At 56.0% G+C, this 57,525-nt stretch carries 48 protein-coding genes, 1 tRNA gene, 1 other RNA gene and 1 pseudogene (2 of these 51 only partly in view); 32 read left to right on the forward strand and 19 right to left on the reverse strand.

Annotated elements, in window-relative coordinates; all coding sequences use genetic code 11:
- Both dnaG and rpoD read left to right on the forward strand, forming a co-directional pair.
- Positions 1-390 carry the 3' portion of a DNA primase gene (gene dnaG / locus AC1RKC_RS11020; protein WP_046372583.1) on the forward strand. 1,359 nt of this gene lie to the left of the window's left edge, so the window shows 390 of its 1,749 coding nt (coding positions 1,360-1,749); its start codon lies beyond the left edge, outside the window; its stop codon occupies positions 388-390.
- A gap of 157 nt (positions 391-547) precedes the next feature.
- Entirely contained in the window at positions 548-2,383 is a 1,836-nt protein-coding gene (rpoD, locus tag AC1RKC_RS11025) for an RNA polymerase sigma factor RpoD (RefSeq protein ID WP_020831770.1), read from the forward strand.
- 49 nt (positions 2,384-2,432) lie between these two features.
- Here the strand turns inward: rpoD and AC1RKC_RS11030 are convergent, their stop codons facing one another.
- Both AC1RKC_RS11030 and mug read right to left on the reverse strand, forming a co-directional pair.
- Positions 2,433-2,876: a nuclear transport factor 2 family protein gene (locus AC1RKC_RS11030; protein WP_373417558.1), complete on the reverse strand. Its 444-nt coding sequence runs from the start codon at positions 2,874-2,876 to the stop codon at positions 2,433-2,435.
- A gap of 28 nt (positions 2,877-2,904) precedes the next feature.
- A complete protein-coding gene (gene mug / locus AC1RKC_RS11035; RefSeq protein ID WP_115060541.1) occupies positions 2,905-3,393 on the reverse strand; it encodes a G/U mismatch-specific DNA glycosylase in 489 nt (162 codons plus the stop codon).
- A 148-nt stretch (positions 3,394-3,541) separates the two neighbouring features.
- Here mug and AC1RKC_RS11040 point away from each other — a divergent pair.
- A tRNA-Ile gene (locus tag AC1RKC_RS11040) sits at positions 3,542-3,618 on the forward strand.
- Between the two features lie 191 nt (positions 3,619-3,809).
- On the opposite strand, the gene AC1RKC_RS11045 is transcribed toward AC1RKC_RS11040, so the two are convergent.
- Together AC1RKC_RS11045 and AC1RKC_RS11050 are read right to left on the reverse strand one after the other, a co-directional pair.
- Positions 3,810-5,201, reverse strand: coding sequence for a DUF3999 domain-containing protein (locus AC1RKC_RS11045; protein ID WP_261136079.1), 1,392 nt, complete (start codon positions 5,199-5,201; stop codon positions 3,810-3,812).
- A complete protein-coding gene (locus AC1RKC_RS11050; protein ID WP_493092468.1) occupies positions 5,198-8,017 on the reverse strand; it encodes a DUF2339 domain-containing protein in 2,820 nt (939 codons plus the stop codon). The genes AC1RKC_RS11045 and AC1RKC_RS11050 overlap by 4 nt, the downstream gene beginning before the upstream one ends.
- 343 nt (positions 8,018-8,360) lie before the next feature.
- On the opposite strand from AC1RKC_RS11050, the pseudogene AC1RKC_RS11055 reads away from it, so the two are divergent.
- Positions 8,361-8,486, forward strand: a pseudogene (locus AC1RKC_RS11055) (aminoglycoside N-acetyltransferase AAC(6')-Ic); the annotation flags it as partial.
- On the opposite strand, the gene AC1RKC_RS11060 reads toward AC1RKC_RS11055, so the two are convergent.
- On the reverse strand, positions 8,487-9,203 hold the full coding sequence (locus tag AC1RKC_RS11060; protein ID WP_261136076.1) for an HPP family protein: 717 nt from the start codon (positions 9,201-9,203) through the stop codon (positions 8,487-8,489).
- A gap of 171 nt (positions 9,204-9,374) precedes the next feature.
- Between AC1RKC_RS11060 and yfcF the strand changes: the two genes are divergently transcribed.
- Positions 9,375-10,010 (forward strand): glutathione transferase, encoded by a 636-nt coding sequence (yfcF, locus tag AC1RKC_RS11065; protein WP_020831776.1) that lies wholly within the window; start codon positions 9,375-9,377, stop codon positions 10,008-10,010.
- A 70-nt stretch (positions 10,011-10,080) separates the two neighbouring features.
- On the opposite strand, the gene AC1RKC_RS11070 is transcribed toward yfcF, so the two are convergent.
- From AC1RKC_RS11070 to AC1RKC_RS11080, 3 genes are read right to left on the reverse strand one after another with little or no spacing between them, the layout of a single operon-like run.
- Positions 10,081-11,325, reverse strand: coding sequence for an aromatic amino acid transport family protein (locus tag AC1RKC_RS11070; protein ID WP_046372578.1), 1,245 nt, complete (start codon positions 11,323-11,325; stop codon positions 10,081-10,083).
- Between the two features lie 58 nt (positions 11,326-11,383).
- A complete protein-coding gene (locus AC1RKC_RS11075; protein ID WP_046372577.1) occupies positions 11,384-12,838 on the reverse strand; it encodes an NAD-dependent succinate-semialdehyde dehydrogenase in 1,455 nt (484 codons plus the stop codon).
- 12 nt (positions 12,839-12,850) lie between these two features.
- Positions 12,851-14,116 (reverse strand): 4-aminobutyrate--2-oxoglutarate transaminase, encoded by a 1,266-nt coding sequence (locus AC1RKC_RS11080; protein WP_044553590.1) that lies wholly within the window; start codon positions 14,114-14,116, stop codon positions 12,851-12,853.
- A 128-nt stretch (positions 14,117-14,244) separates the two neighbouring features.
- On the opposite strand from AC1RKC_RS11080, the gene pdxR reads away from it, so the two are divergent.
- Positions 14,245-15,729 (forward strand): MocR-like pyridoxine biosynthesis transcription factor PdxR, encoded by a 1,485-nt coding sequence (gene pdxR, locus AC1RKC_RS11085; RefSeq protein ID WP_401527346.1) that lies wholly within the window; start codon positions 14,245-14,247, stop codon positions 15,727-15,729.
- Positions 15,730-15,743: 14 nt separating this feature from the next.
- On the opposite strand, the gene AC1RKC_RS11090 is transcribed toward pdxR, so the two are convergent.
- Positions 15,744-17,363 carry an ABC-F family ATP-binding cassette domain-containing protein gene (locus AC1RKC_RS11090; RefSeq protein WP_176984413.1) on the reverse strand — a complete coding sequence of 540 codons (1,620 nt, stop codon included), beginning with the start codon at positions 17,361-17,363 and terminating at the stop codon, positions 15,744-15,746.
- 426 nt (positions 17,364-17,789) lie between these two features.
- Here AC1RKC_RS11090 and AC1RKC_RS11095 point away from each other — a divergent pair, with 426 nt between their 5' ends.
- Positions 17,790-19,811: an oxidoreductase gene (locus AC1RKC_RS11095; protein ID WP_493092469.1), complete on the forward strand. Its 2,022-nt coding sequence runs from the start codon at positions 17,790-17,792 to the stop codon at positions 19,809-19,811.
- Positions 19,812-19,855: 44 nt separating this feature from the next.
- On the opposite strand, the gene rlmG is transcribed toward AC1RKC_RS11095, so the two are convergent.
- Positions 19,856-20,995, reverse strand: a complete 1,140-nt coding sequence (gene rlmG, locus AC1RKC_RS11100) for a 23S rRNA (guanine(1835)-N(2))-methyltransferase RlmG (RefSeq protein ID WP_130017007.1) — start codon at positions 20,993-20,995, stop codon at positions 19,856-19,858.
- 149 nt (positions 20,996-21,144) lie between these two features.
- Here rlmG and AC1RKC_RS11105 point away from each other — a divergent pair, with 149 nt between their 5' ends.
- The 5 genes from AC1RKC_RS11105 to sstT all read left to right on the forward strand — a co-directional run bounded on the left by AC1RKC_RS11105 (position 21,145) and on the right by sstT (position 26,204).
- Positions 21,145-21,651: a M48 metallopeptidase family protein gene (locus AC1RKC_RS11105; protein ID WP_493092470.1), complete on the forward strand. Its 507-nt coding sequence runs from the start codon at positions 21,145-21,147 to the stop codon at positions 21,649-21,651.
- A gap of 100 nt (positions 21,652-21,751) precedes the next feature.
- Positions 21,752-22,732 (forward strand): Gfo/Idh/MocA family protein, encoded by a 981-nt coding sequence (locus AC1RKC_RS11110; RefSeq protein WP_128864533.1) that lies wholly within the window; start codon positions 21,752-21,754, stop codon positions 22,730-22,732.
- Between the two features lies 1 nt (position 22,733).
- Positions 22,734-23,465 (forward strand): glutamine amidotransferase, encoded by a 732-nt coding sequence (locus tag AC1RKC_RS11115; RefSeq protein WP_122080279.1) that lies wholly within the window; start codon positions 22,734-22,736, stop codon positions 23,463-23,465.
- A gap of 258 nt (positions 23,466-23,723) precedes the next feature.
- Positions 23,724-24,701 (forward strand): TerC family protein, encoded by a 978-nt coding sequence (locus AC1RKC_RS11120; RefSeq protein ID WP_020831791.1) that lies wholly within the window; start codon positions 23,724-23,726, stop codon positions 24,699-24,701.
- A gap of 267 nt (positions 24,702-24,968) precedes the next feature.
- Positions 24,969-26,204, forward strand: coding sequence for a serine/threonine transporter SstT (gene sstT, locus AC1RKC_RS11125; RefSeq protein WP_130017008.1), 1,236 nt, complete (start codon positions 24,969-24,971; stop codon positions 26,202-26,204).
- Between the two features lie 57 nt (positions 26,205-26,261).
- On the opposite strand, the gene AC1RKC_RS11130 is transcribed toward sstT, so the two are convergent.
- Positions 26,262-27,752, reverse strand: a complete 1,491-nt coding sequence (locus tag AC1RKC_RS11130) for a UxaA family hydrolase (protein ID WP_414161130.1) — start codon at positions 27,750-27,752, stop codon at positions 26,262-26,264.
- 20 nt (positions 27,753-27,772) lie between these two features.
- Positions 27,773-29,185, reverse strand: coding sequence for a glucuronate isomerase (uxaC, locus tag AC1RKC_RS11135; RefSeq protein WP_493092471.1), 1,413 nt, complete (start codon positions 29,183-29,185; stop codon positions 27,773-27,775).
- Between the two features lie 388 nt (positions 29,186-29,573).
- Between uxaC and AC1RKC_RS11140 the strand changes: the two genes are divergently transcribed.
- The 11 genes from AC1RKC_RS11140 to AC1RKC_RS11190 all read left to right on the forward strand — a co-directional run bounded on the left by AC1RKC_RS11140 (position 29,574) and on the right by AC1RKC_RS11190 (position 37,091).
- Complete coding sequence (locus tag AC1RKC_RS11140) at positions 29,574-30,872, forward strand: MFS transporter (protein ID WP_046372567.1); 1,299 nt, start codon at positions 29,574-29,576, stop codon at positions 30,870-30,872.
- Positions 30,873-30,988: 116 nt separating this feature from the next.
- Entirely contained in the window at positions 30,989-31,765 is a 777-nt protein-coding gene (exuR, locus tag AC1RKC_RS11145; protein ID WP_020831798.1) for a transcriptional regulator ExuR, read from the forward strand.
- Positions 31,766-31,950: 185 nt separating this feature from the next.
- Positions 31,951-32,397: a hypothetical protein gene (locus AC1RKC_RS11150; RefSeq protein WP_308529905.1), complete on the forward strand. Its 447-nt coding sequence runs from the start codon at positions 31,951-31,953 to the stop codon at positions 32,395-32,397.
- A gap of 139 nt (positions 32,398-32,536) precedes the next feature.
- Positions 32,537-33,217, forward strand: a complete 681-nt coding sequence (locus tag AC1RKC_RS11155; protein ID WP_020831800.1) for a DedA family protein — start codon at positions 32,537-32,539, stop codon at positions 33,215-33,217.
- A complete protein-coding gene (gene mzrA, locus AC1RKC_RS11160; RefSeq protein WP_020831802.1) occupies positions 33,217-33,588 on the forward strand; it encodes an EnvZ/OmpR regulon moderator MzrA in 372 nt (123 codons plus the stop codon). Before AC1RKC_RS11155 ends, mzrA begins: the two co-directional genes overlap by 1 nt.
- A gap of 221 nt (positions 33,589-33,809) precedes the next feature.
- Positions 33,810-34,181 carry a DUF1090 domain-containing protein gene (locus AC1RKC_RS11165; protein WP_046372566.1) on the forward strand — a complete coding sequence of 124 codons (372 nt, stop codon included), beginning with the start codon at positions 33,810-33,812 and terminating at the stop codon, positions 34,179-34,181.
- A 164-nt stretch (positions 34,182-34,345) separates the two neighbouring features.
- Positions 34,346-34,651, forward strand: coding sequence for an ElaB/YgaM/YqjD family protein (locus AC1RKC_RS11170; RefSeq protein ID WP_020831805.1), 306 nt, complete (start codon positions 34,346-34,348; stop codon positions 34,649-34,651).
- A gap of 2 nt (positions 34,652-34,653) precedes the next feature.
- Positions 34,654-35,058: a phage holin family protein gene (locus AC1RKC_RS11175; protein ID WP_020831806.1), complete on the forward strand. Its 405-nt coding sequence runs from the start codon at positions 34,654-34,656 to the stop codon at positions 35,056-35,058.
- Complete coding sequence (locus AC1RKC_RS11180; RefSeq protein ID WP_020831807.1) at positions 35,055-35,342, forward strand: YqjK-like family protein; 288 nt, start codon at positions 35,055-35,057, stop codon at positions 35,340-35,342. The genes AC1RKC_RS11175 and AC1RKC_RS11180 overlap by 4 nt, the downstream gene beginning before the upstream one ends.
- A 294-nt stretch (positions 35,343-35,636) precedes the next feature.
- Complete coding sequence (locus AC1RKC_RS11185) at positions 35,637-36,032, forward strand: DoxX family protein (protein WP_020831809.1); 396 nt, start codon at positions 35,637-35,639, stop codon at positions 36,030-36,032.
- A 72-nt stretch (positions 36,033-36,104) separates the two neighbouring features.
- A complete protein-coding gene (locus AC1RKC_RS11190; protein WP_046372564.1) occupies positions 36,105-37,091 on the forward strand; it encodes a glutathione S-transferase family protein in 987 nt (328 codons plus the stop codon).
- Between the two features lie 37 nt (positions 37,092-37,128).
- On the opposite strand, the gene AC1RKC_RS11195 is transcribed toward AC1RKC_RS11190, so the two are convergent.
- Complete coding sequence (locus AC1RKC_RS11195; protein WP_041414994.1) at positions 37,129-38,034, reverse strand: LysR family transcriptional regulator; 906 nt, start codon at positions 38,032-38,034, stop codon at positions 37,129-37,131.
- A gap of 107 nt (positions 38,035-38,141) precedes the next feature.
- Here AC1RKC_RS11195 and AC1RKC_RS11200 point away from each other — a divergent pair, with 107 nt between their 5' ends.
- Positions 38,142-38,843: a pirin family protein gene (locus tag AC1RKC_RS11200; RefSeq protein WP_046372563.1), complete on the forward strand. Its 702-nt coding sequence runs from the start codon at positions 38,142-38,144 to the stop codon at positions 38,841-38,843.
- Between the two features lie 58 nt (positions 38,844-38,901).
- Here AC1RKC_RS11200 and rnpB read toward each other — a convergent pair.
- Both rnpB and rsmI read right to left on the reverse strand, forming a co-directional pair.
- Positions 38,902-39,280: RNase P RNA component class A (rnpB, locus tag AC1RKC_RS11205), an RNA gene on the reverse strand.
- Between the two features lie 41 nt (positions 39,281-39,321).
- Positions 39,322-40,185: a 16S rRNA (cytidine(1402)-2'-O)-methyltransferase gene (gene rsmI / locus AC1RKC_RS11210; RefSeq protein WP_020831815.1), complete on the reverse strand. Its 864-nt coding sequence runs from the start codon at positions 40,183-40,185 to the stop codon at positions 39,322-39,324.
- A 62-nt stretch (positions 40,186-40,247) separates the two neighbouring features.
- Here rsmI and AC1RKC_RS11215 point away from each other — a divergent pair, with 62 nt between their 5' ends.
- The 5 genes from AC1RKC_RS11215 to AC1RKC_RS11235 all read left to right on the forward strand — a co-directional run bounded on the left by AC1RKC_RS11215 (position 40,248) and on the right by AC1RKC_RS11235 (position 45,537).
- Positions 40,248-42,281, forward strand: coding sequence for a penicillin-binding protein activator (locus tag AC1RKC_RS11215; RefSeq protein ID WP_115060598.1), 2,034 nt, complete (start codon positions 40,248-40,250; stop codon positions 42,279-42,281).
- Positions 42,278-42,631, forward strand: coding sequence for a YraN family protein (locus AC1RKC_RS11220; protein ID WP_020831818.1), 354 nt, complete (start codon positions 42,278-42,280; stop codon positions 42,629-42,631). The genes AC1RKC_RS11215 and AC1RKC_RS11220 overlap by 4 nt, the downstream gene beginning before the upstream one ends.
- Positions 42,632-42,682: 51 nt before the next feature.
- The gene (gene diaA / locus AC1RKC_RS11225) at positions 42,683-43,273 is read left to right on the forward strand and encodes a DnaA initiator-associating protein DiaA (protein ID WP_020831820.1); all 591 of its coding nucleotides are present in this window, start codon (positions 42,683-42,685) and stop codon (positions 43,271-43,273) included.
- A gap of 9 nt (positions 43,274-43,282) precedes the next feature.
- Positions 43,283-43,858, forward strand: a complete 576-nt coding sequence (gene dolP, locus AC1RKC_RS11230) for a division/outer membrane stress-associated lipid-binding lipoprotein (protein ID WP_020831822.1) — start codon at positions 43,283-43,285, stop codon at positions 43,856-43,858.
- Between the two features lie 116 nt (positions 43,859-43,974).
- Positions 43,975-45,537 carry a S10 family peptidase gene (locus AC1RKC_RS11235; RefSeq protein WP_129984013.1) on the forward strand — a complete coding sequence of 521 codons (1,563 nt, stop codon included), beginning with the start codon at positions 43,975-43,977 and terminating at the stop codon, positions 45,535-45,537.
- 57 nt (positions 45,538-45,594) lie between these two features.
- On the opposite strand, the gene mtgA is transcribed toward AC1RKC_RS11235, so the two are convergent.
- From mtgA to mnmL, 4 genes are all read right to left on the reverse strand, one after another.
- Entirely contained in the window at positions 45,595-46,326 is a 732-nt protein-coding gene (mtgA, locus tag AC1RKC_RS11240) for a monofunctional biosynthetic peptidoglycan transglycosylase (protein ID WP_493092472.1), read from the reverse strand.
- Positions 46,323-46,976 carry an isoprenoid biosynthesis glyoxalase ElbB gene (gene elbB / locus AC1RKC_RS11245; protein ID WP_020831829.1) on the reverse strand — a complete coding sequence of 218 codons (654 nt, stop codon included), beginning with the start codon at positions 46,974-46,976 and terminating at the stop codon, positions 46,323-46,325. Before elbB ends, mtgA begins: the two co-directional genes overlap by 4 nt.
- Before the next feature lie 237 nt (positions 46,977-47,213).
- The gene (gene arcB / locus AC1RKC_RS11250; RefSeq protein WP_020831830.1) at positions 47,214-49,553 is read right to left on the reverse strand and encodes an aerobic respiration two-component sensor histidine kinase ArcB; all 2,340 of its coding nucleotides are present in this window, start codon (positions 49,551-49,553) and stop codon (positions 47,214-47,216) included.
- 104 nt (positions 49,554-49,657) lie between these two features.
- Positions 49,658-50,584: a tRNA modification radical SAM protein MnmL/YtqA gene (gene mnmL, locus AC1RKC_RS11255; protein WP_046372557.1), complete on the reverse strand. Its 927-nt coding sequence runs from the start codon at positions 50,582-50,584 to the stop codon at positions 49,658-49,660.
- Positions 50,585-51,279: 695 nt separating this feature from the next.
- On the opposite strand from mnmL, the gene gltB reads away from it, so the two are divergent.
- The 3 genes from gltB to AC1RKC_RS11270 all read left to right on the forward strand — a co-directional run.
- The gene (gene gltB / locus AC1RKC_RS11260; protein ID WP_116691670.1) at positions 51,280-55,740 is read left to right on the forward strand and encodes a glutamate synthase large subunit; all 4,461 of its coding nucleotides are present in this window, start codon (positions 51,280-51,282) and stop codon (positions 55,738-55,740) included.
- Positions 55,741-55,751: 11 nt separating this feature from the next.
- Positions 55,752-57,170: a glutamate synthase small subunit gene (locus AC1RKC_RS11265; protein ID WP_493092473.1), complete on the forward strand. Its 1,419-nt coding sequence runs from the start codon at positions 55,752-55,754 to the stop codon at positions 57,168-57,170.
- Between the two features lie 171 nt (positions 57,171-57,341).
- Positions 57,342-57,525, forward strand: the beginning of a protein-coding gene (locus tag AC1RKC_RS11270) for a hypothetical protein (RefSeq protein ID WP_020831834.1). Its footprint extends 296 nt past the window's final position; only the first 184 of its 480 coding nucleotides appear in the window; it begins with the start codon at positions 57,342-57,344; the stop codon falls past the right edge of the window.

The raw sequence follows: 57,525 nt of genomic DNA on the forward strand, positions 1-57,525 counted from the left end.
CTGATAGGGTTACTGGTACAAAATCCGCAACTGGCTACACTTATCCCTTCGCTTGAGGGATTGGAGCAGACCAAACAGGCGGGTTTGCCGCTGTTTGTCGAGCTGGTGCAGACCTGTCTGGCTCAGCCAGGGCTGACAACCGGCCAGCTGTTGGAGCAGTATCGCGACAACAAATTGAGCCAACAGCTTGAAACCTTGGCAACATGGAACCATATGATCGTTGAGGATATGGTTGAACAGACTTTTTTGGATACTTTAGCCAGCCTGTACGACTCGGTACTGGAACAGCGGCTGGAGACATTGATCGCACAGGCCAGAACCCATGGCCTCAGCCCGGAAGAACGTGAAGAAGTCCGTTCTTTGAATCAGGTGCTGGCGAAGAAAAACTGAATACCAAACGGCTTAAGTGCCGATAAATGCGAGGGCAGAGCCCTGCAATATGCCGCCACAGTGGGCCGCGGCAACAACAAAAACGCCCCAAATGCTATTGTTGGCGGTTTCGCCGACCGACACCAACCCAAATACTCTGAAGTGTGGATACCGTCTTATGGAGCAAAACCCGCAGTCACAGCTAAAGCTACTTGTCACCCGTGGTAAGGAGCAAGGCTATCTGACCTATGCTGAGGTCAATGACCATCTGCCGGAAGATATCGTCGACTCCGACCAGATCGAAGACATCATCCAGATGATTAACGACATGGGCATCCAGGTTCTGGAAGAAGCACCGGACGCCGACGACCTATTGCTTGCTGAAAACTCAAACAGCACGGACGAAGATGCGGAAGAAGCTGCCGCTCAGGTATTGTCCAGCGTTGAGTCTGAAATCGGCCGTACCACCGACCCGGTGCGCATGTACATGCGCGAAATGGGGACCGTTGAACTGCTGACGCGCGAAGGCGAAATCGACATCGCCAAGCGTATTGAAGACGGCATCAACCAGGTGCAGTGCTCGGTTGCCGAGTACCCGGAAGCCATTACCTATTTGCTGGAACAATACGATCGCGTCGAAGCGGGCGAAGCTCGCCTGTCCGATCTGATCACCGGCTTCGTCGATCCTAATGCGGAAGAGGACATCGCCCCTACCGCTACCCACGTGGGTTCTGAGCTGTCTACCGAAGAGCAGAACGACGACGACGAAGAAGAAGATGAAGACGAAGAAGAAGACGACAACAGCATCGATCCTGAGCTGGCCCGTCAGAAATTCGCCGACCTGCGCGATCAGTACGAAGCGACTCGTGTCGTCATCAAAAAGAACGGCCGCAGCCACGCCAGCGCAGCAGAAGAAATTCTGAAGCTGTCTGAAGTGTTCAAGCAGTTCCGCTTGGTGCCAAAACAGTTCGACTTCCTGGTCAACAGCATGCGTACCATGATGGACCGCGTTCGTACTCAAGAACGTATCATCATGAAGCTGTGCGTTGAACAGTGCAAAATGCCGAAGAAAAACTTCGTCACTCTGTTCGCCGGCAACGAAACCAGCACCACCTGGTTCGAAGCGGCGCTGGCAATGGCCAAGCCATGGTCAGAGAAGCTGAAAGACGTCGCCGAAGACGTGCAACGCAGCCTGCAGAAACTGCGTCAGATCGAAGAAGAGACCGGCTTGACCATCGAGCAGGTGAAGGACATCAACCGCCGCATGTCTATCGGTGAAGCGAAAGCCCGCCGTGCGAAGAAAGAGATGGTTGAAGCGAACTTGCGTCTGGTTATTTCTATCGCCAAGAAATACACCAACCGCGGCCTGCAGTTCCTGGATCTGATCCAGGAAGGCAACATCGGTCTGATGAAAGCGGTAGACAAGTTTGAATACCGTCGTGGTTATAAGTTCTCGACCTACGCCACCTGGTGGATCCGTCAGGCTATCACCCGTTCTATCGCCGACCAGGCGCGTACCATCCGTATTCCGGTGCATATGATTGAGACCATCAACAAGCTCAACCGTATTTCGCGCCAGATGCTGCAAGAGATGGGCCGCGAACCGACGCCGGAAGAGCTGGCTGAACGCATGCTGATGCCGGAAGACAAAATCCGCAAAGTGCTGAAGATCGCCAAAGAGCCGATCTCCATGGAAACGCCGATCGGTGATGATGAAGATTCACATCTGGGCGATTTCATCGAGGATACCACCCTCGAGCTGCCGCTGGATTCTGCCACCTCGGAAAGCCTGCGCTCCGCAACGCACGACGTATTGGCGGGCCTCACCGCCCGTGAAGCGAAAGTGCTGCGTATGCGTTTCGGCATCGACATGAACACTGACCATACGCTGGAAGAAGTGGGCAAACAGTTCGACGTTACCCGTGAGCGTATTCGTCAGATCGAAGCCAAAGCACTGCGTAAACTGCGCCACCCAAGCCGTTCCGAAGTGCTGCGCAGCTTCCTGGACGACTAAGGTTCAGCTGTTAGCAAAAAAACCCCGGCTCGCCGGGGTTTTTTATTGCCTAAAACATGCTGTTGCCACTGGCGGTTTTCTCCGGCACCGGTTGGGTCACGTCCCAGTGCTCCACGATTTTGCCTTCGTTATCAAGCCGGAAAATATCGATAATCGCGGCCGTCTTGCCCTTTTCTCGTCCGCTAGTCTCTACGTGCAAAATCACATAGTTGCCGTCGACAAATGCCTGTTTGATTTCGCTGTGAGAATCGGGGTAACGCGCTTTGAGCAGCTCGACAAACTTGCGGAACCCTTCCACCCCATCCTGCGCATTGGGATTGTGCTGTTTGTACTCGTCACCCAGAAAGGGCCGTGCCGCGGCAAAATCCTTGTTATTTAGCCCTTGCTGATAAAACTCCAGCACGTTACTTTTGTTCTTCAGTTCCTGCGCGCTGTTGCCCGCATGGGCAACGCCGCTCGCCAACAGCAGAGCGACCAATCCGGCTTTAATCATCGCTTTCATCCTGCAACTCCCTCTCAGATTATTTCAATGCCAGAAACAGCTCGCGATAACTCTCTGTAAGCTGCTCCAGCGTGGCACGATTCAATCCGCTGGGGTTCGGCAATACCCAAACCTCAGTTTTGCCGATCGTCATCTCTTGACGGCCCCAGGCCGCATTTTTCACCCCAAAGGCGCTGCTGAATGCCTGCTTGCCCAAAACAGCCAATGCGCGCGGCTGATAGCGCAAGATTTTTTCTTTTAACGCCTCGCCGCCGCTGAGCAATTCGTCACGCGTCACTTCGCTGGCCGCGACCGTTGGCCGTGCCACCAGCGCGGTGATGCCGCAGCCGGTATCCTGCAGCTGTTGCCACTGTTCGGGCGCCAGTTGACGTTCGGTAAAGCCGGCCTGATGCACCACCTTCCAGAAGCGGTTGCTGCCGTTGGCAAAAGGGTAGCCTTGGTGGGCGGAGGAGAGGCCGGGGTTGATGCCGCAAAACACCACCCGCAGGTTTGGCGCCAAGAGTTCCATAGGGTTCGGGAGTCCATTAAAGGGGATTTACAGCGGTTATCGCAAAATCCGCCAGTAATTACAACAGGCTAGAACTGCGCATAAAAGCAACATACGGATGGTTAACTGTAGACCTGCGTCGAAGGATTGCCGTATAATCTCGCCGCTTGGCCCCTTAGCTCAGTTGGTTAGAGCACGCGACTCATAATCGCTTGGTCACTGGTTCAAGTCCAGTAGGGGCCACCAAATTCAGAAGGGCTTAGACAGGAAACTGACTAAGTCCTTTTTTGTTTTGTGGTTTCAGAAAAAAATAATCGGCGAAATAGGCTTCAGACTTGCGCCAGATAAATCGCCAGAGAGTAACGCTCGTTCCACGTCACTCTCTGGAGGTTAATTAACATTGAAATTCGCCATTTAAAAATGGGCGAACCATCTCCTTACTCAGGGGTATGCCGTACCTCTTTCCACACCTGCAAGGCGAGCAACAGCAGCGCCCCGGCCCCAAACACTAACAGTAACCAAAGCAGGCCTTTTTTCCACACGCTGATAACCTCACTGGCATCCATCGCATTCAAACGCTCGTTTCCCCCCAGAATGACCCTGGATTGAAACCCCACCAATGGCAGGTCGTTAACAGACACTGATTTTCGTAATGCAGCAGGGATCAGCTCATCTAACGAGATAGCCTGATGCTGAGCCGCTTTATTTCCCCACGCCAGCAGGAAAGGAGGCGTTCCTTGAGCATTGAACACTATCGTTTTTCTGTCTCGTTCCGCTACAACCTCTGGCATATGATCATTCCATTGTTGGTTGATCCCCTTCAAGCGGATGCCTTGCACCAACAAATCCTTCAGTGGGATCGCTTCAGCAGTGCGATCATTCACTGAGTAAACGACCCGCTTAACTAAAGGCTGCCAACGGTCATTCGCTTTACTACGGTATTCAATCTCAAGTGGTAATACAGTATTGCTTTGTGTAGGCCGCACGCTGATATTGTTAAGCGGTTGAGGATTTGACCAGGTATATTCAGCTTCGCTCGTCGAAATGGCTTTCGAGCTGAACGGCAAGGTGATCCTTTGTTGATCCGTTCGATGAGAAGCAGCAATCCCCTCCGCGGAAAGGATTTTCAGGCCCGGAGCCATTTGATCATCGTTGAACACCAATAATAAGTAACGAATTTGGGAATAATACCTGCCATTATCAAGATCAATAGTATTCAGCAACAGCCGATCGGTACTGGATACTAAATCCATCAAAGGCGCATCATCAACACCACTCATCCATTCATTTAAATCATGGCTGTACATAATACTCACACGTGACTGCCAATTTTCAGGCTGACGCTCCCAGGTCAGCTTTAACTGGGTAAGGGATGGACTGCTACCATCGTACTGAGGCACCTCCAACAAATAGGCGTTACCCATTTGTTGGTCGCTATCAATCGGCAATATAATTTCTACCCCCCCGGCCGATTTTAACGAAATTACCTCTTGCTCCAGCAGAGTCGTCTTTTTACTCTTCATCGGAAACAGCCTAAGAGAGTAAGTCTGACTGTCACTCTGAGTAATCGTATTCGCTGTCAGCGCAAACGCTACTGATTGCCCCTGGCTATTGAACACCCGAACGTCACGCATATCCGGCCACACCGTTTCGGTATAAACCGCCTCTGGCAGTTCAATTCGGAAAAACGGATCCCGACTTTCGGTCGTTAACGGCAAACCATATGCGAAATCTTGAGTTTTTTCGCTAATCGGGCTCTGTTGAGCCTGTGCCGTCCCGGCCAGGCAAAAAAAAACACAAAATAACCGGCTAGTTATTTTTATATTCATACATTCCCTCGCTCACTATCCATATTGAATCCCTTCTTGTTCTTCGTTTTTGGGGGAAGTGGAGAAAAATATCCCACGATCAAAACCAGTATCGCTACACCGATAAACGAAACCGCACGAGCCAATCCCCCGTGTTGCGCACTGTCCACAAAGATCAGTTTAAGGATAACAACACCTAACAAACCGGCCCCACTGAACCACACCTCACGCCGTTGATGGCGAGTTGACCACAGCATAGTAATCAACGCAGCTAGCATCCAGATTAACGAGAACGATGTCTGAACCAGGTGAGAAGCCCAGAGTGCATCCCCCCGCCAGGCAATTTTTGCGTAAAAAGCCAATATCCGAAGCAGGATGCCATTGCCCCACCAAAACAAAACGGCAACGATAAATAGCAACAGTGCAAGCCTCATTCTGGAACGGTATTCGGGGAATTCCGTACGGACAAACATCCCTTGGGTAACCATTGCCAAAAACGCGAAACCAGCTCCTTCCTCTAATGGATTTAACAAAGGTAAATACAGCCAATCGGCACTAACACCATCAGACATGTTGCCTATAAATAAGAACAAGAGGGTTAATATGATTAGTGGGGCAAGGGCAATACCGCCATAAAGTCGCCGGTGTGCTACAAACGGCCAATATTGTCTGCGAAGCGCGCTATGTGTGGCCAAAATGATCAGTGAGATAACGCTCACCTGCAGGCCAAAACGCCATTCATCCATTCCCCATGGCAAACGCGCAGTACGCCAAAATACCTCATAACCCAGAGCTAACAACACCATCCAGAACAGCGAAAGATGCAAACCTTGCTCCAGATAAGGTAACCGCAAGGAACTGGCATCTCGTTTCAACAACCAATACGCCAATGGCAAGGCCATCAGCCATACAAGGTTTAACCAACCGGATGCCAACAATGAATCCCAAGACCTCATTTGGAAAAACAACGTGGCCAACATTGCTGGCCACAGCAGCCAGACGTTGTAGCCCAATTCAAACCACGCCATTCTTTGCGCCGCGTAACGCCAAGCCGCCACAGATAACGTCACTAATACCAATGCCAGGAGAGCAGTTTGATCGGCTACCAGGAGCAAGCGTGCGACAAAACCCAAAAGACAGACTAACCAGAGACAGATCCCTCCGAACAGGAAAATCCAGCTGATACTCGATCCGACTTCTGCTGCCGACTCCCATTCACGCCAAATAAATGCCACTACGAGCCAGGTGAAGGCTAATACAGCGAATACCAGGGTGAAGGACAGTGTCGACACGCCGGCATGACAAGCTACTACAGCAGAAGCCAACGCCAGTACCAATAATCCGGAACCACTGAGGCTTACGCGGATTTGCTGCTGCATACGGCCGAGCCATAGAATTCCAACCCCTTCCAAAGCCCAGGCCATTGATGTCCATTGCGCTGACAACGCTAGTGGGATAGCCAGTGTGGTAAACACACACCCCAACGCTAACCAAGAAATCGCCAACACCTTTCCTATAGATAAATGGCGTTTCAATGCAACCCAAGCCAGAAGCAAATATAATAAACCAAAGCCAAGCGCAGAAAATGCCGGGCCAAACTCCCACTGGCGAGTGATCCAATACTGAATACCAAAACCTATCAGCGGTGTGCCAAACAACAGCACACTATCAATAACCATCTCGTCTTCGTCAGATAATTTTGAGCGTAGGGCTAAAGCAAGGCAAAGCACGCCAAAAATCATAATATTGGCAATTAGGAGAAGTTGACACACCAGATAATATTCATGAGAGTAATGATTAACACCCCGAACCCCGGCAATGCCAAATGTGAAAATAAAACCCAGAAGGTTAAGCGGCCGCCACGACTGCCAAATGCTGATGGCTAAAATACCCAGTGAGAGCAACAAATAATAAGAGAATAGCGCGACATAATTTGCACTACCGGTGGAAAGCAGCAGAGGTGAAAGATAGCCACCAAAACTGGCAAGTATCGCTAGGCTAGGTGCGCGTTGTAATACAGCTAAACCCACGCTAGCAGCGCAGATGACCAACATCAGCCCAAACGCCAACATATACGGCAAAAGCTGGTAAAGCCGAAATGCGCCAAACACGGTGATATAGAGGGTCCCAATGGCTCCCCCTTGCAAGATCAACGCATACAAGTTTCGTTTAAGACGTAGGCGCCAACCAAACCATAGTAGTATCCCGCTTGTCGCGGCTGCCCCTATCAGTCTGAACTCTATGGGTAACATGTCTCGTTCAACGGTGTATTTCAGCAAATAAGCCACCCCAAAGAACAGCAGCATGATCCCTAGTTTTGCTAGCGGATTACCCTGCATGAACCAAGTAAATAGCCCACCGAACAAACGGTCTTTTATCTCCTCATCGTTATCAACCTTAGGTTTTGACTCTATTGGCTTTGACTGAAGCCAAGCTGTGGTCTGAGCTTCAGGCTCATCAAGGATCTGAATTGGCTTTGACTGAAGCCAAGATGCGGTCTGAGCTTCAGGTTCAATACGTTCCTGACCAGTCGGAAGAGATATTTCTTGTACTGCAATACCAACATCAGCAATGGCACCTGGAGTCTTCGGATAAACATAATCCGTTTTCTCCGCCGACACAGGGTGATTCAAAGGTGCACCGTCCGGTCGTAAGTGCTCAGTTTTGGCGCTTGTGAAGCAATCTACCTGCTGTCGTAGTTTAGTTACGGTGAGTGTCAGTTGCTCTATGTCATATTGGTTACGCTTGCCTCGTCCCAGCGATATAACCACCGAAATAGGCAAGACTATCAGACACAATAACAACGCCAATCCCGCGATAAAAACCAATCCATCCATGGCACGGCCTTTAACTTATCTATTGTGACAACACTCTTACATCAAAAAATGACTCGCAACAACGGCTCGATAAAACTCTTGGCATGTAGATCAATATTTATTTTAATTAAGTATTATTTCATGCTCTGCTAGTACATATTTTTTGATCTATAAAACTTTATCAATTCGCTTCTCATTCAATACAACAACCAAGATGAGCAGAAATCACTATTCACATAAAGTAATGGATAAAAAAACAGAGACACTGGAATAAAACTCACCTTTCAATTCCGTTTCACTCAATAATATCCCCAGCTAATACCATGCTAAAAATAGAGATATGAACTTCATTGCCAATCGGAACCAAACAGCGGGCGGTGAGCTGGCGCCCAATACCGACATCGCCAATCTCAAAACCCAGCGCCGGCATGCGGCGTTGGGCTTTGGCGAAACGGAGCGCGTGGTGTTCTATCGCAAAACGCTGGCTTAATCAGCCGGTGCCGCTCTGCCGTTGATGCGCTAGCTGTTCGGCACGCAGCAGGATTTCCTGCAAATCGTCCTCGTCGATATCAAACAGTTCGCCCTGCATCAGCGCCTCGTGCAGATCGGCGCGGGTGATAGACACCGCGTCAATCGGCAGATTAGCCGGCTTCGCCTCGGTCGGCGCCAAAGGGTGCGGGTAGCGTCGCCCGGCCAGGTTATTGAAGACGATCGCCAGCAGCGCCAATAGCACGGAGTTCAGCAGCACCGGGTACAGCACAAAGCTATAGCCCAGTTGATGAATACCCGGGCCACCGAGAATAGCGGTCAGCGCCACCGCGCCACCGGGCGGGTGCAGGCAGCGCAGCTTAAACATCAAGCCAATCGCCAGTGCGGCCGCCACCCCGCAAGCCAGCCCCGGGTCGGCAATCAGCAAACTGGTGCTGACCCCCACTGCCGCCGCCGACATATTGCCGCCCACGATCGACCAGGGCTGTGCCAACGGGCTATTCGGCACGCCAAACAGCAATACGGCCGATGCGCCCATCGGGGCGATAAACCACAGGTTTACCTCGCCCAGAACAAAATGGCTGATCCAGCCGGCAATCATCAGCCCCAGCCCGGCACCGAAGCTGGAAAGCAAAATCTCTTTTTTGCCCACCGCCAATGGGTGCGGCCACAAACGTGCGCACCCTACTTTCACTCTTTCCAACAACGGCATTTTCATGTTACTTCGTGCTGCCAAATTCAACTTAATGGCAACAAATATATCACAACGCCAGGCGTCGCCGCTCGCCGCGCTTTTCACTACGAAAATAACTTTCGGCTAACAGATTGATCTTTAGTCACTCCTCGTCAATTATCAAAGTTCGCCTCCCTTTGCCTTGAGGAAAACCCAATGTCTCAGCCGATTGCCGAACTCTATACCGACGCCGAATTTTTCAGCCCTTATGCCATGTCGGCGTTTATCACCCTGACGGAAAAAGGCATTCCCTTCACCGTAAAGCCGGTCGATTTGTCGCAGGGGAAAAACCATGAGCCGGCCTACGCGGCCCTGTCATTGACGCGCCGGGTGCCAACGCTGGTGGTCGGTGAGTTTCAGCTTTCGGAGTCCTCGGCGATTGATGAGTACCTGGATGAGATCCATCCTGCCCATCCAGTATACCCACGCGATGTAAAACACCGTGCCAAAGCCCGCGAAGTTCAGGCATGGCTGCGCAGCGATCTGCTACAGCTACGCGCCGAGCGGCCGACCGAAGCAGTATTCATTAACGGCAAGTTTCCTCCGCTGTCCAACGCCGCGCAGGGTGCCGCCAACAAGTTGATTGCCGCCGTCGAAAAGCTGCTGAGTCACGGCCAGGATAATCTGTTCAGGGAATGGTGCATTGCCGACACCGATTTGGCTTTGATGCTGAATCGACTGGTGATACATGGCGATCCGGTACCGGAAAATATTCGCCACTACGCTCACAAACAGTGGCAACGTCCTTCCGTGCAGGCCTGGTTGGCGCTGCCAGAGAAAATGCGCGGGTGATAAAAAATCGGCGGCCACGACGCCGCCGTTCTCAACGGAGAAATAACATCACTTCTTGAGGGAAGGCAAATCACCATCCCGCGGGCAGATAGCCTAACAGCGACGCGATGGCATACACCGCACTGGCCAGATACAGCAACACGATGCTGATCTGCAACAGCGGGTGGGTGATCCAGTTACACTGCCAACGCGGTGTCTGGTCGCCATGCTTGCGCGCCCCACGCAGGATCAGCATTGGCATAATCGACAAAATCACCCCGCTGAAAACCCCGGCGAAATAGAGCGCGTTAACGAATGACACCAACCCGCTGTAGGCCAGCGCGAACGGCGGCAGCACCACCAGCATCAGCACGCCGAAACGGCGCAGTGGCTGTTCGTCGTTGCCCAGCCTGAACTGGTCGAAAATATTGGTCAGAAAGCTGCCGCCGAGGCCCCAGTAAGAAGTCAGCATCGCGCACAGGGCAAAAATATTGGCGGAGAAGAAGGCCCACTGCCCTAACGCCTGGCCCCATGAAATGGTCGCCACGTCAGAAATGTTATTCAGCCCGCTGAGCGCAATCACCGACATCGGCACCGCCGCCAGCAGCACAAAGGTCACGGCCATTCCGACCATAATCGCCTTGGGCAGTTGTTCCGGCTTGTCCGAAAAACCGCGCGCCATTTCCGGCACGATATACTGCGCAGAGAAACAGAACACCACCACGTTGAATACCGGCACCATAAAGCGCCAGTCACCGTCCAGCAGGTTGCGCATCTGGGTGGTGTCTTTGAGCAGCGTGGCCGCCACCAGCGCACTCAGCATGACCACCATGCCGATGCTGATAAACTTCTCCCCGCGGCCAATCGCCTTTAATCCCAGGTACAAGACCCCCGCGGCGGGCACGAAAAACAGCAGGCTGCCTATCGCCGGGGAAATGCCAAACAGGGACTGCAACAGTTTGCCGCTGCCGCTCATGTAGGCGGTCAACGCCCCAATGCTGTTAACGCAAACCGAAGCAAACATCAGCCAGGCACCGATACCGCCGACATAACGTTTCGCCAGTCCGCTCAATTGCAGATGGGCACGGGTACGCAGGGTAGATTCAGCAACGTACAGCATGGTGATAGTGGTCAGACTGCCCACCAGCACCAGCCAAAACAACAGCGGCAGAAAACCGGCCTTGCTGGAGGCGTAGGCGATGGACAGCACGCCGGCGCCAATGTTGGTGCCGACAATCATCGCCACCCCTTCGAGGAAACTCAGTGATTTGGCGGGTGCAGGCGTTCGCACCCCGGCGGCAAGCGCCGGAGAAATAGAGATGTTTTCAGAAGACATGCAGCATCCTTTGGCTCCCGGCGGCGCTGGCCACCGGGGTTGGTTAATTTCCCAGGGGTTAACAGCTCACATCGATACACAGGTATTTCAGCTCCAGATATTCTTCAATCCCGTAACGCGATCCTTCACGTCCGAGCCCTGACTGCTTCACGCCGCCAAAAGGTGCCACTTCATTGGAAATCAGACCGGTATTGATGCCGACCATGCCGTATTCCAACGCCTCCGGCACTCGCCATTGACGCGAGGCGTTCTGCGTGAACAGATAGGCGGCCAAACCGAACTCGGTATCGTTGGCCATGGCAATAGCTTCCGCCTCGTCATGGAAACGGAACAGCGGCGCCACCGGGCCAAAGGTTTCCTCTTTGGCGAAGCGCATTTTCTGCGTCACGCCGGTCACTACCGTAGGCTGGAAGAAGGTACGACCCAGCTCATGCGGCTGACCGCCGATAGCGATTTGCGCGCCCTTGATCAATGCATCGTCGATATGGCTCTGCACTTTTTCCACCGCATCCTGGTCAATCAACGGGCCCTGAGTGGTGCCCGCCTGACTGCCGTCACCGACCTTCAGTTGCTCGACCGCCGCCACCAGCTTATCCACCAGCCGGTCATAGATGCCGTCCTGCACGTAGATACGGTTGGCGCAGACGCAGGTCTGGCCGCTATTGCGGAATTTGGAGGCCATAATACCCGCCACGGCCGCGTCCAGATTGGCGTCGTCGAAAACGATCACCGGCGCATTGCCACCCAGCTCCAGCGACAGCTTTTTGATGGTTGGCGCGCACTGCGCCATCAGAATGCGGCCGACCTCGGTCGAACCGGTAAAGCTCAACTTGCGTACCACCGGGCTGTCACACAATACTTTGCCCACCTGAGCGGCATCGCCGGTCACGATCTGCAGCACCCCCGCCGGAATGCCGGCGTCCTGCGCCAGCTTGCCCAACGCCAGCGCGGTCAGCGGCGTTTGTTCGGCCGGTTTAACGATAATTGCGCAACCTGCTGCCAGCGCCGGCGCCACCTTGCGGGTGATCATCGCCGCCGGGAAGTTCCACGGAGTGATCGCCGCACAAACGCCAATGGGCTGTTTTACCACCACCAGACGTTGTGAAGCCTGCGGCGCTTGCAGTACCGCGCCGTCCACTCGCTTGGCCTCTTCGGCAAACCAGGTGATAAACGAGGCGGCATAAGCCACTTCACCACGCGCTTCCGCCAGCGATTTGCCCTGCTCCGCGGTCATCAACTGGGCCAGATCTTCCTGCGCCGCCAGCACCTTGTCGGCCCAGGTCAGCATCAGAGCGGAACGCTGTTTGGCGGTCAGTTGTTTCCAACCTTGCTGCGCAACCTGCGCAGCGTTAATCGCCTGTTGAGTTTCTTCGCCGCTGACTAACGGAATACTGGCCAGCTCAACGCCGGTCGCCGGATTGATGACCGCTTCACGTTTACCGCTCAGCGCATCGCACCACTCGCCGTTAATCAGGCACTGGCTGCGCAGCAGCTCGGGGTTATTCAATTTCATACCGGTCACTCCTTATTGAGCCAGCGCGCGGGAAAGAATGCCCAGCGCCTTGGTGAACTGGTCTTCAGGAATGGTCAGTGGGTACAGGAAGCGGATCACGTTGCCGTTAACACCGCAGCTCAGCAGCAGCAGGCCTTCTTCCAGCGCTTTCTGCTGCACCTGGCGGGTGATCTCGGCCGAGGGTTTGCCGGTCTTGGGATCGTTGAACTCCACCGCCACCATCGAACCCTGCGCACGAATATCCGCAATCGCCGGGCTGGTCTGGCGGGCCTGCTGCAGCACCTCCACCAGATGCTGGCCCAGGCGTTGAGAACGTTGGCATAGCTGCTCTTCTTCAATCACATCCAGCACCGCCAGCGCTGCCGCCACCGCCAGCGGGTTACCGGCATAGGTGCCACCCAGCCCGCCCGGTGCCGGGGCATCCATCACCTCTGCACGACCGGCTACGGCCGACAACGGCATGCCGCCCGCCAGGCTTTTCGCCATGGTGATCAGATCGGGTTTGACGCTGTAATGATCCATGGCAAACAGCTTGCCGGTACGGGCAAAACCGGTTTGCACTTCGTCGGCAATCAGCAAAATGCCGTGTTCGTCGCACAAGGTGCGCAACGCCTGCATAAACTCGGCCGGTGCGACGTTGAAACCACCTTCACCTTGCACCGGCTCCAGCACGATGGCCGCAACCTGCTTGGGATCGATATCCGCTTTAAAGATACGCTCCAGGCTGTTCATCGCATCTTCGGTGGTCACGCCATACAGCGCATTCGGATACTGGCCGTGGAACACCGATCCCGGGAATGGCCCGAAGCCCAGTTTGTAAGGCGCCACTTTGCCGGTCAGCGCCATGGTCATGTAGGTGCGGCCGTGGAAGCCGCCGCCGAAGGTGATCAGACCCGGACGGCCAGTGTGGGCGCGGGCAATTTTGACGGCGTTCTCTACCGCTTCCGCCCCCGTGGTGAAGAACGCGGTTTTACATGGTCCTTCGATCGGCGCACACTGGTTGATGCGTTCGGCCAGCGAAACGTAGCTTTCGTAAGGGACAATCTGGTAAGCGGTATGGGTGAAGGCCTTCAGTTGCTTCTCAATGGCAGCGATCACCTTCGGGTGGCGGTGTCCGGTATTCAATACGGCGATACCGGAGGCAAAATCGATAACTTCATTCCCTTCGACATCCCACAGCGTGGCGTTCTCGGCGCGTTCGGCGTAAAAGCCGCACATCACGCCGACCCCACGTGGGGTGGCATCCTGACGACGTTGATTCAATTCTGCGTTTTTCATGTTGTTCTCTCCAGTCGGTAGTCGGTGCCAGCTAAACGGTTTGTTCACATTCGTGAAACAATGACGTTTATTTACACAGGATGTGGCCCTATAATCGAGAGCCAGTTACGATTAATTGAGGGATCCAATTGCGCTCACTGAGTGGTGACCTGCTGTTGCAACGTCTTGGCGAACAGCCGGATGATAAGCTGCATAAGCGGCTTTATAATGCGATCCGCACCAGCATTTTGGACGGTAGCCTGCCGCCCTCCAGCCGCCTGCCCGCCTCACGGGATTTAGCCCAGGAGCTCAGCCTTTCTCGTAACACTGTATTAACCGTTTATGAACAACTCTTGGCGGAAGGATATGTCTTGGCACGCGCCGGAAGCGGCACATTCGTCGCCGAAACCGTCCCGGACAGCTGTTTATCCACCGTCAGCGCGCCAGCAGGCAGTGACGGGGAACAGCGGCGGATTGAACTGTCAGCGCGTGGTGCCACCCTGCTGCACCACGCCAGCGCCAGCCCCAAACAGTGGGGCGCCTTTATCCCCGGCGTGCCTGACGTCAATGCTTTCCCACACCAGTTATTCAGCAAGATCCAGGCGCGTATCAGCCGTCGTCCGGCCCCGCAGAAGTTGACCTACAGCAACCAGGGCGGCAGTCCGGAGCTGCAGCATGCGCTGGTGGACTATCTGCGCGTAGCGCGCTCGGTACGCTGTTCGCCAGAGCAAATTCTGATTACCGAAGGCATCCATCAGGCGATAGATCTGGTGACGCGCATGCTGTGTAATCCGGGCGATGACGCATGGATTGAAGAACCGGGCTATTGGGGGATCCGCAATATCCTGCGGATGAACGACGTGAATATCTGCCCGTTGGCGGTGGATGAAGCCGGTATGGTGCCACCGGAACAGCCTACCGAGGCGCCGCGGCTGATTTTCGTCACGCCGTCGCACCAGTACCCATTGGGATCGGTGATGAGCCTGGCGCGTCGGCAAAGGTTATTGGCCTTGGCGCGCAACGCCGGCAGTTGGATTGTTGAAGATGACTACGACAGCGAGTTTCGCTTTTCCGGTCAGCCGATCCCGGCGTTGCAGGGGTTGGAAGCCGACGCGCCGGTGATCTATATCGGCACCTTCAGCAAAACGCTGTATCCGGCGCTGCGACTGGGTTATGTGGTGTTGCCGAAACCGCTGATGGCGGCGCTGAAAACCGCACATGCAGAGCTGTATCGCGGCGGCCATTTGCTGATCCAGACCGCGCTGGCGCAGTTTATTCAGGAAGGCCACTACAGCGCACATATCCGCCGCATGCGCCTGCTGTATGCCCGGCGGCGCGCCTTCCTAACCGGTCTTATCGAGCAGCATCTGGGTAAGCAGGCCCTGAGTGAATTCAATAACAATGCCGGGCTGCACCTGATCCTCAACCTGCCGGACCAGGCGGACGATGTGGCGATTGCCGCCGCAGCCAATACGCGTGGCGTACTGGTACGGCCGCTGTCGCGTTACTACATGTTGCCCAACCATCGCCGCGGCCTGCTGATGGGCTTTGCCTGCGTACCGGAAGAGCAGATGGCCGCCGCTTTTACCCTGCTGTTGGAGTGCATCCCCCCTGAAAACAGAAGGCAGCCCTAAGGCACGAATGAGCTTCATAAGCTCTGAAGGTGCCATTCCCCCGCCTGCCACTGCAAACGATGGGTCAATTTCAGCGCCTGCAGGAAGTTTTCATCATGAGAAACCACCAGCATCGCGCCGGGGAAGCTGGCCAGCGAAGCCTCGATTGCCAGTGACGACGCCAGATCCAAATGGTTAGTCGGCTCATCCAGCAACAACAACTGCGCCGGTTCCCGACGCCACAGCATGCAGGCCAGCGCCGCCTTCAGTCGTTCGCCGCCGCTCAGCACCGCCATCGGCAACAGCACGCGCTCGGCGTTTAGCTGCAACTGCGCCAATTGACTGCGTACCGTACCCTCATTGAGCGGTGAATCCTGCAGCCCCAGATGTTCAACCACAGACAGCGAAAGATCGAGCTGTGAAAGGGTTTGATCGAGGTAAGCCGTCGACAGTGGGCAGTGACAACTCCCCGCTTTGGCCGCCAACTGCCCCAGGATCACCTTCAGCAACGTGGATTTTCCGCAGCCGTTTGGGCCGGTCAGCGCCACGCGCATCGGGCCATCAATGCGAAAATTCAGCGGCGGCATGGTGATAAAAGGCAGTTCCAACTGTTCGAGTACCAACACCTGCTTGCCCGCTACCACGGCGCTGCCCGGCAGGGTGAGCATCACCGGGCAGTCGTCTTCCACCCGCTGATAGGCATCGCGCACGGCGGCATCGAGAGCGTCCTTCTGGTCCTGATGCTGCTTGCGCAGCGTGCCGAGGCTTTCTTTGGCCGCCGCTTTGTAGGCCACACGCTCAAAAGACGCTATATTGAGCGTATCGACGGTTTTCAGCGTTTGCGCAGAGCGCCGTTGGCTGATGTCGTGTTCTTTCTGCTGCCGGGCCCGGGTGCGCCGACGTTCCTGGCGCGCGTGTTCCAGCCCGGCTCGTGCGGCCTGCTGATCCAAATCACGCTGGCGGCGATAGTCGTCGTAGTTGCCGCCGTAGCTGTGCAGTGCGCCCGGCGTCAGTTCGACAATGCGCTGCATACGCGCCAACAGCTGCCGATCGTGGCTGGCCACCAGCAAGCCCCCACGCCACTGTTCCACCTGTTGATACAGCCAGTCGCGGCCCCGGCCGTCGAGGTGGTTGGTCGGTTCGTCGAGCAACAAAAAATCCGCGTTGCTCAGTATCGCCCCACACAGCGCGGCACGCATTCGTTCACCGCCGCTCAAATCGCTCACGGGGCGTTGCGCATCGAACGCCGGTAGCCCGGCGGCGACAAAGGCAGCCTGCAGACGATCGCGCAGATCCCACTGACCTTCCAAAAGATCGAGATCGTCCGCCAGCGGTTGCCCCTGCTCAAGGCGGGCCAATGCGGCAAATATCTCACCGTAGCCCAGCAGTTGGGCCAGCGTAGTCTGTGGGGAGAGCTCCGGCTGTTGCGCGACGTAAGCCAGCGATGCATGGGATTCAACATGACCGCCACCGGGATGATCCAGTCCGGCGATCAAACGCAGCAAGCGCGTTTTGCCGACGCCATTGCGCCCAACCAGGCCGCAGCGTTGCTGATCGAAAGTCAAATCCAAGGGACCGAACAGCGTTTCGCCGTCAGCGAACTGGCAGATCAGGTGATGTAAAACAAAATGAGGGGATTGCGCAAAATGAGCCATAAGCACTCCTGAATGAAATCAAAAGATCCCCACAAGGCACCGGTGTGCGCAACGTGGGACAAGATATCAGCAGGCGTGTGTGTTCATTTTCGGTGATGGCTCCGTAGAGAGAGGAAATTTATGACGAACAAATGCTAACCCATTTGTTGTTCACCATGCAAACAGAGGCACAGATTCATGACATCTATCACATTCAGCGCAACGCAGATTCCCAACGACAGAGACAACGGCTAGATTTATCTCATCCGACCACTTGAGGTCGCACATAATAATAACTACAGATCATACTCAATAGCTTTCACGCGGCAGCGAGGCAGCAAGTTCGCGAGTCCCCAGGAGCTTACTCAGGTAGGTGACTGGGGTGAGCGAATGCAGCCAACAACGCTGCAGCTTGAAAGATGAAGGGGATGAATGATGGAGACTGCAATGAGCAATTACCCACACCTGCTGGCGCCGCTGGATCTCGGCTTCACCACCCTGAAAAATCGGGTGCTGATGGGATCGATGCACACCGGCCTGGAAGAACTGCCGAATGGCCCCGAGCGCATGGCCGCTTTCTATGCCGAGCGCGCCGCAGCCGGCGTGGCGTTGATCGTCACCGGCGGCATCGCCCCCAATGAAAAAGGTGTGGTCTATCGCGGCGGCTCAACCCTGAGCCACCCGGAGCAGGTCGACCATCACCGCATCGTCACCGACGCCGTCCACAAGGCCGGCGGTAAAATTGCGCTGCAGATCCTGCATGCCGGTCGCTACAGCTACCAGCCGCAGCCGGTAGCCCCTTCCGCGCTGCAGGCGCCGATCAATCCCTTTACCCCTACCGCACTGAGCGACGCGGACATTCTGCAAACTATCGCAGACTTCGCGCAGTGCGCGGCTTTAGCTCAACAGGCAGGTTATGACGGCGTCGAGGTGATGGGTTCCGAAGGCTATCTGATCAACCAGTTCCTGGTCGCACGCACCAACCAGCGTGATGATCAATGGGGCGGCAGCTTCAGCAACCGCATGCGTTTTGCCGTGGAGATCGTCCGGGCGGTACGCCAGGCGGTCGGCCACGAATTTATCCTGATTTATCGCCTTTCGATGCTCGATCTGGTTGAGGATGGCTCCAGTTGGCAGGAAATCGAACAGTTGGCGCTGGCCGTTGAGCAAGGCGGGGCCACTATTATCAACACCGGCATTGGCTGGCATGAGGCGCGTATCCCCACCATCGCCACCATGGTGCCGCGAGCAGGATTCAGTTGGGTGACCCGCAAGCTGATGGGTAAGGTGCGCATTCCGCTGATCACGACCAACCGCATCAACGACCCGGCGGTAGCGGAGCAAGTCTTGGCCGACGGCTGCGCCGACATGGTATCAATGGCGCGTCCGTTCCTGGCCGACGCCGCTTTTGTGCAGAAAGCCGCCGAAGGGCGTGCCGATGAAATCAATACCTGCATTGGTTGTAACCAGGCTTGCCTCGACCAGATTTTTGAAGGCAAACTCACCTCCTGCCTGGTGAACCCTCGCGCCTGTCGCGAAACCGAGATGCCGCTGGTGGCAACGGAGAAGCCGAAAAAGCTGGCGGTGATCGGAGCCGGGCCGGCCGGATTGGCCTTTGCCACCACCGCAGCCAGCCGCGGCCACCGGGTGACGCTGTTCGATGCCGCCGATCAGATTGGCGGCCAGTTCAATATCGCCAAGCAGATCCCCGGTAAAGAGGAGTTCCATGAAACGCTGCGTTATTTCCGTCGCCAATTGATGCTGCAAGAGGTCGATGTGAAGCTCGGCACCTGGGTGACGGCGGCCGATCTGGCGGAGTTCGACGAAGTGATCCTTGCCTGCGGTATTGTGCCGCGCACACCGGCAATCCCCGGCATCGACAACGCCAAAGTGTTGACCTATCTGGATGTGCTACGCGATAAAAAGCCGGTCGGCCAGCGCGTGGCGATTATCGGTGCCGGCGGCATCGGCTTCGATACCGCCGAATACCTCAGCCAACACGGGGTGTCGAGCAGTCTGGATCCGGCGGAATTTAACCGTGAATGGGGTATCGATGACCAGCTTAGCCAACGCGGCGGGCTGGCGGTGCAGGGGCCAGTGGTTGCCCGCCCTGCTCGGCAGATCTACCTGCTGCAACGCAAAACCAGCAAAGTGGGCGAAGGCCTGGGGAAAACCACCGGTTGGATCCACCGCACCAGCCTGGCGATGCGCGGTGTAAAAATGCTCAACAGCGTGAACTACCAACGCATTGATGATGAAGGCCTGCATATTTCACGCGCCGAACAGGAAAGCTGCCTACCGGTGGATACGGTGATTATCTGCGCCGGACAGGAACCCAGACGCGAACTGCAGCAACCGCTGCTGGAGATGGGAAAAACCGTGCATTTGATTGGGGGTGCGGACGTCGCCGCCGAGCTGGATGCCCGCCGCGCTATCGATCAGGGCACGCGGCTGGCAATGGCACTTTAATTCGCTAATCATGGAGGGGCGCATTCACCGCGCCCCTCGGTCAATCAGTAACGTGCGCCGGATTTCACCGCTCTGAGGATCACAAATTTCTTGTTGGATGCCACAACGGTGCAGTTGCCAAACAGGCGCTTCAGCTTATGGTGGTAATCCAGATGACGGTTGCCGACGATGCGCAACTCGCCACCGACCTGCAGGCAACGCTTGGCGTCGCAGAACATCTGCCAAGCGGTGTGATCGGTGATCGCATGCTGTTGGTGGAACGGTGGGTTGCACAGTACCGCCTGCACGCTTTCACGCTCAATCCCCGCCAGTGAGTTGTTCACCTCAAACTGACAACGATCCAGATCCTGCGGCAGGTTGTGCTCTACGTTCAACTCGCTGGAGGCCACCGCCATATAAGACTCATCGACAAACGTCACCTGAGCCTGCGGATTCTGCGCCAGTGCCGTCAGGCCAATCACGCCATTACCGCAGCCGAGATCGACAATATGCCCTTCCAGATCCTTCGGCAGATGCTCCAGGAACAGGCGCGCGCCGATGTCCAGATTGCTGCGCGAGAACACGTTGGCATGGTTGTGGATAAGCCAATCCGTGCCGTCCAGCGTCCAGTTGGTGGTTTCCGGGGCCACCGGCGGCACAATATCCGTCACTTCGCAGTGGATCAGACGCGCTTTCTTCCATGCCAGGCTGGTGCGCGTTGGGCCAAGCACCTTTTCAAACAGCTGCATGGTCGAGGTGTGAACGTCACGCGCCTTGGCTCCGGCGATAATGACCGTATCCGGCGCCACCACGTTGCGCAACGAGCGCAGTTGCTGTTCCAGCAGTGCCAGCGCTTTAGGAATGCGGATCAGCACCACTGCCGGTGAAGCAGGCAGTTCGGCCAGGCTGTCCAGCAGCGTCACCTGCTCCGGATCCAGTTCATTGAGCTTCAGGTTATGGCGCGTTGCCAACTGACTCATGTAGGAATCGCTGATGCTGTAAGGCTGATGAGCGTGCAGTGCGCAGGCCAACGTGCCGAAGTTGTCGTTGAAAATCAGCACCGGGCGATCGCCAATGTTTATATTTTCAAGCTGTTGCAGCAGATATTCGTCCGCCGCTTCCCACGCCTGCAATTGGGTGGATTCTTCCTGTTGGGGATAACGTTCCAGCTCAAGTTGCTGTGTTCCCAGATCGAGTTGGCTCATTGCCCCTCCTGACTGATAAAATTTGGGCTGTTTATCCCCTAAAAACGCCCGGCAGTAAAATGTTTTTTCGGATAAATTGCCCTTTGCGGGCTTTGCACGAAAAAACATCATACAATGACCCGCTCAATTGAGGCCAAAACGGGAAGATGATGTCCGAACTGACCTACCTGCAGGGCTACCCTGAACATCTGCAAAGCCAGGTGCAGCAGTTGATCGACCAACGACGCCTGGGGGATGTGCTGTTGCAGCGCTATCCGCAAGTGCATGACTGCACTACCGACAAGTCGCTTTATCAGTTTACCGTCGATCTGAAAAACCAGTATTTGCGCAACGCTCAACCGCTGAGCAAGGTGGCTTACGACGGTAAAATTCAGGTGATGAAACACGCGCTGGGCATGCACACCGCCATTTCCCGCGTGCAGGGTGGCAAACTGAAGGCCAAGGCGGAAATCCGCGTGGCGACGGTCTTCAAGATGGCGCCTGAGCCGTTTTTGCGCATGATCGTGGTACATGAGTTGGCGCATCTGAAAGAGAAAGACCACAACAAGGCCTTCTACAGCCTGTGCTGCCATATGGAACCCAATTACCATCAGTTGGAGTTCGACACCCGGCTGTATCTGACCCACCTCTCCGTGTTTGGCGATCTGTATGCATAGCGAGATTCGCCTTCTGTAAATGCCGTGATAATCTGATTCTTTTTACCCTGTGCGACGCGTGAAGCGCATAGGGTACAGCGCCTGGGAACCGGAGATATCTATGATTCGCTTTGCCGTTGTGGGCACCAACTGGATTACGGAACGCTTTATCGACGCCGCGCACGAAAGCGGCAAGCTGAAATTGACCGCCGTCTATTCGCGCAGGCTGGAAAAAGCGCAGGAATTTGGCGCCAACTACCACGTCAGCCTGTTTTTCGATTCCCTTGAAGCATTGGCCCAATCTGATGCCATCGATGCGGTTTACATCGCCAGCCCCAACGCCCTTCACTGCCAACAATCGCTGCTGTTCCTCAGCCATAAAAAGCATGTGATTTGCGAAAAGCCGCTGGTGTCCAACCTGCGTGAAGCCGAAAAGCTGGTGGCCTGCGCGCGTGAAAATCAGGTGGTGCTGTTCGAAGCTTTCAAAAGCGCTCATCTGCCGAATTTCCTGGCCCTGCAACAGGCGTTGCCGCAAATCGGCAGGTTGCGCAAAGCCTTCCTCAACTACTGCCAATACTCGTCACGCTACCCGCGCTATCTGGCCGGCGAGAATCCGAACACCTTCAATCCGCAGTTTTCCAACGGCTCAATCATGGACATTGGCTATTACTGCCTGGCCAGCGCCGTAGCCCTGTTCGGCGAACCGAAATCGGTGATTGCCAGCGCGGCGCTGCTGGATACCGGTGTGGATGCCCACGGTACCGCTTGCCTCAACTACGGCGATTTCGACGTCACCCTCTCCCACTCCAAAGTCAGCAACTCGGACATTCCCAGTGAGATCCAGGGCGAAGAAGGAACGCTGGTGATTGAGAAAATTTCTGAGTGTCAGGGCGTGGTGCTGACCCCACGCGGCGGCCATCGTCAGGATCTGACCCGTCCTCAGCACATCAATACCATGCTGTATGAGGCACAGGTGTTCGCCGATCTGGTGGAAAAACGACAGGTGGAACACCCGGGGCTGGAGAATTCACTGATTATCGCCCGCCTGCTGACCGAAATTCGCCGCCAGACCGGCGTGGTCTTCCCTGCCGACGGAGAGTGACATGAAACCCTTATTACTGATGCAAACCGGCGATGCCCCAGAGGTTATCCGCCGGGAAAAGGCCAACTTCGACGGCATGTTCTTGCAACAGGGGAACATTGATGCCGATCGCGTGCAGATCGTGCACCTTCCCGCAGGCGAGCAGCCGCTGCCGCCGCAAAATTACGCCGGCGTGGTGATCACCGGTTCACCTGCGATGGTGACCGAACGGCTGCCGTGGAGCGAGCAAGCCGCCGAGTGGCTGCGCCAGGCGATGCAGATCCAGCTGCCGATCTTCGGTGCCTGCTACGGGCACCAGCTGTTGGCCTATGCGCTTGGCGGTGAAGTCGGTTATCACCCGCAGGGTATGGAAGTCGGCACATTGGACGTCGAATTGCTGCCCGCCGCCGCCAACGACCGGCGAATGGCGATGTTACCGCCGCGCTTCAAGGCCAATCTGATCCACTCGCAGAGCGTGTTGACGCCCCCCGCCGGCGCAGTCGTGCTGGCCCGGTCGCAACAGGATGCCTATCAGATCCTCAGTTATGGCGATCGCGTGCTGACGACCCAGTTCCATCCGGAATTTAACGGCGCGGTGATGCACCAGTATCTGAGCTGGCTCGGTGAGCTGTATCCAGAGCAGCAGGCAGCGTATCAGCTTAAGCAACAGCAGGTTAGCGATACGCCGTTCAGTCGGCTGCTGCTGCAGGGATTTGTCGTCAGCCTCGGCGCGCAAAAAGCCCTGGCCGGGTAACTTAATAAACGTTGACCGCTGACATATTTTGCATTACTTTCTGCCGTGCAAAGGGGAGTAACTTCATTGCCGGTCAATCGTCATTACGATGCGTAAGCATCCGGTTACCGGGCAACATGATGTAACGGGCACGATCAGTGCACCTTCATCAACGTTGTAAGTGAGACCTTGCCGGAAGGCGAGGTTTGCTTGCAGCGTTCATAAGAGCGGCTAGCGTCTTCCGACGTTGGCCGTTTTTGTTTTTGAAGGATACCTCTGATGATGAATACCGTTGGCACACCTTGGTTATGGGGCAGCTTTGCCGCCATCATAGTTGTGATGCTCGCAATCGACTTACTGCTGCAAGGCCGCAAAGGCGCACACACCATGACGCTCAAGCAGGCCGCCAGTTGGTCGCTGGTGTGGGTCAGCCTCTCTTTGCTGTTCAACCTGGGCTTCTGGTACTACCTGAACCAAACCGCCGGGCGCGCCGTCGCCGACACCCAGGCGTTGGCCTTCCTCACCGGTTATCTGATCGAAAAAGCGTTGGCGGTCGATAACGTCTTCGTCTGGCTGATGCTGTTCAGCTACTTTGCCGTTCCGGCCAACCTGCAGCGTCGTGTGCTGATCTTTGGCGTACTGGGCGCGATCGTGCTGCGTACTATCATGATTTTCGCCGGCAGCTGGCTGGTGACCCAGTTCCAGTGGTTGCTGTACCTGTTCGGTGCGTTTCTGCTGTTTACCGGTATCAAGATGGCGCTGGCAAAAGAAGATGACTCGGCGATTGGTGACAAGCCGCTGGTGAAATGGCTGCGCAGCCACCTGCGTATGACCGACAACCTGGAAGGTGAACGTTTCTTCGTGCGCCGCAACGGCCTGCTGTTCGCTACGCCGCTGGTGCTGGTGCTGATCCTGGTCGAACTGAGTGACGTGATCTTTGCGGTCGATAGCATCCCGGCGATTTTCGCCGTGACCACGGATCCGTTTATCGTTCTGACCTCGAATCTGTTCGCCATCATGGGCCTGCGCGCCATGTACTTCTTGCTGGCTAACGTGGCAGAGCGCTTCTCGATGCTGAAATACGGCCTGTCGATTATCCTGATGTTTATCGGCGTCAAGATGTTGATTATCGACTTCTTCCATATCCCGATCGGCGTTTCGCTCGGCGTGGTGGCCGGTATCCTGACGTTAACGTTGGTGATCAACGCCTGGGTTAACCGTCGTAACGACCGTCTGGCCAATCATAAAGCACCATAATCTGTTAGCCGGGGCGGCTTGCCGCCCCGCGATTGTTTGGCAATTCCCCCCAAACGCCAAATGTTATTGCGATCACACAAATGTAATCAGTATGTTATAAAGAGTTGATCCGCGCTCAGAATTTCACCCTCTCCCCTTTCCAATACCCAGGCTTTACTGAATACTGATTCGGCAAACACACTTGGTTACAGATCCCTATAAAGTTGTCCGGTGGCGTTCCCACCGAGGTGACAAAGTCTGTACGCAACATCATCGGGAAAAAGCATTATGCAAAACTTACTACACAGGATCGTACAGGGCAGCCTGGTTAAACAAATCATGATCGGCCTGGTGGCCGGGATTATCGTGGCGTTGATCTCGCCGGCAACAGCTTCTGCGGTGGGCCTGCTTGGCGCCCTGTTCGTCGGGGCACTAAAAGCGGTAGCGCCGGTATTGGTGCTGGTGTTGGTCATGGCCTCAATCGCCAACCACAAGCACGGGCAAAAAACCAATATCCGCCCGATCCTGTTCCTCTACCTGCTGGGGACCTTCGCCGCGGCGCTGGTGGCGGTAGTGGTCAGCTTTATGTTCCCGTCCAACCTGGCGCTGGTGACCGGCAATGCGGATATCAACCCGCCGGGCGGCATTATTGAAGTGCTGAAAGGCCTGCTGATGAGCGTGGTCGCCAACCCGTTCCATGCGCTGATTAACGCCAACTATATCGGTATTCTGGCCTGGGCCGTGGGTCTGGGGCTGGCGCTGCGCCACGCCTCTGAAACCACCAAATCGCTGATTAACGATATGTCGCATGCGGTCACCCTGGTGGTACGCGCGGTGATCCGCTGCGCTCCACTCGGTATTTTCGGTCTGGTGGCCTCGACGCTGGCGGATACCGGTTTCGGTGCGCTTTGGGGCTATGCGCAACTGCTGGTGGTGCTGATCGGCTGTATGCTGTTGGTGGCGCTGGTGCTGAACCCGCTGATCGTTTACTGGAAAATCCGTCGCAACCCTTACCCGCTGGTGTTTGCCTGCCTGCGCGAAAGCGGCGTGACCGCCTTCTTCACCCGCAGCTCAGCCGCCAACATCCCGGTGAATATGGAGCTGTGCAAAAAGCTGAATCTGAACGAAGACACCTATTCGGTTTCCATCCCGCTGGGTGCCACCATCAACATGGCTGGCGCCGCCATCACCATTACCGTGCTGACGCTGGCGGCGGTGCATACTCTGGGGATCCCGGTTGATGTGCCCACGGCGTTGCTGCTCAGCGTCGTCGCGGCTATCTGTGCCTGCGGCGCTTCCGGCGTGGCAGGCGGTTCACTGCTGCTGATCCCATTAGCCTGCAACATGTTCGGCATTCCGAACGACGTGGCAATGCAGGTGGTGGCAGTCGGCTTTATCATCGGCGTACTGCAAGACTCCGCCGAAACCGCGCTGAACTCCTCGACCGACGTGCTGTTCACCGCAGCTGCCTGTCAGGCGGAAGATCAGCGTTTAGCGGATGAAGACCCGCTGAAAGTGCGTTAATCCCCAAAATGTTCCAGAAGGCGCTCGTGATCGGGCGCCTTTTTTACGACTGTCGCCTTACAATGTCACTCCGCTCTTAAAAATCGCCAACTCACGGAAATCATTGGTTTCGTTGCGTGCTGGCTGACCATTGGCAATCGCCACGATCAGATCGACAAACTGCTCCAGCAGACTTTCCATCGGGGTGCCGTGGATCAGCCGGCCGGCATCGAAGTCGATCCAGTGCGGCTTCTTCGCCGCCAGTTCGCTGTTGGTCGCCAGCTTCACCGTCGGTACGAAACCGCCATAGGGCGTACCGCGCCCGGTGCTGAACAACACCATATGGCAACCGGCACCGGCCAGCGCGCTGGTCGCTACCGCGTCATTGCCTGGCGCACTCAGCAGGTTTAAACCGGGTTGCCGCAGCCGTTCGCCATATTTGAGCACGTCCACCACCTGGCTGTGCCCGGCTTTCTGCGTGCAGCCGAGCGATTTCTCCTCCAGCGTGGTGATCCCACCGGCTTTGTTGCCCGGCGAAGGGTTTTCATAAATCGGCTGGTTATGGGCAATAAAATACTGTTTGAAATCGTTGACCATGCTGACGGTCTTATCGAACGTCGCACGATCGCGGCAGCGGCTCATCAGGATCCGTTCGGCGCCAAACATCTCCGGCACTTCAGTCAGTACCGTCGTGCCGCCGTTGGCAATCAGATAGTCGGAAAAACGCCCCAACAGCGGATTGGCGGTGATGCCGGACAGCCCGTCAGACCCGCCGCACTCCAGCCCGAATTTCAATTCACTCAGCTTGCCCGGTTGACGGCGATCATCGCGCATCACCTGGTACAGCGCATGTAGCTGTTCCAACCCAGCCTCTACCTCATCGTCCTGTTGCTGACAGACCATAAAGCGCACCCGCTGATCATCAACCGCACCCAGGGTACTGCGGAAAACATCCACCTGATTATTCTCGCACCCCAGGCCAATCACCAACACCGCGCCAGCATTGGGATGGCGCACCATGTTTTGCAGCATGGTGCGGGTGTTCTCATGATCTTGCCCCAGTTGGGAGCAGCCAAACGGATGACTGAACAGGTGCACGCCGTCGATCCCCTGCGCATCCTGGGTTTCCTTGAGGAAACGCTGCTGGATCTGTCGGGCAATGCCGTTGACACAGCCAACGGTCGGTATGATCCACAGCTCGTTGCGGATCCCTACTTCCCCACTGCTACGGCGATAAAGCTGCACTTCCCGATCCGCAGCCTGCGGCGGTAATACGGGAAATTGCGGCTGGTACTGATAGCTGTCCAGGTCACTCAGGTTAGTTTTGGCATTTTGCGAGTGAATATGTACACCGGAAGCAATCGTCTCCAGTGCATGACCGATCGGCAAGCCATATTTGATGATTGCCTCACCAGCGGTAATCGGCCGTAGCGCAAACTTATGCCCGCGCGCTACCGGCTGCGCAAGCCGAATTGCCGTGCCGTCCAGCATCAACGTTTCATCGGCCGCCAGATCGCGCAGTGCCACCGCGACATTATCCAGCGAATGAATTTTTACCATGCTTTGCATAAACCCACCTCGGGCAGCGGCTACGCCAGTTCAATGGCGAAATAGTTCTTGGCATTGTCGAAGCAGATGTTTTTCACCATCTCGCCCAGCAGCGCGATATCTGCCGGTACCTCGCCGTCTGCCACCCAACGCCCCATCATCTGGCAAAGGATGCGGCGGAAATATTCATGGCGGGTATAAGACAGGAAGCTACGACTGTCAGTCAGCATACCGACAAAGCGGCTCAACAAGCCGAGCTGCGCCAATTGCGTCATCTGACGTTGCATACCGTCTTTCTGATCGTTGAACCACCAGCCGGAACCGAACTGCATCTTGCCCGGCGTACCCTCTCCCTGGAAGTTACCGACCATGGTGGCGATCACTTCATTGTCACGCGGGTTGAGGCAGTACAGGATGGTCTTCGGCAGGCCCCCCTGACGCGCCTGGGCATCCAGCAGGCGTGAAAGTGGCTCCGCCAGCGGTCGGTCATTTATCGAATCAAAGCCGATATCAGGGCCGACGCTGGCCAGCATGCGGCTGTTATTATTGCGCAGCGCGCCGATGTGATATTGCTGTACCCATTCACGGCGTTGATATTCTGCCGCCAGGAACAGCAGCACCGCACTTTTGAATTGGGCACTCTGCTCTGGCGCAGGTAGCTTGCCGCTCAGGCGCGCCGTTAAAATCGCATCCAGTGCAGCTTCATCCGCCTCTCCATAAACCACCACGTCCAACGCATGGTCAGCCACCTTGCAGCCATGGGCGGCAAAATGATCCATGCGCTTTTTCAACGCGTCACACAGCGCGCTGAATCGACCGATATGAATATCGGCTGCAGCTTCCAGCTTTTGCAGATAGTCATTGAAGCCCGGCGCATCGATATTAAACGCCTTGTCCGGTCGCCAACTTGGCAACACCTTGATATCGAAACTGCTGTCGGCGGCAATGGCTTTATGGTGGCGCAGATCGTCGACAGGATCGTCAGTGGTGCCGACCATCTTCACATTCATCTGCTGCATGATGCCGCGCGCCCTGAAATCGTCCTGCGCCAACAGGGCATTGCCGCGCTGCCAGATATCGTCCGCCGTCATCGGGGAAAGCAGCGTGTCGGTGATACCGAACGGACGACGCAGCTCCAGGTGGGTCCAGTGATAAAGCGGGTTACCCAGGGTGTGCGGTACGGTGGCAGCCCAGGCATCGAATTTTTCACGATCGCCGGCATCGCCGGTACACAGCCGTTCTGCCACCCCGTTGGTGCGCATCGCCCGCCATTTGTAGTGGTCACCCTTAAGCCAGATTTCGTATAAATTTTTGAAACGGGTGTTCTCGGCGATCTGTTCCGGCGGCAGATGACAGTGATAGTCAAAGATCGGTTGCTCCGCCGCATAGTCATGATACAAACGCCGGGCGAATTCGCTGCCCAGCAAGAAATCTTCGTTTAAAAACGTCGCCATAGCTGGCTCCTCACCTTGCTTGCCGTTCGACACAGTGTTCAATGCGACAAAGTTATCACACCAATTTTATTGGGCGTCCAGCAAAATATCGCCTTCAGCCAGGCTGCCATGACCCAGAAAAGGCCGTTAACCGGCATTTTTGCGGTCAGATAGCGCCGAAACAGCCCAATCATGCGGCAAACAGTATTGCCGAATTGAAAAATGGCTTTTGTGATATCACTCAACTTTTAAATCTGTATGACAAGTTATTGTCTCGCCACCCAGTCGTGCTTGCGGCGGGCATACGCCGGTGATGAACAGGCCGGCGCAAATCAACGATAAAGGGATAACCCCTTAAAACGCTGACGCCGACAGGGCGCCGCCAATTCAAGACTGGGAGATATTTCGGATGCGTAAAATTAAAGGGTTACGCTGGTACATGATCGGGCTGGTAACCATCGGCACCGTGCTGGGTTACCTGACGCGTAACGCCATTGCCGTCGCCGCGCCCACGTTGGAAGACACCTTACACATCACCACGCAGCAGTATTCTTACATCGTCGCGGCCTATTCTGCCTGCTACACCCTGATGCAACCGGTGGCGGGATATGTGCTGGACGTCTTGGGCACCAAGGTCGGATACGCCATGTTCGCCATCCTGTGGGCGCTGTTTTGCATGGGCACGGCTCTGGCCAACAGTTGGGGCGGGCTGGCATTGGCGCGCGGGGCTGTGGGCATGGCGGAGGCGGCAATGATCCCCGCCGGGCTGAAGGCCAGCAGTGAGTGGTTCCCGGCCAAAGAACGTTCCATCGCCGTGGGTTACTTCAACGTCGGCTCGTCAATAGGCGGCATGCTGGCGCCACCGCTGGTGGTCTGGGCGATTGTCGCGCACAGTTGGGAAATGGCGTTCATCATTACCGGCGTGCTGAGCCTGATCTGGGCTGTCTGCTGGCTGATTTTCTATAAGCACCCGAAAGACCAGAAGAAGCTCAGCGACGAAGAGCGCGAGTACATTCTGGGTGGGCAGGAAGCACAGCACCAAACCGGCAATGCCAAGAAAATGTCCGCCTGGCAGATTGTTCGCAACCGCCAGTTCTGGGGCATCGCACTGCCGCGCTTTCTGGCAGAGCCGGCCTGGGGCACCTTCAATGCCTGGATCCCGTTATTCATGTTCAAAGCCTACGGCTTCAACCTGAAAGAGATCGCCATGTTCGCCTGGATGCCGATGCTGTTCGCCGATCTGGGCTGTATCGTCGGCGGTTACCTGCCACCGTTTTTCCAGAAACACTTTAAAGTGAACCTGATTGTTTCACGTAAGCTGGTGGTTACCCTGGGTGCCGTGCTGATGATTGGGCCTGGCATGATAGGCCTGTTTACCAGCCCCTATGCGGCTATCGCACTGCTGTGCGTCGGTGGCTTTGCCCATCAGGCGCTGTCTGGTGCACTGATTACCCTGTCTTCTGACGTCTTCGGTCGCAACGAGGTGGCCACCGCCAACGGCCTGACCGGCATGGCGGCCTGGACCGCCAGCACCCTGTTTGCCCTGGTAGTCGGCGCCCTGGCGGACACACTGGGCTTCAGCCCACTGTTTGCCGCACTGTCGGTATTCGATATTCTCGGCGCCATCGTTATCTGGACCGTCCTGCAAAATCGCCCCGCTACGCAATCCGAAGAGGCAGTATTGGCCCCCTCCCCGGCGCGCCATTAACCCCGCAGCCCGGCCATCGCGCCGGGCGCTCCCCGGAGTCCACTGGCAGCTCTGCCGGATAAGTGGTATAACAAATCCATGGCCATGCGCCCCTCCCTATCCAAAGAGCATTCACTATGGAATTCACTGAAACCAGACGCCTGTATCAGCAACTGGCCGCCGAGCTTAAACAGCGTATCGAAAGCGGCCGATACCCGGTGGGCGATAAGCTGCCGGCCGAGCGCTACATTGCCGAAGAGATGAACGTCAGCCGTACCGTGGTGCGCGAAGCGATCATCATGCTGGAAGTGGAAGGCTACGTCGACGTACGCAAAGGTTCCGGGATCCACGTGATGTCCAACCAGCAAAAGCATCTGGTGGTGCCGGGCGACAGCATTGAATTTGCCACTGCCGGGCCGTTCGAGCTGCTGCAGGCACGCCAACTGATTGAGAGCAACATCGCCGAATTCGCCGCGACCCAGGTTACCAAGCAGGACATCGTCCAACTGATGGAGATCCAGGAACAGGCGCGTAAAGAGGATCGCTTCCGCGACTCGCAGTGGGATCTGAAATTCCACGTGCAGGTGGCGCTGGCCACTCAGAACACCGCCATGGCTACCATCGTAGAAAAAATGTGGGTTCAACGGGTAAATAACCCTTATTGGATCAAGCTGCATGAGCATATCGACGATCGCTCCATCGCCAGCTGGTGCGACGACCACGATCAGATCCTCAAGGCATTGATACGTAAAGATCCTTACGCCGCCAAGTTGGCCATGTGGCAGCACCTGGAAAACACCAAACAGATGCTGTTCAACGCCACCAGCGACGATTTTGAATATAATGCCGACCGCTACCTGTTCGCCGATAACCCGGTGGTGCATCTGGATGGCGTAGCCGCCGAAAATAAATAGCCCAGGCGGTCAAAAATCGTCGGGTTATGTCAGGTATTGTAAAATCCGCTGAATCGATGCCTGAACGGCGATTTGCCGTGTAGTATTTCACCGCTGGCAACGTAGATTTCCCTGTTGCCAATCGTGCTATTTTGGTAAAGTTGAGCCACTTTTTTACCCTCTGCTACGGGGCGGGACGCGAATACATGCGCTGGTTGTTTGCCATGCTTATTGCTCTTTTTTGCTGGACCGGTTCGGTCTCCGGCCAAAAGCTATGCGCGGCACCTTCCAAAGCAACCCCTACATCGCTGAGCAGTTTACCCTCGCTCTCCGATCCGCTGCTTTCCCCTTACGACCAGGTTTATCGGTCACCGGCAGAGCTGCAGCGAAAAAAGCCGGGTAAATTGCCGTTGTTATTGCCGCGGTTGCATTCCTTCTCCGGCTCGCTGTCGACCTACGCCCAATTACCGCCGGTCTATACCCTGGCCGCAGAGCTGGGCCACCGCACCAAACTCCCGCGCCAGAACTCACCTGCGCTCAACCGGCTTGCCCAGGTCAACTGGACGCTGCACACCCCGCAGCAGCAAAACAGGCTAGGCGGCTGGAAAGAAAGTAATATGCTTTACCGTGGCACGCTGACTTACCACTCATGACCGGTGTCGCACCGACTAGAATCTACTAAAAAGCAACGCCGTTTCATCATTATCAGCAGCCAGCATCGCCCGCGCGCTTTCGGCCCACACTCGATCAGCCGCTGAAATAAAATAAACAATGACGTTTTAGGAACACCGGATGGACATCATTAAAGAACTGTTACATGCCTTATGGCAGCAGGATTTTGAGACGCTGGCGAACCCTTCGCTGGTCTGGACCCTCTACGTGCTGCTGTTTATGATCCTGTTTTTGGAAAACGGTCTGCTGCCGGCAGCCTTTCTGCCAGGGGATAGCCTGTTGATCCTGGTCGGCGTCCTGATCGCCAAAGGCACCATGAATTTCCCGCTCACCATCCTGATCCTGACCGTCGCCGCCAGCCTGGGGTGCTGGGTCAGCTACATACAGGGCAAGTGGCTCGGCAATACCCGAACGGTACAGGGCTGGCTGTCGCATCTGCCGGCTCACTATCATCAACGGGCTCACCAACTGTTCCACCGCCATGGGCTTTCGGCCTTGCTGGTCGGCCGTTTCCTGGCGTTTGTCCGCACTCTGCTGCCGACCATTGCCGGACTGTCTGGCCTGAGCAATGCCCGCTTCCAGTTCTTTAACTGGATGAGCGGCCTGCTGTGGGTCGTGATCCTCACCTCGCTGGGCTTTGCGCTGGGAAAAACTCCGGTATTTCGTAAGTATGAAGACCAGCTGATGTTCTGCCTGATGCTGTTGCCGCTGGTGCTGCTGGTCGTCGGGTTAGTCGGCTCGCTGATCGTCTTGTGGCGCAAGAAACGCGCCGACAGCCAGGACCAGGGGAAAGGGGCGTGATGATCAAGCGCCCGCGCTGGCAATATGTTTTGCTGATTGCGCTCGCTTTGCTGGCACTCGCCACGCTGTTGGTGCCCTGCATGGTGCGAACCGAAAGCGAGCTACGCATTCGCGCAGGGCAGCAAGGCCTTTCGCTGCCTGACGGTTTTTATGTCTATCAACGGCTGGATCAACGCGGTATTCGCATCAAAAGCATTACTCCGGAAGGCGACGGCCTGGTGATCCGCCTGGACTCGCCGGAACAGCAGTTGCTGGCGCGCGAGGCCTTGCAAACCATTCTGCCGCCGGGGTACATCATTGCCCTGAGCGAATCCCCAGTACCTACCCATTGGGTACGTGAATTTGCACGCTCTCCCCTTAATCTGGGATAATACCCTTTCATATGAAAGGGTTTCCTTTCATAACACCGCCCTGTTCAATTAAGCATCAATCACCACCGAACTGTGGCGGATTCTTTGGGGTCTTCACGATTTATGGCTATGCTCAAAGTTAGCGTCAGTCAGCCACGTAAGACTCCTGTCGCACTGCCCCTGTTGGCAGTCAGGAACAGTGGATGCGTTCTAGCGCCTCCCATTAACAAGGAATTGATAGCATGAAATTACGCCAATCGATGTTACTGGCTCTCCCATTCTTCGTCTTCCCGGCCCTGTCGTTTGCGGCTGAGGGCGGTTGTGCAGCCAAAGCACAAGAGATTCAAAAACAGATCGATTACGCCACCCAGCATGGCAACACTCACCGTGTTGCTGGGCTGAAAACGGCACTGAGCGAAGTGCAAACGCATTGCACCGAAGCCGGCCTGAAAGCCGATCGCCAGAAAAAAATCGATGAGAAACAAAGCAAGGTAGCCGAACGTCAGCAGGAGCTGAAAGAAGCTCAGCAGGCCGGCAATCTGGATAAAATTGCCAAGAAACAGAAAAAGCTGACTGAAGCTCAAGCCGAGCTTAAGCAAGCCCAAGCGGAATAATTTTTTTACACTAGCGGATTTATCGCTGAGAGCCGCACCATGCGGGATTTTTACCGTATTTGAAATGGATGCTTAGTGATATCAACTACTCATCCCCCCTTTGCTCCGGCGAAAAAATCCGCTATGTTAAAAGTCTGTCTCAGTTAACGTTAAGGAATTATCACATGGCACATGATTCAAATGCAGAAAACTTACGCGCTGAACTTAAATCCTTAGCCGATACGCTGGAAGAAGTGTTGAACTCTTCCACCGATAAGCCAAAAGCCGAGCTGGAAAAGCTGCGCTCCAAAGCTGAAGGCGCACTGAAGGATACCCGTGCTCGCCTGAGCGATGCCGGGGACAAACTGGCTTCTCAAACCAAACAGATCGCCGGCCAGGCGGACGAATATGTTCGTGATAATCCGTGGACCGGGATCGGTATCGGCGCCGCTGTCGGTGTGGTTCTGGGCGTTCTGTTAGCTCGCCGCTAATTATGGCTGAACAACAACCGCAAGTTCGTGCACAGGGCCCCGCCAAGGGGGTCCTGGATGTCGCCCAGCGCATCATTACTATTCTGGTCGGTATGGTGGAGACCCGTGTCCGTCTGGCAGTGGTCGAGTTGGAAGAGGAGAAAGCCAACCTCATTCAGTTGCTGATCATGGCCGGCATGACGCTGTTGTTCACCGCATTTGGCCTGATGAGCCTGTTGATCCTGATTTTCTGGGCCATCGATCCTATCTACCGCCTGATGGCGTTAGGGGCCACTACCGGGGTGCTGCTGTTCCTGGCCGTGTTCGGTGCTATTTGGACACTGGTCAAGGCTCGACGCTCCACGTTGCTGGGTGCCACGCGCAAACAATTGGAGATCGACCGTTCCGAGCTGGAGGACGAAAAATGAATCGTCGCCGCTATCTGGAATGGAGAAAAGAGAAGCTCATCCGCAAGATCCAGCAGCAAAGGCTGGATCTTGCGGAAAACAAAACCCTGTGGTTGGAAAAGACCGAGCGTATCGATCGCGGCTGGCAAACGGTTTTCGGCTTGCGTAAATACCTGGTGGTCGGCTCCAGCGTGATGGCCATCTACGGTATACGCCATCCGAGCAAGCTGATTCGCTGGTCTCGTCGCGCTTTTGGTGTCTTTGGCACTATCCGTTTGATCCAGAAAACCTTTTCCAACAAATAACCTTTCGCAGTTCCTTCAATTCTTCCGTTGTTAAGCCCGCCTTTTCGCAGAAAATTCCCTTTTCTGTCGGTGAAGGCTGGGCAACATTCTGATTCCCCTCTCTTTGTTAGCAGGCTAAAGATTCAGTTTTTTTGAAAAAATACGACAGTTTTACTTGCTAACAAAGCGTACGCTTCCCGATTAACATTCACTCCATCGACACGAGACGGGCCGCACGGGGCTAAATACCCGGCATACCGCCCACCGACATGAAAATGCCAAGACTGGCAAACAAAAATCACTTTGGAGTAAATGATGAAAAAATTAGAAGATACAGGTTTGCTGGTTGCGCGTATTTTGATGACAATCCTGTTTATCGTGGCAGGCTACGGCAAAATGGGCGATGCCTATGCCGGAACCCAACAGTACATGCAATCGATGGGCGTGCCTGGCTTCTTGTTGCCGCTGACTATCCTGCTGGAATTTGGCGGCGGTCTGGCAATCATGTTCGGTTTCCTGACTCGTACCGTAGCGCTGTTCACCGCCGGTTTTACTGTGCTGACCGCGTTATTGTTCCATACTAACTTTGCGGAAGGCGTAAACCAGCTGATGTTCATGAAGAACCTGGCCATCGCCGGCGGCTTCCTGGTACTGGCTGTTGCCGGCCCGGGCGGTTTCAGTATCGACCGTTTGCTGAACAAGAAGTGGTAAGTTTTTAATAGCGACACGGGGCCCGGTAAGCGGGCCCTTCTGCTTTTTCACTCGGACACGAAGGAGATTCCCATGGGACAACTCGTCGATGGCGTTTGGCAAGACATCTGGTATGACACCTCATCTACCGGAGGCCGTTTCAAACGCTCAACCTCTCAGTTCCGCAACTGGGTGACCGCCGACGGCCAGCCGGGCGAACACGGCGTTGCAGGTTTTAAAGCGGAGAAAGATCGTTATCACCTGTACGTTTCACTTGCCTGCCCTTGGGCGCACCGCACTCTGCTGATGCGTAAATTGAAAGGGCTGGAGCAGATCATTCCTGTTTCGGTGGTACATCCGCTGATGCTGGAAAACGGCTGGACCTTCGGCACCGATTTCCCTGAAGCGACCGGCGATGATCTCTATCACTCAGATTTCCTCTACCAGCTTTACCTGCGCGCCGACCCGCACTACACCGGTCGTGTGACTGTTCCGGTGCTGTGGGACAAGCAGCAGCAAACCATCGTCAGCAATGAATCCGCCGATATCATTCGCATGTTCAACAGCGCATTCGATGGCGTTGGCGCACGCGCCGGCGATTATTATCCTGCAGAACTACGCGGGAAAATTGATGAGCTGAACGGCTGGATTTACGACCTGGTGAACAACGGAGTGTATAAGGCCGGCTTTGCCACCAGCCAGGAGGCCTATGACGAAGCGGTACACGGGGTATTCGACGCCCTGGCACGGCTGGAGCAAATTCTGGGACAACAGCGTTATCTGACGGGCGATCGCCTGACTGAGGCTGACCTGCGCCTGTGGACCACGTTGATACGCTTCGATCCGGTGTATGTTACCCACTTTAAGTGCGACAAACACCGCATCAGCGATTACCTCAACCTGTACGGCTTCCTGCGTGATATCTACCAGATGCCAGGCATTGCCGAAACGGTCAGTTTGCCGCACATCCGCAATCACTATTATCGCAGCCACGCCACCATCAATCCGCACGGCATCATTTCGATTGGGCCGGCGCAGGATCTCGACGAACCACACGGTCGCGACACGCGTTTCGGTTAACGACAAGCTCCCCTTTGCCTGCGGCTAGGGGGAGCGCTTACTGACGCTCCAACTGGGTGAACAGCCTTGGGATCTCGCGCAGGAACCAGGCTTTCGCCTCGCCCATGCTGTCGCGCCGCCAGGCCATGATAATGTCAACTTCACGGCTGTATTCCGGCCCCACCACCCGCAAGCGCCCTTCTTCGATATCTTTCTCGACCATCGGGTAAGGCATGGTCGCCACGCCCAGACCGGCCAACAGAGCCAGACGTTTATCTTCAATGGTGCTCACCGTCAGGCGCTGCTGCTTATCCAGCAATTGTACGGTCAATACCGGACGTTCCCTGGCGGTATCGGCTACCGCAATACCACGGTATTTCACCCGCGTGGCCTCAGCCAACGGCTCCGGCTCGAGATGGATCGGATGGTCCGGCGCGGCCACATACATGCTCGTCACTTTGTACAGTTTGCGCGTGTTGATTTCTGACGAGGCGCGAAAATGCATGTCCGGGGCGATAACGATATCGGCGCGCCCTTGCTCCAGCCGCTCCCAGGCTCCAGCCAGCACCTCAGTGAAGATAGACACCTGGGTATTGGCTTTGAGCGCCAGCTTATCAACCAGCGGAAACAGCTTGCTTGGCGGCGACAAGGCCTCGCTGACGATAGTCAGATGGGTTTCCCAGCCGCGCGCCAGGGCCTCGGCGTCGGTGGTCAACTTATCCGCCGCCTCCAGCAGCACCCGTCCACGATCCAGCAGCATGCGGCCGACGTTGGTGAATTTGGTGCGGTGGCCGGAGCGGTCGAACAGCACCACGTCCAATTCTTCTTCCAATTTTTGCATGGTGTAGCTGAGCGCCGAAGGCACACGCCCCAACTCATCGGCTGCCGCAGCAAAGCTGCCACGTCGGTCGATCGCATCCATAACCCTTAACGCTTCAAGCGTTAACGCCCGATCTCTGGCCATCGAATCTCTCTGTCAGGAAATTTGAATATGCCGACCAGATTAACTGGCTAACAATCCGGCGTCCAGATGCTTACCATCTAGATAATGAATTTAGAGAGCCAATTGCCATGATTACATGCAGAACAGCAAAACAATGCGGGCAAGCTGACTTTGGTTGGCTGCAGGCTCGCTACACCTTTTCTTTTGGACATTACTTCGATCCCAAGCTGATGGGTTACGCCTCGCTACGGGTGCTCAATCAGGAAGTCCTGGCGCCGGGCGCAGCCTTGCAGCCGCGTACTTATCCGAGCGTGGACATTCTGAATTTGATCCTGCAGGGCCAGGCCGAATATCGCGACAGCGACGGTAACACGATGAGCGCCAAGGCCGGTGAGGCTTTGCTGCTGGCCACCCAGCCAGGGATGAGTTACAGCGAACAAAACGCCAGCAGCGATACGCCGTTAACCCGTCTGCAGCTGTGGTTGGATGCCTGTCCAGACACCAATAACGAACGAGTGCAGCGCCTGACGCTGCCAGCGAAGGGTGTGACGCTACTGGCATCGCCGGACGGCGCTCAGGGTAGCCTGCAACTGCGACAACAGGTGTGGATCCATCACCTGGATTTACAGGAAGGCGAGCAGCAGACGCTGGCATTGAATGGGCCCCGTGCCTATTTGCAGTCGATCCACGGTACCATTGAAGCCCAGGGCAACCATCAGGACAGCCAGAACCTGACGTGCGGTGACGGCGCATTTATCCATGATGAAAACCGCCTGACGATACGCGCCGCCACGCCGCTGCGTGCGCTGCTGATCGACTTGCCGGTGTGAGTCACATCCTGAAAGGAAAAAACCCCGCGTAACTTGCGTCACGCGGGGTTTTCTTTATAGAGGGAGCTGACCGGTAAGCCGGGTTCTGTCGTGGACAGTCATTCCTCTAGGCCAGCAATCGCTCACTGGCTCAAGCAGCCTACCCGGGTTCAGTACGGGCCGTACCATGTGAACCCCTATTTGGCCTTGCTCCGGGTGGAGTTTACCGTGCCACGAACTGTTGCCAGTCGCGCGGTGCGCTCTTACCGCACCCTTTCACCCTTACCTGATCCCGCTTGCGCGGGCCATCGGCGGTTTGCTCTCTGTTGCACTAGTCGTAGGCTTGCGCCTCCCAGGCGTTACCTGGCACCCTGCCCTATGGAGCCCGGACTTTCCTCCCCTCCACCTGTCTCCCCCGAAAGGGACGGCAGTGAAGCGGCGACTGTCTGGTCAACTCCGGCGCGGATAGTAGCGTTGCGCTCACGGCAGGTCAACCGCTTTACTGTTCTTGTTGCTCCAATGCGTGTTTATACAACGCATTTTTCTTCACGCCGTGGATCTCCGCCGCCAGCGCCGCCGCCTTTTTCAACGGCAATTCTTTTTGCAACAGCGCCAGCGTCCGCAACGCCTCCAGCGGCAGTGCATCTTCCTGTACTTTGTGGCCTTCAACGATCAACACCATCTCACCGCGACGACGCACTTCATCTTCCTGCACCCAGGCCAGCAATTCGCCGACCGGCGCACCGGTAATGGATTCCCAGGTCTTGGTCAGTTCGCGCGCCAGCACCACGTAACGGTGCGGCCCCCACACGGTCACCATGTCCTGCAAACTTTCCAGCAGACGGTGGGTTGATTCGTAGAAAATCAGCGTGCGCGGTTCCTCTGCCAGCGCCATCAGCGTATCCTTACGCCCCTTGGTTTTCGCCGGCAGAAACCCTTCGTAACAGAAGCGGTCTGAAGCCAGACCGGCAGCACACAGCGCGGTGGTTGCCGCACAGGCGCCGGGTAAGGGTACGACGCGGATACCGGCTTCACGGCAGCGGCGTACCAGGTGATAGCCGGGATCGTTAATCAAAGGCGTACCTGCGTCGGAAACCAGCGCAATGCTCTGGCCTTCCTGCAATTTCGCCAGCAGTTGATCGGCCTTTTGCTGTTCGTTATGGTCGTGCAGCGCAAACAACCGCGCGCTAATCGCAAAGTGTTGCAACAGCAACCCGGTGTGGCGCGTGTCCTCCGCCGCAATCAGATCAACGCTTTTCAGTACCTCTAACGCACGGTGGGTAATGTCCCCTAAATTGCCGATTGGGGTGGGCACCACATACAGCGTTGATGCAGAAATGACTGATTGTTGGTGTTGATTCATTGTTTCATCCGGATTGCCGATTTAATATTAAGCATCTTGAAAAAAACATCACTGGATACAGTATGCTTTCCTCAACATTCGTTCGTACCAAAGCAGGGCGTTCAAAGCCTGTCCGACTTACCGCAGTTATCGCGGCAGCCCTTTTCCTTGCAGGTTGCCCGAGTCAGGCCCCGCAGACGCCGCCCGCTAATATACAGGACGAAGCGAGCGCCAGTTCCGATTACTATCTGCAGCAGCTACAGCAAAGCAGCAATGATAACAAGGCTGACTGGCAATTACTTGCTATTCGCGCGTTACTGCGCGAAGGGAAACTGCCGCAGGCCAGTGAACAACTGAACCAGCTGCCGAAAAACCTCAGCAGCGTTCAACTGGTGGAGCGCCAGTTACTGAGCGCCGAGCTGCAGGTGGCGAACAAAAGCTACGTCGCTGCCCGCACCACCCTGAGCCATCTGGATACCGGCTCGTTGTCGGCCAACCAGCTGGTGCGCTTCTACCAGGCGCAGATCGCTGCTAATCAGGGTAAACCTTCCCTGCCGCTGATCCGCGCTTACATCGCACAAGAACCGCTGGTGACCGGCAAAGCGCACCAAACCAATCTGGACCAGACCTGGCTGGCCCTGCTGCAGCTGACACCGCAGGACATGAACAGTCTGGTGATCAACGCCAACGAGAATGTACTGCAGGGCTGGTTGGATCTGCTGCGCGTTTATCAGGACAACAAACAGGATCCCGATCTGCTGAAGGCCGGTATTAAAGATTGGCAGAATCGCTACCCGCAGAATCCGGCGGCGAAAACCCTGCCCACTCAGTTGAACCAGGTACTGAACTTTACCCAGGCTTCCACTTCAAAAATCGCACTGCTGCTGCCGTTGAACGGCCAGGCAAAAGTGTTCGCCGACGCGATCCAAAAAGGGTTTGAAGCGGCGAAAAACGGCGTGACACCTTCCGCTCCGGTGCAACAACAACAGCAGCAACAGCCTACCACTGAGCCGGTGCAGGCTCCTGCCTCGACGGATCCCAATGCCAACGGCGCAGTAAGCACCTCGGCGCCGTCAGCAGATGCTGCCCCGGTCACTGCCGCTCAGCCTTCTGCTCCGTCTACCGCGCCAATTACGCCGCCGCAGGCCGCTAACGCGCAAATTAAGGTGTATGATACCTCCAGTCAGCCACTGGCTGCGCTGCTGACGCAGGCCCAGCAGGATGGTGCCACCCTGGTGGTCGGCCCGCTGCTGAAAGAAAATGTCGATCAACTGGCCGGCAGCACCACCACCCTGAACGTCTTGGCGCTTAACCAGCCGGAAACGCCGAAGGACAATCCGAACATTTGTTACTTCGCGCTTTCACCGGAAGATGAAGCCCGCGATGCTGCCCGCCACATTTGGGAACAGCAGAAAAGGCAACCGCTGTTGCTGATCCCGCGCGGTGCTTTCGGCGATCGCGTTGCCAAAGCCTTTAATCAGGAGTGGCAAAAACTGGGCGGCCAAACGGTGCTGCAGCAAAATATCGGCTCCGCCGGTGAACTGCGCCAAATGGTGAACAGCGGCGGCATTCGCATGTCGGGTACGCCAATCTCCACCGCGCCGGCACCGCAGGCCGTTACCATTGCCGGGCTGACCATCCCTGCGCCACCGAGCGATACGCCAGCAGCCAGCGGCGGCAGCGTCGACTCGGTCTATATCGTCGCGACCCAGTCCCAGCTGACCTTGATCAAACCGATGATCGACATGGCCACCAACTCGCGCAGCAAGCCGGCGATGTACGCCAGTTCACGCAGCTACCAGGCCGGTGCCGGTCCGGACTTCCGTCTGGAAATGGAAGGCCTGCAGTTCAGCGATATCCCGTTGCTGGCCGGTGCCAACCCGCAGCTGTTGCAGCAGGCAAGCAGTCAGTTCCGCAACGACTACTCGCTGGTGCGTCTGTACGCCATGGGGATGGATGCCTGGACATTGTCCAACCACTTTGCTGAAATGCGCCAGTTGCCCGGCTTCCAGGTCTCCGGCACCACTGGCATGCTGACCGCCTCACCGGGTTGCGTCATCAACAGAAAACTGCCTTGGTTGCAATACCGCCAGGGCATGGTCGTTCCGGTCTCTTGAGTCAACGCGCCACAGGGGCGGGCTATGAATTACAGGCCCGCCACTATCTGGAACGCGCCGGGCTCACCTTCTTCGCCGCCAATGTTACGCTGCGCGGCGGTGAGCTCGACCTGATCATGCGCGATGGCCAAACCTGGGTGTTCGTTGAAGTACGCTACCGACGCAGCGATGCGTTTGGCGGTGCAGCCGCCAGCGTTACCTATCGCAAGCAACAGCGGTTGCTGCATGCCGCCGCCGTTTGGCTGGCGGGGCGCGGAGCCAGTTTTGACACATCGTCTTGCCGTTTTGATGTTTTGGCCATTACCGGTAGCCAGTTAGAATGGATACCCAACGCCTTCAATGCGGATTAAACGTGGTTTACCGGTGCAGACCGGCCCTTTGACTTAGTGGATTAATACAACGTGCTGGATAGAATTAAAGCCTGTTTTACCGAAAGCATCCAAACCCAGATTGCGGCGGCGGAAGCTTTGCCCGACGCCATCTCGCGTGCAGCAATGACGCTGGTTCAATCCTTACTTAACGGTAATAAAATTCTGTGCTGCGGTAACGGCACCTCGGCAGCCAATGCGCAGCATTTCGCCGCCAGCATGATCAACCGCTTTGAAACCGAGCGCCCAAGCCTGCCGGCCATTGCCCTGAATGCCGATAACGTGGTGCTGACCGCGATCACCAACGATCGCCTGCACGATGAAGTCTATGCCAAACAGGTTCGTGCGCTCGGACACGCCGGCGACGTACTGCTGGCAATTTCCACCCGCGGCAATAGCCGTGATATTGTGAAAGCGGTCGAAGCCGCCGTGACGCGTGACATGACGATTGTCGCACTTACCGGTTACGACGGTGGGGAACTGGCCGGCTTGCTCGGTCAGCAGGATGTCGAGATCCGCATCCCTTCCCACCGCAGTGCACGCATTCAGGAAATGCATATGCTGACTGTAAATTGCCTATGCGACCTGATAGACAATACGTTGTTTCCCCACCAGGACGATTAAGGAACTGAGATGAAGCTAAAAGCCACATTTGCAGTGCTGTCCAGCGCCCTGCTGTTACAAGGTTGTATTGCAGGCGTTGTCGTTGGCAGCGCCGCCGTCGCCACTAAAACGGCCACCGACCCACGCAGCGTGGGGACTCAGGTAGACGATGGGACGCTGGAAGCCCGGGTTGAAAATGCCCTGAGCAAAGATCAGCAGCTGAAAAAAGAGGCTCGGGTGGTCGCAACGGCCTACCAAGGTAAAGTCCTGCTGACTGGCCAATCGCCAAGCACCGATCTGGCGGCTCGCGCCAAGCAAATCGCCATGGGCGTTGAAGGCACCACCGAAGTGTATAACGAGATCCGTCAGGGAACGCCGGTTAGCCTGAGCACCGCCTCCTCCGATACCTGGATCACCACCAAGGTCCGTTCACAGCTGCTCACCAGCGATACGGTGAAGTCATCCAACGTGAAAGTAACCACTGAAAATGGCGAAGTGTTCTTGCTGGGCCTGGTCACCCAACAGGAAGGCCAGTCTGCGGCGCAGATCGCCAGCCAGGTGAGCGGCGTGAAACACGTCACCACCGCCTTCACCTTCGTTAAATGATCCTTCAGGCAAGGGGCCTTCCCCTTGCCGCTTTTCTGCACGCTCCCCGCTGTTGTACCCTGGTTTAATGAGTCGCGTTTAAAGTCATCTCTCACTTCATTACGGATAAAATTCAAATGGACAGAATTTTAATCGGTTTTCTCACTGCCGTTTCTTTATTCACCGCCGGAGTTTCCGCCGCCAATCCGCCACAGGAAGCGCCCCGCGCCGAGCACGCCCCAGCCCCGATGGCCGATCAAACCGTTGCTACCGAAGGCGCGATCACGGTCAACCAGGTAAAAATCAATTATCAGGCGCAAACCGGGGTGCTGGAATTGAGTAAAGACGACCCGGAAGATCCCGTGACCGGCATGTTCTATGTCGCGTATTTCAAAAAGAATGAGAATAAGAACGAGAACAGGCCGATTACCTTTATCTACAACGGCGGGCCGGGCTCCGCCTCGCTTTGGCTGCATATGGGGGCACTCGGGCCTAAACGGGTTATCGCTACTCAGCCAGAGAAAACACAGCTGGCGCCTTACCAACTAACCGATAACCAATACAGCCTGCTCAACGTCAGCGATCTGGTATTTATCGATGCCCCCGGAACGGGTTACAGCCGCTTTTCCAGCAGTGCCGCCAGCCAACCGGAGAGAGCGCAGCAAAAATCACAGAGTGCCAGCAACGTTTATGGCGTCAACGGCGATGCTCAGGCTTTTTCTCAGTTTATCGTTCAGTTTCTAACGCATTACCAACGCTGGAACTCACCTAAATATTTATTGGGTGAAAGCTACGGCACTACCCGCTCGGTGGTATTGGCCGAGACGCTAAAAAATCAGAATATCGATCTTAACGGCATTATTCTGATGTCGCAGTTTCTGAACTATGACAATAATGTCGACGATCCCAATCAAAACCCCGGCGTCGATCAGCCTTACTACCTGGCACTACCCACCTACGCGGCCAGCGCGTGGTACCACCAGCGGCTGCCGGGCAAACACCAGAGCCTGCAAACCTTGTTAGACCAGGCCGAGAAGTTTGCACTGGGGACTTATGCCCAGGCATTGCTGCAAGGTGCCAATCTGCCTGAAAAAGATCGCCAAACGCTCGCCGAGCAACTTTACCAATTTACCGGCATTTCGGCCGATTATTGGCTCAAGGCCAATCTGCGCCTGAGTGGGCCGGTTTTCGCCAAACAACTGTTGAGCGGCCAGGACGAGACCATTGGCAGAATCGATACCCGCTATCGTGGGCCATCGCTGGATAATATCGCCGAAACGTCCAATTACGATCCCAACATCAGTGCAATTACTTCCGCCTACGTCGCGCAATTCCACGATTATCTTGGCAAGACGCTGCATTTTAGCGCCGACCAAAACTATCGCGCATTTTCCGATGAGATCTATGACTGGAACATGTCCAGCAACAGCCGCGACAGATCGTTTAACGTGTTGCCGAGCCTGTCGCGGGTGATGAAAATGAACCCGGCAATGAGAGTGATGGTGATAGGAGGGGTTTACGATCTGGCCACGCCTTATTTCGTCGCCAAATATGAGATGAGCCATCTGCCCGTGTCGCCCAAACTACGCGACAATATCCGTTTCTATTGGTATGACACCGGGCATATGCCGTACGTGGATGAACCATCGCTCAAAAAGATGCATGCAGACCTGAGTGCGTTTATCAGTCAAAAACCCTGATACAAAATTCACTGCTAAAGAGACGGCTCCCCTGCCTAACGGTAGGGGAGCATCAGGTTAATCGAGCTTATTCTCTTTCAGGAAACCTTCCCCACCCAACTGGCGCATCTGGCGCATGATCCACTGCTGTCGCTGTATGACATAGCCGGAAGGCGCATTGGCCTTGAAGCGATGTGGATTGGGCAACACCGCCGCCAGCAGTGCAGCCTCCGATGCAGTCAGACGCTTGGCCGGTTTATTGAAGTAGCGCCGTGACGCTTCCTCTACGCCGAATACGCCGTCGCCGAACTCCACGATATTCAGGTATACCGTCAGGATCCGGCGCTTGGTCCACACCAGTTCGATGCCGGAGGTCAAACCGGCCTCTACCCCTTTGCGCAACCAACTGCGGCCGTCCCACAGGAACAGGTTCTTCGCGGTTTGCTGCGACAGCGTAGAAGCGCCACGAATGCGCGTGGGCCGACGTTCATTGTGGCTGAACGCCTTTTCTATCGCCGCCACGTCAAAACCCCAGTGATCCGGGAACTTCTGATCCTCCGCCGCCATCACCGCCAGCGCCATCTGCGGGGAAATATCGTCCATCGACACCCAGTCGGAGTGCGCCACATAGCCAAAATCGCCTCTCAGCCAGGCACCGATCTGCCGCTCGACCATCACCGCAGAAAAAGGCACCGGTAAAAAAGCAAATACCAGGATACCCAGCAGCCAGGCGCCAACCACTGCGATCAATCCGCGTTTCAGCCAAAACCATGGCCGGGATAGCATCGATTTGCCCACAGATTTTCTCATTCAGCCAAATCCAGCACCCGTGAAACCAGCTTATCAATCCCGCGGGCGGCCTCACCGATCGATTTCGCCAACATATAGGCCGGCGTGGTCACCACTTTGTTCTCAATATCCACCACGATATCGTCAACCGGGCAAATGACCGGCTCACCGCCCATGGCATCAATCACTTCACCGAGGTCAGGATCGTTGCCAATGGTCAGCCGCACTTGTTGATCCAGCAACTTTGGCAGCAGCGCCGGCGCGATGCACATAAAACCAATTGGTTTATTTGCCTTATGCATTTGTTGCGTTAGCTTCGCTAAATCTTTATCAATCCAGCATTCCGCCCCTTCGCTGGCAAAACTGCTGAGGTTCTTCGCAGCGCCAAACCCACCGGGGACAATCAGGGCGTCCAGTTGGTCGGCATCGGCCTGTGAAAGCGGCTGGATCTTGCCTCTGGCAATGCGTGCGGACTCCAGCAAAACATTGCGCGCCTCTGGCATTTCATCACCAGATAAGTGATTAATAACATGAAGTTGAGGTTTATCAGGCGCAAAGCACACCGCCTGTGCGCCTGCCCGGTCCAACGCCAGCAGCGTCAGGACGGCCTCATGGATCTCCGTACCGTCATAAACCCCGCAGCCACTCAGCACTACACCCACGTTTTTCATCACCCTTCCTCCTGTTGATACTGTCAACTGGTTAGTGCTCGGAGTAGTCAAACACTAATCTACATCACACATTTTAATGAATCTTCTAACAAGAGCGCTTACATTTGCTATGTTGTTGGCTGTATGATGTTTAGGAATTCTCTACAACCTGCTCGACCAGAACACTAAATCCAATACGCAGGTTCACAATTTCCCTGGTGTTGGCGCAATATTCGCGCACCCCGGCCTAGGTCGGGGTCATTTTTTTTCAGCTTCCGCTACCCACGCCCGCAGTACCTGCACGTCGTTACGCCATTCCTGCTTCAGCTCATCCACCCAGTCCTGCACGTTATCCCACCACGCCGGCAACGTCGGGGTTTGAATTTGCTGTGCCAGCTGTTGCAAATGACGCAGCCCCACCGAACCCGCTGCACCTTTAATTTTGTGCCCTTCTTCCGTGATGCCTTTCTGGTCACGCGCGGTCATATTGGAATCCAACACCGCCAGATAGCCCGGCATCATTTGCTCAAACATCTCCAGGCTCTGATGGATCAACTGCGGCCCCACCAGGTCCATGTACTGTTCCAGCATGGTGGTATCCAGTAAAGACTCATTAATCTGCATCGTCTTTTGCTCCATTTTCTTTGTGGTGTGAGAGGGTTGATGATCCCAGTAATGTTTAATCACCTTGGTCAGCGCCGGCACCGACAGCGGCTTGCTCAGCACGTCGTCCATCCCCGCGTCGAGATACTCTTTTTTGTCTTTCAGCACATTGGCAGTCAATGCAACCAGCGGCGGCAGCGCCTGCCCGGCATAGCGCTCTCGCAGCAACCGGGCGATATCCAGCCCGGTCATGTCCGGCAATTGGATATCCAGCAACACCAGATCGAACTCGTCAGGATCAAACATCGCAAGCGCATCCTTGCCGTTCATCGCTACTTCGACGCTGTTGCCCAGCTTCTCCAGCACCGAACGCGCCACAATCACGTTCAGCTCGATATCTTCGACCAGCAGAATATGCAGCGCCGGTAATGGCAGGGCCTCCTCCGCCTGCGTTTCACTTTCCGCTTCCTTCACCGCCGGCGCCTGGATGGTCAAAGTGAAGCAAGAACCGTGCCCTTGCACGCTGTTGACAGTGATATCGCCGCCCATGCTCTGCGCCAGGCGCTTGGAAACCGCCAGCCCAATGCCGGTGCCGGTCGCCGGACGGCCGCCGTGCTGGTCCTTGACCTGATAATACATGGCGAAGATTTTGTCCTGCTCATCCTTCGGAATCCCCATGCCGGAGTCTTCCACCTCAAACACCAACCGATCCTGCTCTTCGCGGCGTACGCGGACCACGATTTGCCCCTGCGGCGTGAACTTCACCGCATTGCCGATCAGGTTCCACAAGATCTGACGCAGGCGGGTACCATCGGTGATGATTTGCTGCGGCAGCGGTTGCTGCGGCTCCATCACAAACTGCAGGCCTTTCGGCTGAGCCAACAGGCCGGAGAGGTTTTCCAGGTCCGCCAGGAAGCCGGTGAAATCTACCGGTTGATTGTCGAGCTGCACTTTGCGCCGCTCAAGTTTGTCCATCTCGATAATGTCGTTGAAGATATTGCCCAGGGTAATGGCGCTGACATGGATGGTTTTGAGGTATTTCAGCTGTTCGTCGTTTAACTCGGTATCGAGCAGAATGCGGCTCAGCCCGACAATGCCGTTAAGCGGCGTACGAAGCTCGTGGCTGATCGTGGAGATGAAGGTGGTCTTGTCCCTGCTGGCGTTCTCCAGCGCGTCCTGATAGCGCTTACGCTCGGTTATATCGCGGCCGAAGCCCATCAGCCCATGCCGTTTGCCAACGCGATCGTAAAACGGCACTTTGCGCAGCTCAAAACAGGCCTTCCGCCCATCCGGATAGACCAGCCACTGTTCGTAGGTCAGCGAAACGTTGTGGCGGAACACTTTCTCATCGGTTTCTATCACCTTTTCGGCGATTTCCTGGCCGTAAACGTCATACGGCGTCAGGCCAATCAGCTGTTTTTCACTTTTGCCGGTCAGCAGCTCCATCGCCCGGTTACAGCCGGAGAATTCTTTGTCTTCGTTACGGTAATACACCAGATCCGGCGAGGCATCGAGGAAAGAACGCAACAGCGCCGACTGCTGGCCCAGTTCGATTTGCGCCAGTTCGCGCTGTTCCATTTCTTCCGTCAGCTTGTCCATCACCTGCTGGCGTTCTTCTTCCGCCTTGATACGATCGGCAATTTCCTGATTCAGCTGGCTGATGTTGTCCTTAAGCTGCTGGTTCAGCTCCAGATCGCGGTGGCGCATCTCTTCCAGCTTATCCACCAGCCGCGCCAGGCGCTGGCGTGATTCTTCAAGCTGTTCGACCACCACCGACAGAAAGTAGACTGCCCAGGGCGTAATCAACAGGCCGAAGAAGATTGAGCGCACCACGTCGATGCTTTCCACTTCGCCGCGCAGCAGCATGGTCACCGCCATCTGCACCACCATCGCCAGCACCACCAGCGCCGACGCCAGCAGCAGCGAAAAGCGTACCAGCCCCAGTTTTACCATTAAATCAACGTAGTACTGGGCTAACACCCGGATTTGCTTCATAGCCGCTCCCATCAGACAGAATCGTCTAAATCATACCGTAAAACACCGAGGAGATAAGGAAGCAAACGTCGAAGTGTGGGAAAGATTGCAAATCAAAACAGCGATCAAGGGCGATATTGCTGCTTATCATCCAATCGGCTGCCCTGCCCGCCATGGCGTTGTAAATAGCCGCCGACCGCCTGCATGCCGTTCCAGCGGTTTTCGCACCATAACGGTGCCAACAGCGTCGGCCGACGCGCGCTGGCGGAAATACGGTGATATACCACCTCCTTCGGCGTGTGGCGGATCATCTCTCCGGCGCTGGCGGCGTATGCCTCAAGCGACAGTTCAGGCAACCGACCCGCCTGCCAGGCCCGCGCCAGCGTGCTGCCGGTCACGATGTGCAGCGGATGCAGCTTGATGCCATCCACGCCGCTGTCCACCACCCGTTGTAACGTGGTCAGATGTTCGGCGGCGCTTTCCCCCGGCAGTCCAACAATCAGATGGCTACATACCTTCAGCCCGCGTTCGCGCGCCAGCCGGGCGGTGTGCTGATAACAGGAGAAATTGTGGCCGCGGTTAATGCGCTTTAGCGTTTTATCGTGCGCCGTCTGCAACCCGAGTTCCAGCCACACTTCGTAGCCTTTTTCGCGGTAACTCGCCAGCAGATCCAGGGCGGCTGGTGGCACGCAGTCCGGCCGGGTTCCAACACAAAGACCGACCATATCCGCCTGTCCCAGCGCCTGGCGGTACATCTCCGCCAGCAGATTCACTTCTGCATAAGTACTGGTATAGGCCTGGAAATAGGCCAGGTAGCGTTTTGCGCGATTCACCCTGCCGGCCTGTAGCGCCAACTGTTCGGCGATGCTTTGATGCTGCATCTGTTCATCGGCAAAAGAAGCGACATTGCAGAAGGTACAGCCACCACGCCCCAACGTGCCGTCGCGATTCGGGCAACTGAACCCGCCGTGCAGGGTGAGTTTATGGATCTTTTCGCCGTATCGCCGCTGAAGGTCGGCACCAAACATATTGACTAATTGCGGCAACTGCATAATCTTGGGGGTCTCTGTGCTCAAAGCCCGTGATGCTAATAAAAAACGGCTTTTCCCGCGATGACAGAGATCAACGCTTTCTCCGCAAGGCTTCACCAAGCATAACTATTCATTATAAATGCAAATAAAATCATCTTGGCCGAGATGAATTTTTCTTATTTCCACGCAACCGTTAACGCCAGTATGACAAAGCGATGAAAAATAGTTGTAAAAAACAAAAAAGAATAAGTTATTAGAATAAAACTCTGACATTCCCACCCGCACTAGCATGGTGCAGAGATTCAGGCGTTGCACTATAGTGAGACAGCTCACATTTCTTCGGGGGATGACACTCCTCCATGCAAGCTTAAAAAACGCCAAAAAACAATTAATATCAAATAATTAAATACAGTTATTTCATTAAAAAACCCCCTTAGGCCTATATTTGACCTGCGTATTCTTTCTCGCTAAGTTGGAAGTCCGCTGGAAGCTTTCTGGACGGGCAAACGTCTCGTCATATTTATGCAGTAATTTAAGACTCCCTCTTAAAACAAGTCATTTACCACTTGTGAGCACCATCACGAGAGGCCATTGACGGAGGGCGGAAAAGCAGATCGGCGATATTCAGCTTGCTGATTGGACTTCTGCCTGACGTTGAGAAGCCCGCTCGTGAGTCGGTTGTGAGAGTCACGCAGAGCCTGGGGAGGTTCACTGATATGTTGTACGATAAATCCCAAGAGCGGGACAACTGTGGTTTCGGCCTGATCGCCCACATAGAAGGCGAACCTAGCCATAAGGTCGTGCGTACCGCGATTCACGCACTGGCCCGCATGCAGCACCGTGGCGCAATCCTTGCTGACGGCAAGACTGGCGACGGTTGCGGCCTGTTATTACAAAAGCCCGACCGCTTTTTCCGCATGGTCGCGGAAGAGCGCAGCTGGCGCTTAGCCAAGAACTACGCCGTTGGCATGATGTTCCTCAGCCAGAACGAAGAGGAAGCCCGTGCCAGCCGCCGCATTGTAGAAGAAGAGCTGCAGAACGAAACGCTGTCGGTTGTTGGCTGGCGTGAAGTGCCGACCAACCCGGACGTTTTGGGTGAAATTGCCCTCTCCTCCCTGCCGCGTATTGAACAGATTTTCGTTAACGCCCCGGCCGGTTGGCGCCCACGCGATATGGAACGCCGCCTGTTTATCGCGCGCCGCCGTATCGAGAAGCGCGTCCAGGACGACAGCTTCTATGTATGCAGCTTCTCGAATCTGGTGACGATCTATAAAGGCCTGTGCATGCCTGCGGATCTGCCCCGTTTCTATCTTGATTTGGCGGACCTGCGTCTGGAATCGGCCATCTGCCTGTTCCACCAGCGTTTTTCCACCAACACCGTGCCACGCTGGCCGCTGGCGCAGCCGTTCCGCTACCTGGCGCACAACGGCGAAATCAACACCATCACCGGCAACCGCCAATGGGCGCGCGCACGTACTTATAAATTCCAGACGCCGCTGATCCCGGATCTGCAAACGGCAGCGCCTTTCGTTAACGAAACCGGTTCCGACTCCAGCTCGCTGGATAACATGCTGGAGCTGTTGCTGGCAGGTGGTATGGACCTGATCCGCGCCATGCGCCTGCTGGTTCCGCCAGCCTGGCAGAACAACCCGGATATGGATACCGATCTGCGCGCCTTCTTCGACTTCAACTCGATGCACATGGAGCCGTGGGACGGCCCTGCCGGTATCGTGATGTCCGACGGCCGCTACGCCGCCTGTAACCTGGACCGTAACGGTCTGCGTCCGGCACGCTACGTCATCACCAAAGATAAGCTGATTACCTGTGCCTCTGAAGTCGGCATCTGGGATTACCAGCCGGATGAAGTGGTAGAGAAAGGCCGCGTGGGCCCTGGCGAGCTGATGGTGATCGATACCCGCAGCGGCAAGATCCTGCACTCTGCCGAAACCGACGACGATCTGAAAAGCCGCCACCCGTATAAAGAGTGGATGGAAAAGAACGTCAAGCGGCTGGTGCCGTTCGAAGACCTGCCGGCCGATCAGGTCGGCAGTCGTGAGCTTGACGACTCGCAGCTCGAGACTTACCAGAAACAGTTCGGCTACAGCAGCGAAGAACTGGATCAGGTGATCCGCGTACTGGGCGAGATTGGCCAGGAAGCTACCGGCTCAATGGGTGACGATACCCCGTTTGCCGTGCTGTCCAGCCGCCCACGCATCATCTATGACTATTTCCGTCAGCAGTTCGCTCAGGTGACCAACCCGCCTATCGATCCGCTGCGCGAAGCGCACGTCATGTCGCTGGCCACCAGCATCGGCCGCGAAATGAACGTGTTTTGCGAGGCCGAAGGCCAGGCGCACCGTTTAAGCTTTAAATCGCCGATCCTGCTGTACTCCGATTTCAAACAGCTCACTACGCTGGAAGGCGAATACTATCGGGCCGACACGCTCGATCTGACCTTTGATCCGGCGGAGCAGGATCTGGAGCAGACCATCCGTTCGCTGTGCGACGAAGCGGAACGTAAAGTCCGCGACGGCGCCGTGCTGCTGGTGCTGTCAGACCGCGCCATCACCCCCCAACGTCTGCCGGTGCCTGCACCAATGGCCGTTGGTGCGATCCAGACCCGTCTGGTCGAGAAAAGCCTGCGCTGCGATGCCAACATCATTGTTGAAACCGCCAGTGCCCGTGACCCGCACCATTTCGCCGTGCTGTTAGGCTTTGGCGCGACGGCGGTCTACCCCTACCTGGCTTACGAAACGCTGGCCAAATTGGTAGATACCCAGGCAATCGACAAGAAATACCGTGAAGTGATGCTGAACTACCGTAACGGCATCAATAAAGGCTTGTACAAGATCATGTCCAAAATGGGCATCTCTACTATCGCCTCTTACCGCTGTGCTAAACTGTTCGAAGCCGTCGGCCTGCACCGCGATCTGTCCGATTTGTGTTTCCAGGGCGTGGTCAGCCGCATCGGCGGCGCCAGCTTCAGCGACATCCAACAGGATCTGCAGAACCTGTCCAAGCGTGCGTGGTTGAAACGTAAACCGCTGGAACAGGGCGGCCTGCTGAAGTTCGTCCACGACGGCGAGTACCATGCGTACAACCCTGACGTGGTGAGCACGTTGCAAACGGCAGTGCACAGCGGCAAATACAGCGACTATCAGGCTTACGCCAAGCTGGTGAACGAGCGCCCGGTGGCCATGCTGCGCGACCTGTTGGCCATCACGCCGAAGGGCACGCCAATTCCGGTTGATCAGGTTGAACCTGCTGAATCGCTGTTCAAACGTTTCGATACCGCAGCGATGTCCATCGGTGCCCTGAGCCCGGAAGCGCACGAGTCGTTGGCAATCGCCATGAACAGCCTCGGCGGTTTCTCCAACTCCGGCGAAGGCGGTGAAGATCCGGCCCGTTACGGCACCAACAAAGTGTCGCGCATCAAGCAGGTGGCATCCGGCCGTTTCGGCGTGACACCGGCTTACCTGGTGAATGCCGATGTGATCCAAATTAAAGTGGCGCAAGGAGCCAAGCCGGGTGAAGGCGGCCAGTTGCCGGGGGATAAGGTTACCCCTTATATCGCCAAGCTGCGTTATTCGGTACCGGGCGTGACGCTGATTTCGCCACCACCGCACCACGACATCTACTCGATTGAAGATCTGGCACAGCTGATTTTCGACCTGAAACAGGTCAACCCGAAGGCCATGATCTCGGTGAAGCTGGTTTCCGAACCGGGCGTGGGCACCATCGCCACCGGCGTGGCGAAAGCCTATGCCGATCTGATCACCATCGCCGGCTACGACGGCGGCACCGGCGCCAGCCCGCTGTCTTCAGTGAAATACGCCGGCTGTCCGTGGGAATTGGGCCTGGTGGAAACCCAGCAAGCGTTGGTGGCCAACGGCCTGCGCCATAAAATTCGCCTGCAGGTGGATGGTGGCCTGAAAACCGGTGTGGATATCGTGAAAGCGGCAATTCTGGGTGCGGAAAGCTTCGGCTTCGGCACCGGTCCAATGGTGGCGCTGGGTTGTAAGTACTTGCGTATCTGTCACCTGAACAACTGCGCTACCGGCGTGGCAACTCAGGATGAAAAACTGCGCCGCGATCATTACCACGGCCTGCCGGAACGCGTGACCAACTACTTCCAGTTTATCGCGCGCGAAACCCGCGAGATCATGGCGCAATTAGGGGTTAGCCAACTGGTGGATCTGATTGGTCGTACCGATTTCCTGACCGAACTGGACGGTATCTCCGCCAAGCAGAACAAGCTGGATCTGTCGCCGTTGCTGAAAACAGCCACGCCGCATCCGGGCAAGGCGCTGTATTGCACCGAAAGCAGCAACCCGCCGTTCGACCAAGGGTTGATGAACAAGGATCTGCTGGCGCAGGCGGAACCGCATATTGAAGCGAAAAGCAGCAAAGCCTTCTACTTCGATATCCGCAACACCGACCGTTCAGTGGGCGCTACCCTGTCCGGAGCCATCGCTACCGTGCACGGTGACCAGGGCATGGCGGCCGATCCGATCAAGGCCTACTTCTCCGGTACCGCCGGCCAGAGCTTCGGCGTATGGAATGCGGGCGGGGTAGAACTGACCCTGACCGGCGACGCCAACGACTACGTTGGCAAAGGCATGGCAGGCGGCCGTATCGCCGTGCGTCCACCTATTGGCTCCGCGTTCCGCAGTCATGAAGCCAGCATTATCGGCAACACCTGCCTGTACGGCGCTACCGGCGGCAAGCTGTTCGCTGCGGGTCGTGCGGGTGAACGCTTCGCCGTACGTAACTCCGGTGCAATCACCGTGGTAGAAGGCATCGGCGACAACGGTTGTGAATACATGACCGGCGGCATCGTCTGCGTGCTGGGCAAAACCGGCATCAACTTTGGTGCGGGCATGACCGGCGGCTTCGCCTACGTGCTGGATGAAGACGGCGAGTTCCGTAAACGTGTGAACCCAGAACTGGTGGAAGTGTTGGATGTCGACCAACTGGCAATTCATGAAGAGCACCTGCGCGGATTGATTACCGAGCACGTGCAGGCGACCGGTTCTTCGCGTGCGGAAGAGATCCTGGCCAACTGGCCGGAATGGGCACCGAAGTTTGCTCTGGTCAAGCCGAAGTCCAGTGATGTCAAAGCATTGTTGGGTCACCGTAGTCGTTCCGCAGCCGAGCTGCGGGTTCAGGCGCAGTAAGAGGTCATGAAATGAGTCAGAATGTTTATCAATTTATCGACCTGCAGCGCGTTGATCCGCCAAAGAAACCGCTGAAGATCCGTAAAATTGAGTTTGTAGAGATTTACGAGCCGTTTTCGGAAACTCAGGCGAAAGCGCAGGCGGACCGCTGCCTGTCTTGCGGTAACCCTTATTGCGAATGGAAATGCCCGGTTCACAACTACATCCCGAACTGGCTGAAGCTGGCGAATGAAGGCCGCATCATGGAGGCGGCGGATCTGGCGCACCAGACCAACAGCCTGCCGGAAGTCTGCGGCCGCGTTTGCCCACAGGATCGCCTGTGTGAAGGCTCTTGTACTCTCAACGATGAGTTCGGTGCGGTGACCATCGGTAACATCGAGCGCTATATCAGCGACAAAGCGATCGAAATGGGCTGGAAGCCGGACATGTCCCATGTGCTGCCTACCGGCAAACGGGTGGCGGTGATCGGTGCCGGTCCTGCCGGTCTGGCCTGTGCCGATGTGCTGACCCGCAACGGCGTGAAAGCGGTAGTTTACGATCGTCATCCCGAGATCGGTGGCCTGCTGACCTTCGGTATTCCGGCCTTCAAGCTGGAAAAAGAAGTGATGGTGAAGCGTCGTGGCATCTTCAGCGAGATGGGCATTGAATTCCAACTCAACACTGAAGTGGGCAAAGACATCGCCATGGAAACGCTGCTGAGTGAGTTTGACGCGGTGTTCCTCGGCGTCGGTACTTATCAGTCGATGCGTGGTGGTCTGGAGAATGAAGACACGCCGGGCGTCTACGACGCATTGCCGTTCCTGATCGCCAACACCAAACAGCTGATGGGTTATCAAGCCGAGCAGCATGAACCGTATGTCAGCATGGAAGGCAAACGCGTGGTGGTACTGGGCGGCGGTGATACCGCGATGGACTGCGTACGCACCTCTATCCGTCAGGGCGCCACCGAGGTTATCTGCGCCTACCGTCGTGATGAAGCCAACATGCCAGGCTCCAAGCGCGAAGTGAAAAACGCGCGTGAGGAAGGGGTTGATTTCAAATTCAACCTGCAGCCGCTGAGCATCGAACTGAACAGCGCCGGCCGCGTCGCCGGTGTGAAAATGGTTCGTACCCAGTTGGGCGCGCCAGACGCCAATGGTCGTCAGGTTGCAGAACAGGTGCCAGGCTCCGAGCACGTTATCGATGCCGATGCCGTGGTCATGGCGTTTGGTTTCCGTCCGCACCAGATGGACTGGCTGGCTGCCCACGACGTCGAGCTCGACAAGCAAGGTCGTATCGTAGCACCGGAAAGCACCGATAACGCCTTCCAGACCAGCAACCCGAAAATCTTCGCCGGTGGCGATGCGGTACGCGGTTCTGACCTGGTGGTGACGGCGATTGCCGAAGGGCGTAAAGCCGCCGATGGCATCATGAGCTATCTGGAAGTGTAATTTTTCGCTGACTTCCCCCCAAGGGCCCGCAGCCAAAACTGCCGGGCCTTTGTTTTTTCACCGCAGCCCACACGCTTTGTAACACCCCCTTTTGCCCAACGCGCTATAGTATTGAGTTAGCATCACTCAGGGGCGCTGCTGCGTCTGATATCTTGATAAGGATAGCTAACCATGAAATTCTCCTTTGCCTTACTGACTGGCGCACTGCTGGTTGTCAGCTTCAATTCACTGGCCATGTCGCTCGACTCTCAGGAAGTGGGTTATAACATTGAGGCACGCGGTGCGGCGTCGGTGGTCGCACAACTGGCTAAAGCAGGCCAGCTTGCCGCGGTAGAAAAAAACATCAAACTGGGCG

The sequence above is a fragment of the Serratia sp. GW822-FHT06E05 genome, from assembly GCF_058799445.1.

What these genes read in the sequence shown, in the direction of transcription:
- AC1RKC_RS11120 (WP_020831791.1), top strand. Translation starts at nt 23,724, where the DNA reads ATGATGAATACCGTTGGCACACCTTGGTTATGGGGCAGCTTTGCCGCC.
- uxaC (WP_493092471.1), bottom strand. Translation starts at nt 29,185, where the DNA reads ATGGCGACGTTTTTAAACGAAGATTTCTTGCTGGGCAGCGAATTCGCC.
- AC1RKC_RS11200 (WP_046372563.1), top strand. Translation starts at nt 38,142, where the DNA reads ATGATTACATGCAGAACAGCAAAACAATGCGGGCAAGCTGACTTTGGT.
- AC1RKC_RS11215 (WP_115060598.1), top strand. Translation starts at nt 40,248, where the DNA reads ATGCTTTCCTCAACATTCGTTCGTACCAAAGCAGGGCGTTCAAAGCCT.
- dolP (WP_020831822.1), top strand. Translation starts at nt 43,283, where the DNA reads ATGAAGCTAAAAGCCACATTTGCAGTGCTGTCCAGCGCCCTGCTGTTA.
- exuR (WP_020831798.1), top strand. Translation starts at nt 30,989, where the DNA reads ATGGAATTCACTGAAACCAGACGCCTGTATCAGCAACTGGCCGCCGAG.
- AC1RKC_RS11155 (WP_020831800.1), top strand. Translation starts at nt 32,537, where the DNA reads ATGGACATCATTAAAGAACTGTTACATGCCTTATGGCAGCAGGATTTT.
- AC1RKC_RS11150 (WP_308529905.1), top strand. Translation starts at nt 31,951, where the DNA reads ATGCGCTGGTTGTTTGCCATGCTTATTGCTCTTTTTTGCTGGACCGGT.
- mtgA (WP_493092472.1), bottom strand. Translation starts at nt 46,326, where the DNA reads ATGAGAAAATCTGTGGGCAAATCGATGCTATCCCGGCCATGGTTTTGG.
- rsmI (WP_020831815.1), bottom strand. Translation starts at nt 40,185, where the DNA reads ATGAATCAACACCAACAATCAGTCATTTCTGCATCAACGCTGTATGTG.
- AC1RKC_RS11180 (WP_020831807.1), top strand. Translation starts at nt 35,055, where the DNA reads ATGAATCGTCGCCGCTATCTGGAATGGAGAAAAGAGAAGCTCATCCGC.
- sstT (WP_130017008.1), top strand. Translation starts at nt 24,969, where the DNA reads ATGCAAAACTTACTACACAGGATCGTACAGGGCAGCCTGGTTAAACAA.
- AC1RKC_RS11195 (WP_041414994.1), bottom strand. Translation starts at nt 38,034, where the DNA reads ATGGCCAGAGATCGGGCGTTAACGCTTGAAGCGTTAAGGGTTATGGAT.
- mug (WP_115060541.1), bottom strand. Translation starts at nt 3,393, where the DNA reads ATGGAACTCTTGGCGCCAAACCTGCGGGTGGTGTTTTGCGGCATCAAC.
- AC1RKC_RS11045 (WP_261136079.1), bottom strand. Translation starts at nt 5,201, where the DNA reads ATGAATATAAAAATAACTAGCCGGTTATTTTGTGTTTTTTTTTGCCTG.
- AC1RKC_RS11090 (WP_176984413.1), bottom strand. Translation starts at nt 17,363, where the DNA reads ATGGCTCATTTTGCGCAATCCCCTCATTTTGTTTTACATCACCTGATC.
- AC1RKC_RS11190 (WP_046372564.1), top strand. Translation starts at nt 36,105, where the DNA reads ATGGGACAACTCGTCGATGGCGTTTGGCAAGACATCTGGTATGACACC.
- mzrA (WP_020831802.1), top strand. Translation starts at nt 33,217, where the DNA reads ATGATCAAGCGCCCGCGCTGGCAATATGTTTTGCTGATTGCGCTCGCT.
- AC1RKC_RS11185 (WP_020831809.1), top strand. Translation starts at nt 35,637, where the DNA reads ATGAAAAAATTAGAAGATACAGGTTTGCTGGTTGCGCGTATTTTGATG.
- AC1RKC_RS11095 (WP_493092469.1), top strand. Translation starts at nt 17,790, where the DNA reads ATGAGCAATTACCCACACCTGCTGGCGCCGCTGGATCTCGGCTTCACC.
- AC1RKC_RS11080 (WP_044553590.1), bottom strand. Translation starts at nt 14,116, where the DNA reads ATGAAAAACGCAGAATTGAATCAACGTCGTCAGGATGCCACCCCACGT.
- rlmG (WP_130017007.1), bottom strand. Translation starts at nt 20,995, where the DNA reads ATGAGCCAACTCGATCTGGGAACACAGCAACTTGAGCTGGAACGTTAT.
- AC1RKC_RS11140 (WP_046372567.1), top strand. Translation starts at nt 29,574, where the DNA reads ATGCGTAAAATTAAAGGGTTACGCTGGTACATGATCGGGCTGGTAACC.
- yfcF (WP_020831776.1), top strand. Translation starts at nt 9,375, where the DNA reads ATGTCTCAGCCGATTGCCGAACTCTATACCGACGCCGAATTTTTCAGC.
- AC1RKC_RS11235 (WP_129984013.1), top strand. Translation starts at nt 43,975, where the DNA reads ATGGACAGAATTTTAATCGGTTTTCTCACTGCCGTTTCTTTATTCACC.
- AC1RKC_RS11130 (WP_414161130.1), bottom strand. Translation starts at nt 27,752, where the DNA reads ATGCAAAGCATGGTAAAAATTCATTCGCTGGATAATGTCGCGGTGGCA.
- AC1RKC_RS11115 (WP_122080279.1), top strand. Translation starts at nt 22,734, where the DNA reads ATGAAACCCTTATTACTGATGCAAACCGGCGATGCCCCAGAGGTTATC.
- AC1RKC_RS11030 (WP_373417558.1), bottom strand. Translation starts at nt 2,876, where the DNA reads ATGATTAAAGCCGGATTGGTCGCTCTGCTGTTGGCGAGCGGCGTTGCC.
- arcB (WP_020831830.1), bottom strand. Translation starts at nt 49,553, where the DNA reads ATGAAGCAAATCCGGGTGTTAGCCCAGTACTACGTTGATTTAATGGTA.
- AC1RKC_RS11175 (WP_020831806.1), top strand. Translation starts at nt 34,654, where the DNA reads ATGGCTGAACAACAACCGCAAGTTCGTGCACAGGGCCCCGCCAAGGGG.
- AC1RKC_RS11165 (WP_046372566.1), top strand. Translation starts at nt 33,810, where the DNA reads ATGAAATTACGCCAATCGATGTTACTGGCTCTCCCATTCTTCGTCTTC.
- AC1RKC_RS11110 (WP_128864533.1), top strand. Translation starts at nt 21,752, where the DNA reads ATGATTCGCTTTGCCGTTGTGGGCACCAACTGGATTACGGAACGCTTT.
- rpoD (WP_020831770.1), top strand. Translation starts at nt 548, where the DNA reads ATGGAGCAAAACCCGCAGTCACAGCTAAAGCTACTTGTCACCCGTGGT.
- AC1RKC_RS11075 (WP_046372577.1), bottom strand. Translation starts at nt 12,838, where the DNA reads ATGAAATTGAATAACCCCGAGCTGCTGCGCAGCCAGTGCCTGATTAAC.
- elbB (WP_020831829.1), bottom strand. Translation starts at nt 46,976, where the DNA reads ATGAAAAACGTGGGTGTAGTGCTGAGTGGCTGCGGGGTTTATGACGGT.
- mnmL (WP_046372557.1), bottom strand. Translation starts at nt 50,584, where the DNA reads ATGCAGTTGCCGCAATTAGTCAATATGTTTGGTGCCGACCTTCAGCGG.
- AC1RKC_RS11050 (WP_493092468.1), bottom strand. Translation starts at nt 8,017, where the DNA reads ATGGATGGATTGGTTTTTATCGCGGGATTGGCGTTGTTATTGTGTCTG.
- AC1RKC_RS11060 (WP_261136076.1), bottom strand. Translation starts at nt 9,203, where the DNA reads ATGAAAATGCCGTTGTTGGAAAGAGTGAAAGTAGGGTGCGCACGTTTG.
- gltB (WP_116691670.1), top strand. Translation starts at nt 51,280, where the DNA reads ATGTTGTACGATAAATCCCAAGAGCGGGACAACTGTGGTTTCGGCCTG.
- AC1RKC_RS11105 (WP_493092470.1), top strand. Translation starts at nt 21,145, where the DNA reads ATGTCCGAACTGACCTACCTGCAGGGCTACCCTGAACATCTGCAAAGC.
- AC1RKC_RS11265 (WP_493092473.1), top strand. Translation starts at nt 55,752, where the DNA reads ATGAGTCAGAATGTTTATCAATTTATCGACCTGCAGCGCGTTGATCCG.
- AC1RKC_RS11170 (WP_020831805.1), top strand. Translation starts at nt 34,346, where the DNA reads ATGGCACATGATTCAAATGCAGAAAACTTACGCGCTGAACTTAAATCC.
- AC1RKC_RS11070 (WP_046372578.1), bottom strand. Translation starts at nt 11,325, where the DNA reads ATGTCTTCTGAAAACATCTCTATTTCTCCGGCGCTTGCCGCCGGGGTG.